Consider the following 53358-nt stretch of genomic DNA (forward strand, 5'->3'; position numbering starts at 1 on the left):
CCGGGGGCGCGGGTGCCGGGGCGGGCGCCGGCGCGGCGGGCAGGCCGCCGAACAGCACGCCGCTGTCGGAACCGCCGCCGCAGCCGGCGAGCAGGGCCGTGCCGAGCACGAGCGAGAAGGCGAGGCGCGACAGCGGCAGGCCGGGGAGGGAAGGCAGGGATTTCATGAAGACGGAAACAGGAACGCGGAGAGGAGCACGAGGCAGCCACGACGATGTCGCGACGCTCGGGGACGGACCCGGCGCGCGGGCGCCGGGAACGCGCTGCAGTCTCGGTGCGCGCCATGACGCGCCCATGAAAGATTTTTGAAAGTCACGCCGCCGTCATGCCCGCGGCATGACCCGCGACATCAGCCCGTCACCGCATCGTCGGCCTGCGCCTGGAACATGCGCGTGAAGTCGCAACAGGACTGCGCGAGCATCACGATCGACGAGGTCAGCGCGCTGCGGTGCTCGCCCTTGTGCATCGCCACGTAGCGCACCACCGGCAGGGCCGGCGCCACCTCGATCTCGGCCAGCATGCCGGCGGCCACCATCGGCCGCAGGCATTCGCGCGGCAGGTAGCTCACGCCCAGGCCCGACACCGTGAGGCCGACCAGCGCGATCAGGTTGCTGACCACGATGGTGTCGGCCGGCTGCACGCCCTGTTCCTTCATCCAGGCGTCGTAGGCGCGGCCCGTGCCCGAGTTGCCGCCCTGCACCAGCATGCGCTGGCGCGCCAGCTCGTGCAGCCGCAGCGGCGCGTCGACGGGCACCACGCCGGGCTTGCACATCCAGGCGCTCTTCACCTCGCCGATCGCCTTGCTCGCCATGCGCGCGTCGGCGAAGCTGTCGGGCAGGAACACCAGGTCGAGCTCGTCGGCCAGCAGTTTGTCGCGCAGCTGCAGGCTGTCGTCGACGTCGGGCTCGAGGATCACCTTCGGGTAGTGCTGCTGGATCAGCCGCACCAGCCGCGGCAGCCAGGTCATGGCCGTGAGCTCGGTCACGCCGATGCGCAGCCGGCGCTCCACCACGCCGGGCTTGCCGAACTGCTCGACTGCCGCGTCGCGCTGCGCCAGCAGCTTCTGCGCGAGCACGTACATCTCCTCGCCCTTCTCGGTGAGCCGTGCGCTGCGCTGGCTGCGGTCGAACAGCTCGGTGTCGAACAGCGCCTCGAGCTCGTGCACCCGCTTCGACACCGCCGACTGCGAGGTGTGGAGCTGGTTCGCGGCCTGCGCGAAGCCGCCCAGGCGGGCGATCCAGTACAGGGCCTCGAGCTGCTTGAAGGTCATCATGGCGGTGCGTTCCTTGGGCGAAAGAACACTTTAAGCGATCTTTTTCGATGAATAAAAATCGCTTTTGGAAACTTGAAGCCGCGCCGAAGATGCGCTCCGAACCGGTTGCGCCCACCACTTTCGTATTCAACCCACACGGCCAAGGACTTCACCATGCACTTCCCACGCCCCGCCGCACTCGGCATCGCCCTCGTAGTGGCCTGCGGCGTCGCCGCCGCCCAGGACAGCGGCACGCTGCGCAAGATCAAGGACAGCGGCACCATCCAGATCGGCAGCCGCGACACCCAGATCCCGTTCTCGTACAAGACCAGCGCCGACGCGGCGCCGATCGGCTTCACCAACGAGATCTGCTTGAAGATCGTCGAGGCGGTGAAGGCGAAGCTGAACCTGCCGAAGCTCGACGTGCGCTACACGCTGCTGAACTCCACCAACCGCATCCCGCTGCTGCAGAACGGCACCGTGGACCTCGACTGCGCGACCACCACCAACACCACGCAGCGCCAGCAGCAGGTGGACTTCGCACCCAGCCATTTCGTCACCAACATCACGGCGGCGGTCAAGAAGAGTTCGGGCATCAACAGCTTCGCCGACCTGCAGGGCAAGACCGTGGCCACCGTGGCCGGCAGCACCTCGATCCAGCTGCTGCGCGGCGCGCGCAAGAACGGCATCGACGTGCAGGAGATCGCCGGCAAGGACACGGCCGATGCCTTCCTGCTGCTCGCGAGCGACCGCGCCGCGGCCTACGTGCTCGACGACGTGCAGCTCGCCGGCCTGATCGCCAACCAGCCCAACGCGGGCGACTACAAGCTGCTGAAGGAATCGCTGCGCCAGGAGCCCTACGGGATCATGCTGCGCAAGGACGATCCCGAGTTCAAGGCGATCGTCGACCAGACCGTGGCCGGCCTCATGAAGTCGGGCGAGATCGACAAGCTCTATGCGCGCTGGTTCACGCAGCCGATCCCGCCGCGCAACGTGAGCCTCGACTTCCCGATGTCGGACGCGGTGCGCGAGACCTACAAGAACCCGAACAACAAGGGCGTGTGAGCGTGAGCGCTTCTTCTTCCTTTTCTTCCCCGAACGGCGCGCAGCATCCGCGCGGCCTGGCCTTCTCCGCCGCGCTGATGCGCGAGGTGCGCGAGCGCTTCCTGCTGGTGGAGCGCGACCACCACGGGCGCGAGCGCCTGTACTTCGACAACGCGGGCGGCTCGTTCCGGCTCAAGGCCGCCATCGAGCGCTTCGCGGCCATCGACGCGGTGCCCGACAACACCGAGCGCATCCACGAGACCGCGCTCGAGCTGCAGGCCGTGCAGGCGCGCGGCTGGGACGACGTGCGCACCATCCTCAATGCCGAGGGCGGCAGCATTTTCGCGGCGCTCACCGCCTCGGGCGCCATGTTCGACATGGTGCGCGCGGTGGCCGAGAACGTGCCTGGCACGAACATGGTGACCACCGTGCTCGAACATCCCTCGGCCTACGACGCGATGGCGCTCTATGCCGAGCGCACCGGCCGCGAATTGCGCGTGGCGCGCAGCAACCCCGAGACCGGCGGCATCGACGTCGACGAGATCGTGCGCCTGGTCGATGCGGACACCTGCCTGCTCAACGTGATCTACGCCTCGAACATCTCGGGCGCGAAGCTCGACATCGAGGCCATCGTGCGGCGCGCGCGCGAGGTCAAGCCCGATCTCTACATCGTGGTGGACGCGGTGCAACATGCGCCGCACGGGCTGATCGATCTGCAGAAGACGCCGGTGGACGGCATCAACCTCGCGCCCTACAAGTTCTTCGGCTGCCGCGGCTCGGGCATCGCCTGGATGTCGGAGCGCGCCGCGGCCCTGCCGCACCACAAGCTCGCGGGCAAGAAGGCCGGCCACTGGGACCTCGGCAGCGTGGCGCCCTGGCAGTTCGCGGTGGTCAGCGAGATCGTCGACTACGTCTGCTGGCTCGGCGGGCACTTCAGCGAGGCCACCGGGCGGCGCGAGCTGTTCGCGGCCGGCATCGCGCACATCGAGCTGCACGAACGCGCGCTGCTGGCAGCGCTGCTCGAGGGCGTGGACGGCCAGCCGGGCCTGCGCGCCATGCCGGGCGTGCGCGTGTTCCTCGACCACCCGGACCTGAGCCGGCGCGACCTGATCCTGGGCATCGGCTTCGACGGCCTGGACTGCACGCGCGCCGTGCACGAGTACGGGCTGCGCGGCGTCACGGTCTACGAGCGCACGGCCGCGAGCATCTACTCGAAGCGCATGCTCGATTCCTTCGGGCTCGAGGGCACGGTGCGCGTGTCGCCGCTGCACTGCAACTCGATGGCGGAAATGGCGCGCTTCCTCCAGGTGACGCAGGAGATCGCGCGCGCGTTCGCGACGGCGGACTGAGGCAAGGGGCGCCGCGGCGGGATCACTGGCGTACAAGACGCCCGAGCACGGGCGTCCTATCGTGAGGCGGTCTTCCACTCCCGTGAACCGCCCCCCGATGCCCACCCCGTTCTCGCCCCCCTTCACCGCCTCCGGCCGCAGCGCGCTCGTGCAGGCGCCGCCCTGGCACTACGCCGGCTGGCTGGTCAACGTGGCCTTCGCCTTCGAGGCCGAACGCGCCGCCGCGCTGCTGCCCGCCGGGCTCGGCCGGGCCACCGGCCAGGGCTGCGTGCATTTCGCCGACTGGCAGTTCTGCGGCGCCGATGGCGCGGAGCTGCTCGATCCCGTCTATGCGCAGTACCGCGAGACCATCGTGGTGCTCGAGATCGAAGGCCCGCCGGGCGAACAGCGTTTCTATTGCCCCTTCATCTACGTCGACCAGGACATCTCGCTGCTGCGTGGCTGGCTGCAGGGCTGGCCCAAGAAGATCGGCCAGACCTGGGTCACGCGCAGCCTGCCGATCGCCCATCCGGCGGCCGCCTCGCTGGGCCAAGGCAGCCGGCTCGGCGCCAGCCTCAGCGTGAAGGAGCGCCGGCTGGTCGATGCCAGCGTCACCCTGAACGGCGAGCCCGGCGAACGGCTGGGTTTCCTGCGCGCGCCGACGATCGGCGCAATCGGCTGGCCCGACCTGACGCGGCCGCGGGAGGTGCCGGTGCCGCGCCACCTGCGCGCCGACATCGTCGACCGCGTGGAGTCGGGCTGGAGCGCGGGCAGCGCCACCTTGCGCTTCCACGACCATCCGGTGGAGGAGCTTTCGCTGCTCGGCGAGGTGCGCGCCACGCAGGCCACGGCCGGCTGGATGGGGCTCACGGTGCGCGGTGCCTTCGCCGCCTAGGTCGACGCCGATGCCCGCGGCGATCGTGTCGAGGGCGCTGCTGCGCTACCCTCGCGCGATGACCGCCGTCGCCGCGCCGCCGCCGTCCTCCCGCCTGGTCGTGCTGCCCTCGGGCGAGGGCCTGCGCGTGGAGGCGCTGTTCGCGGCCGAGCCGCGCGCCCGCTTCGCGCCGCACTGGCATCCCGAATGGAGCGTGGGCGCCATCCTCGAGGGCCACTGCGAGTTCTCGTGCGACGGCGAGGCGCTCGTGGCCCACGCGGGCGAGCTGGTGCTGATGGCGCCCTACATGCTGCACACCGCGGGCGTGAGCCGGCGCAGCTTCCGCATGGTGATGCTCTATGTGCCGCATGGCTGGGTCGCGGCGCGGCTGGGTTGGCCGGCGGATTCGCGCGGTGCCCTGCGGTGCAAGGTGCTGCCCGATGCCGCACTGGTCGAGGCCTTGGCTACCGCCGCCACGGCAGCGGACGGCGCGGGCATCGCCCGCCTGGTCGAGCGCATCCTGCGCGCCCAGACCGGTCCCGAGCGTGTGCCGCTGCAGCCGCCGGCGCCCGATGCGCGCGTGGCGGAGATCTGCGCGCTGCTCGCCGGGGAGGATGCCTGCCGCATCGATCCGGCCGCGCTCGCGCGCCGCATGGGCGTGTCGCGCGAGCACTTCCAGCGTGCCTTTCGCGAGGCCGTGGGCATGACGCCCGCGCACTACGCGCGGCATGCGCGCATCGGCCGCGCCAAGGCGCTGCTGCGCGAGGGCGTGGCCCTGAAGGACGTGGCGGCCGAATGCGGCTTCGCCGACCAGGCGCATTTCTCGCGCTGGTTCCGGCGCTGCTTCGGGGTGGCGCCGGGGCGGTATCGCGTGGCCGCCTGAGACTCAGGCCAGCAGGTCGCTCAGCGTGCGCGCGATCACCTTGGTCGCGCGCCGCAGGTCCTCGAGCACCACGCGTTCGTCGCTGCGCTTGGCATGCGACTCGAGCACGGTGCGCGGGCCGGCGCCGTAGATCACGCCCGGAATGCCGGCCTCGCCATAGAGGCGAACGTCGGTGTACAGCGGCGTGCCCATGGCCTTGATCGGCTCGCCGAACAGCTCGCCGCCATGCTTCTGGATCGCCTCGACCAGCGGCTTGTTGCCCGCCAGCGGCTTCATCGAATTGGCCAGCAGCAGGCGCTTGATCTCGACCGTGATGCCCGGGAACGAGGCCGCCGCGTCGGCGATGACCTGGCGGATCGAGGCCTCGACCTCGACCGGGTTCTCCTCGGGGATCATGCGGCGGTCGAGCTTGAACACGACCTTGCCGGGCACGACGTTGGTGTTGGTGCCGCCCTCGATGCGGCCGACGTTGAGGTAGGGGTGCGTGATGCCCTCGACCTGCGAGCTGACCTGCTGGTAGAGCGTGTTCTGCGCATAGAGCGCCTCAAGGATCTTCACCGCGCCCTGCAGCGCGTCGATGCCGGTGGAGGGGATGGCGGCATGCGCCATCTTGCCGTGCACCGTCACTTCCATCTGCAGGCAGCCGTTGTGGGCCGTGACCACCTCGTAGCTGAAGCCCGCGGCGATCATCAGGTCGGGCTTGGTCAGGCCGTTCTTCAGCAGCCAGCCCGGGCCGAGGATGCCGCCGAATTCCTCGTCATAGGTGAAGTGCAGCTCGACGCCGCCCCTGGTCGGCTTCGCTACTGCTTCGAGCGCGCGCAGCGCGAAGGTGAAGCTCGCGAAGTCGCTCTTGCTCACGGCGGCCGCGCGGCCGTAGAGCGAGCCGTCGGCGATCTCGCCGCCGTAGGGGTCATGGGTCCAGCCCTCGCCGGGCGGCACCACGTCGCCGTGCGCGTTGAGCGCCACAGTGCGGCCGCCGTCGCCGTCCTTGCCGTATTTGCGGCGCACGATCAGGTTGGTGATCGATTCGAGGCCGTAGTCCTTCACGTCCTGCGCGGGCACGGCGTGCTTCTCGGCCACGAGGCCGAAGCCCTCGAGCAGTTCGGCGGTGCGCTCGGCATGCGGCGCGTTGTTGCCGGGCGGGGTGTCGGTGGGCACCTGCACCAGTTGCTGCAGGAACTTCACTTCCTCGTCGAAGTGGGCGTCGATCCAGGCGTCGAGCTTTGCGTAGTCGGTCATGGGGTTCAGGCGGCGCTCGGCGCGCCGTTCAGGTTGTCGAGCAGATGCTGGAAGGCTTGCACCGCCAGCTCCATGTCGTCGTTGGTGCTCGATTCGAGCGGGTTGTGGCTGATGCCGGAGTTGATGCCGCGCACGAACAGCATGGCCTGCGGCATCACCTCGTGTAGCTTCATCGCGTCGTGGCCGGCGCCGCTGGGCATGCGGAACAGCGGCACGCCGAGCGAATCGACCGCGCGTTCCCAGCGCTGCTGCCATTCGGGCGCGCTCGGCGCGGCCGAGGCACGCATGGTCTCCTCGAGCGTGTGGCGTACGCCGCGGCGCTCGCAGATGTCCTGCAGCGCCTTCACCACGTCGTTGGCGAGCGCATCGCGCTGCGCGTCGTTGGGCGCGCGCAGGTCGAGGCTGAACTTGCAGCGCCCGGGCACCACGTTGATCGAGCCGCTCGGCACCTCGAGCATGCCGACGGTGCCGACCGAGTCGCCATCCTTCGCGGCGCGCTGCTCGGTGTAGAGGATCAGCTCGGCCACGGCCGCGGCCGCGTCGCGGCGGCGGTCCATCGGCGTGGTGCCCGCATGGCTGGCCATGCCGATCACCTCGCCCACGTAGCGCACGCTGCCGTTGATCGAGGTCACGATGCCCAGCGGGATGTCGAGCTCGTTGAGCACCGGGCCCTGCTCGATGTGCACCTCGACGAAGCCCAGGTACTTCGAGGGATCGCGCTGCGCCTTGGCGATGTCTTCCTCGCGCAGGCCCGCATGGGCGCGCGCCTCGCGCATGGTGATGCCGTCGACGTCCTTCTGGTCGAGCCAGGCCGGGTTGAAGTGGCCGATCAGCGCGCCCGAACCGAGGAAGGTGGCCTTGTAGCGCTGGCCTTCCTCCTCGGCGAAGCCCACCACCTCGAAGGCGAAGGGCAGACGGCGGTTCTGGCGCTTGAGCTCGCGCACGCAGGCCATGGGCACGAAGATGCCGAGCCGGCCGTCGTACTTGCCGCCGTTGCGCACGGTGTCGTAGTGCGAGCCCGTGAGCAGCGTCTTCGCATCGGGCGTCGCGCCCTCGTAGCGGCCCACCACGTTGCCGACCGCGTCGATCTCCACCGAATCGAAGCCGGCCTCGCGCATCTCGCGCGCGATCTGCGCGGCGCAGGCGCGGTGCGCGTCGGTCAGGTAGGTCACGGTGAGCTGGCCCTTCTCGGCGAAGCCCGGGTCGCTGTGCACCGCGAGCGCCTCCTGCCAGTCCCACACGTGGTTGCCGAGCGCCGGCTCGGTGCCGAACTTGTCGTTCAGCCGGATCTCGGCGATGCGGTGGATGTTGCGCAGCGCCTCGGCGAGCTCGAAGTCGGGATGGTTGTAGGCGCGGCGCTCGAAGGTGTCGATGATCTCGCGCTTGGACAGGCCCGTGCCGCGCGGGCCGCGCACCGCGAGGATGAAGGGGAAGCCGAACTTCGCGTTGTAGTCGGCGTTGAGCCGCTGGATCTTCGCGAACTCCTCGGGCGTGCAGTCGGTAAGGCCCGCCTTGCCCTGCTCGTTGGTCGACTCGGCCGTCAGCGTCTTGCTGACCATCGCCTTGCCCGCGAGCTCGGGGTGGGCGCGGATCAGGGCCAGGCGCTCTTCCCTGGTGGCCGTGTTCACGGCCTGCGCGAGCGCGTACTTCAGGTGCTGCAGCGAACGGAACGGGCGCGCGGCCAGCGCCTGGCGCGCGATCCACGGCGAGTGCTCGTAGGTGCCGTCGAGCAGCGCGACGGCTTCGTCGGCGCCCGCGGCGTTCAGTTGTTCGATGGTCAGGCTCATGGCGTGTGTGTCCTCCGTATGAATCAAGCTTGCGAGGCTTGGGAAGAGGCTTCGAACGGATGGGTCTTCTTCCAGTGCCGCGCGATGTCGACGCGGCGGCAGACCCACACCCGCTCGTGGCTGGCGATGTGATCGAGAAAGCGCTGCAGCGCCACGATGCGGCCCGGGCGCCCGAGCAGGCGGCAGTGCATGCCGATGCTCATCATCTTCGGCGCCTCGTCGCCCTCGGCGTAGAGCGCGTCGAAGCTGTCCTTCATGTACTGGAAGAAGGGATCGGCGTGCGAGTAGCCCTGCGGCAGCGCGAAGCGCATGTCGTTGCAGTCGAGCGTGTAGGGCACGATGAGCTGCGGCACGGTGCTGCCGTCGGTCTTGCGCACCTTCATCCAGAACGGCAGGTCGTCGCCGTAGTAGTCGCTGTCGTACTCGAAGCCGCCGTAGTCGGCCACCAGCCGGCGCGTGCGCGGGCTGTCGCGGCCGGTGTACCAGCCCAGGGCGCGCTCGCCCGTGAGCTTCTCGATCGCCTCCATGCCCAGGCGCATGTGCTCGCGCTCGGTGGCCTCGTCGATGTTCTGGTAGTGGATCCAGCGCCAGCCGTGGCAGGCGATCTCGTGGCCCAGTTCCTTGAAGGCGGCCGTGAGCTCGGGATGGCGCTCGAGCGCCATGCCGACGCCGAACACGGTGAGCGGCAGGCCGCGCTTCTCGAACTCGCGCAAGAGGCGCCACACGCCCACGCGCGAGCCGTATTCGTAGATGCCTTCCATGCTGATGTGGCGGTCGGGATAGCTCGCGGGATTGAACATCTCCGAGAGGAACTGTTCCGAGCCGGCGTCGCCGTGCAGCGTGGCGTTCTCGCCGCCTTCCTCGTAGTTGAGGACGAACTGCACCGCGATGCGCGCGTTGCCGGGCCACTGCGCGTGGGGCGGGTTGCGGCCGTAGCCGACGAGGTCGCGCGGGTAGGGCAGGGTGGTGTCGTAGACGGTCATGGTGGAAGGGGTCAGGACAATGCGAGGGAGATGTCGCTGGTGGGCACCTTGCGGTCGAACACCAGGTTGGCCTCGACGTGCTGCAGGTGCTCGGTCATCAGGCGCACGGCGCGCTCCTCGTCGCGCGCGGCCAGCGCCTTGACGATGTCGGCGTGCTCGTCGTTCGAATGCTCGGCGGCGCTGGTGCTCTGGTACATGAGCGTGATGAGGGCGCAGCGCGAGATCAGCTCGCCGAGGATCTGCGCCAGCACCTGGTTGCCCATGAGCTCGGCCATGCGCACGTGGAAGTCGCCGAGCAGCTCGGTGCGGCCCGAGACGTCCTCGCCCGACACGGCCGATTTCTCGAGCGCCACGTGTTCCTTGAGCGCCTTGATCTTGGCCGGCGTGACGGTGCGCACGAACTCGCGCGTCATCTCGGCCTCGAGCATGCGGCGCACCGCGAACACCTGCTTGGCCTCGTCGACCGCGGGCGCCGCCACGAAGGCGCCGCGCGCGGGCTCGAGCCGGATCAGCTTGTTCTGCGCGAGCTGGAACAGCGCCTGGCGCACCAGCGTGCGCGACACGCCGAAATGGTCCGCCAGCTTCTGCTCGGCCAGCTTGGTGCCGGGCTGAAGCCGGTGGTCGACGATCGCGCGGGTGAGCGCATCGACGATCGAACGGGTGGTGGAGGACTCCATGTTTTTCATGATAGACCGAAAGCCGACAACTGTATACACTTTTGTCCACCGGAATATCCCGCACTCTCACCTGACCGACCGAAGGAAACTCCCATGGGCCTGAGCACCCACGTACTGGACACGATGCATGGCGGCCCCGCGGCCGGCATGGAGGTCGCGCTCTTCACCACCGCCGGCGACACGGCCACGCTGGTCAAGCGCTTCACGCTGAATGCCGACGGCCGCAGCGACGGCCCGCTCTACGACAACAGCACGCTGAAGACCGGCACCTACCGGCTGGTGTTCGACGTGGCGGGGTACTTCAAGGCGCGCGGCGTGGCGCTGCCCGAGCCGAACTTCCTCAACAAGGTGTCGCTGGACTTCGGCGTGGCGCATGCCGACCAGCACTACCACGTGCCGCTCTTGGTGAGCCCGTGGAGCTATTCGACCTACCGGGGGTCGTGAACGCCGACAGCGTGACTGTCGGAGGCTTTTCGCCGCTCCCCGTCCGGAGAGCGGCGGGGGCGCTACTGCTGCAGCTGCCCTTCGGTCAGCGTGTCGAGCTGGAAGCGCCCGCTCTTGTCCCAGAGCCAGGTGTCGGTCCACACGACCGGGCCGAGCCGCGACGCGGCCGGGAAGGGCGCGGCCTGCAGCACGGTGCGCTCGATCTCGGCGATGACCTCGGGCGCATGCTGGGGCGCGCGCAGCCAGTGCAGCGAGACCACGCGGCCGCTGCCGTCGAGGCTGACCTGCAGCGTGCCGACCGCGTACAACACCGGCGGCAGCTGCCCGCCATAGATGCGGCGGTTGTTGAGGTCATAGACATGGCGCGCGGCGTCGCGCCGGTAGTCGCGCGCGCTGGTGGCATTCGATGCGCGCGGCGCCGGCCGGCCGCTGGCGCCGGGTTCGGCGGTGGCCTTGCTCAGTTGACCGGGCACCGAACCGGTGGTGCCGCATCCGGCGAGCCAGAGCGCGGCGAGGAAAGACACCGCCAGGGCAAGGCGGCGCGTCGTGGGCTGAAAATTCATCGCCGGGTTTATACCGTGAGTCCCTCACTCGCCGGCAACCGAAGGTATCCCTCATGAACGGCGCGGTCGACCAACTGCTGGCCCGTCTTCGCGACGAAGACGCGGTGCTGGTGCGCGTCGAATCCACGCAGGGCTCGGCGCCGCGCGAGGCCGGCACCTGGATGGCGGTCTGGGCCGAGGGCCTCACGGCCACCATTGGCGGCGGCCAGCTCGAGTTCCAGGCCACGCAGGAAGCACGCGAGCTGCTGGCCGGCGCGCGCGCGATGGAGGGCATCCAGCGCTATCCGCTGGGCCCGAGCCTGGGCCAGTGCTGCGGCGGCGTGGTGTTCCTCTCGTTCCGGCGCGTCTCGGCCACCGACATCCCCGAGCTGAGGCGCGCGCTGGTCGAGCGTTTGCGGCCGGTGGCGCTGTTCGGCGGCGGCCATGTGGGCGCGGCGATCGCGCGGCTGCTCGCGGGCCTGCCGTTCTCGGTGCGCTGGATCGACAGCCGCGACGGCGTGTTCCCCGAAGAACTGCCCGCCCAGGTCGAGACCGAGCATTCCGAGCCGGTGCAGGACGCGGTGGCCTCGCTCGCGCCCGGCAGCCGCGTGCTGATCATGAGCTTCAGCCATGCCGAGGACCTCGACATCGTGATCGCCTGCCTGCGCCGCCTGCGCGAGCGCGACGACCTGCCCTACATCGGCCTGATCGGCAGCAAGACCAAGTGGGCCACTTTCAGCCACCGGCTCGAGGCGCGCGGCTTCACTGCGGCCGAGCTGGCGCGCATCACCTGTCCGATCGGCGTGCCGGGCATCACGGGCAAGGAGCCCGAGGTGATCGCGGTCGCGGTGGCGGCACAGTTGTTGCAATCGCTGGGCTGAGTCGGGCGCTTCGGTGCACGAACAGGGTTTTCCCGGCACCGGCTCCGCAAAAAACCACGCCGCCCCACGCCAAAACTGTATACACTTTCAGTCCACAAGTATCTGCCGCAGCGGAGCGAGGCCCACCCGGAGCCTGCGTTCGCGGCACTTTCTCTGCTTACAGCGCCCGCAGTGGTGAGCAGGACGAAGACATCCGCGCCCGGCGTTCCCCCGCGCCGAGCGGATTGAGAGAGCACCTCATGGAAAGCTACTACCTCGACTGGGCCAACCTGCTGCTGCGCTGGGTCCACGTCATCACGGCCATCGCCTGGATCGGCGCCTCCTTCTACTTCGTGATGCTGGACAACAGCCTCGAGAAGCCGCAGGACCAGGAATCGCTCGACAAGGGCGTGGGCGGCGAGCAGTGGGCCGTGCACGGCGGCGGCTTCTACAACATGCAGAAGTACCTGCTGGCGCCCAAGAAGCTGCCGGACCACCTGCACTGGTCGTACTGGGAGAGCTACTCCACATGGCTCACGGGCTTCGCGCTCTTCACCATGTCGTACCTCTGGAACGCCAGCACCTACCTGATCGACAAGTCGAAGATGGACTGGCAGCCGGGCGCGGCGATCGCCGTGGCGCTGGCCTTCCTGGTCGTGTTCTGGATGGTCTACGACAGCATCTGCCAGCTGTTCGGCCGGCGCAAGAACGGCGACACCATCGTCGGCGTGCTGGTCGCGATCTTCGTGGCCTTCGCGGCCTGGCTGGCCTGCCAGTGGTTCGCGGGCCGCGCGGCCTTCCTGCTGGTCGGCGCCATGATGGCCACGACCATGAGCGGCAACGTGTTCTTCTGGATCATCCCGGGCCAGCGCAAGAACGTGCAGGCCCTGCGCGAAGGCCGCCCGGTCGACCCGGTGCACGGCCAGCGCGGCAAGCAGCGCAGCGTGCACAACACCTACTTCACGCTGCCGGTGCTGTTCGCGATGCTGAGCAACCACTACAGCTTCACCTACACCCACAAGTACAACTGGATCGTGCTGCTGCTGATCATGCTCGGCGGCGCGGCGATCCGGCAGTTCTTCGTGGTGCGCCACCGCTTCAAGCTCGGCAACGCGCGCAACCCGCTGCCCTATGCGATGGTCGGCGTGGCCGTGCTCGGCCTCACCATCGTCTGGATGAAGCCCGAGCCCGCCGCCCCCGTGGCCGCCGCCGCGCCGAGCGCGCCGGCCGTGGCCTACCAGGACGTGCAGAAGGTGCTCGAGCAGCGCTGCTACATGTGCCACGGCGCGAGCGTGCAGATGAAGAACGTGCGCGTCGACTCGCCCGAGCAGGTGAGCGCCCACGCCCAGGCCATCTACCAGCAGGTGGTGGTCACGAAGATCATGCCGATGAACAACGCCACCTCGATCACCGACGAGGAGCGTGCACTGATCGGCCGCTGGTTCCAGGGCGGCGCAAAGACGACGAACTAGACCGCGGTCAAGAGGGCGGACCTCGGTCCGCCGCAAAATGCAGGCCCCGGAGACAACGCCACCCATGACCGCCAAGACCCCGACCCCCTCGCTGCAAGACGCGACCGCTCCCGATCCCCGCCAGGCGCCGCGCGCCTTCCTCGAACACCTCTACCGCGTCGCGGTCGACCGCGCGCTGCCGCTGTCGACCCTGGGCGCGCACCTGCCCAAGCCGCCCAAGGGCCGCACGCTGGTGCTCGGTGCCGGCAAGGCCGGCGGTTCGATGGTGCAGGCGCTCGAGGCGTTGTGGCCGGCCGACGCGCCGCTGTCGGGCCTGGTGGTCACGCGCTACGACCACATTCCGCCGCGGCCCGAGGGGCTGCCCAGCCGCATCGAGATCGTCGAGGCCGCGCATCCCGTGCCCGACGCGGCCGGCCAGCAGGCGGCCGAGCGCATCCTCGCGCTGACCGAAGGCCTGACCGCCGACGACCTCGTGCTGTGCCTGATCTCGGGCGGCGGCTCCTCGCTGCTGGTGCTGCCGGCCGAGGGCCTGACGCTGGCCGACAAGCAGCGCATCAACAAGCAGCTGCTCGACAGCGGCGCCCACATCGGCGAGATGAACTGCGTGCGCAAGCACCTCTCGCGCATCAAGGGCGGCCGGCTCGCGGCGGCCTGCGCGCCGGCGCGCGTGGTCACGCTCACCATCAGCGACGTGCCCGGCGACGACCCGGCCGTGATCGCCAGCGGCCCCACCGTGCCCGACGCCACCACCTGCGCCGACGCGCTGGCCATCCTCGACCGCTACCGCATCGAGGTGCCGGCGCCGGTGCGCGCGCAGCTCGAGAGCGGCGCGCTCGAAACCCCCAAGCCCGGCGACGCCGTGTTCCAGGGCCATGAGACCCACATGATCGCGGCGCCGCAGCAGTCCCTCGAGGCGGCCGCCGCGGCCGCGCGCGCGGCCGGCATCGAGGCCCACATCCTCAGCGACGAGATGGAGGGCGAATCGCGCGAGGTCGGCAAGGTGCATGCCGCGCTCGCGCGCGCCGTGGCCCAGCGCGGCGCGCCGTTCGCCAAGCCCTGCGTGATCCTCTCGGGCGGCGAGACCACGGTCACCATCCGGCCGCGCCAGCCCGGCCAGGCCAAGGGCCGGGGCGGACGCGCCGGCGAGTTCTGCATGGGGCTCGCGGGCGCGCTGCTGGGCCAGGCCGACGTGTGGGCGCTGGCGGCCGACACCGACGGCATCGACGGCGTGGAGGACAACGCCGGCGCCTACGTCACGCCCGACACCCTGGCGCGCGCCGCCAACGCGGGCCGCAAGCTGTCCGATCACCTCGACCGCAACGACGCCTACGGCTACTTTGATGCCATCGGCGACCTGTTCGTGACCGGGCCGACGCACACCAACGTCAACGACTTCCGGGCGCTGCTGGTGCTCTGAGCACCGGTGCGCCAAACGCCCTTCCCCGGCGGGGGAGGCGGGCGGCCGCCTGCGCGCATCCCCGACTCGGGTTAACCTATGCGCCCCGGCAGCCCGCTGCCGCCCAGCCGCACGCGCCTTTTCGGGCGCCGTGCCGCCATCCGAACTCCCCGTTTCCACTCCCATCCCCTGCCGAAGGAAAAGCTCGCCATGACCGCCTCCTCCTATACCGACACCCGCCTGCTGATCGACAACGAATGGGTGGACGCCGCCAGCCGCAAGACCCTCGACGTGGTGAACCCGGCCACCGGCCAGGTCATCGGCAAGGTGGCGCATGCCGGCATCCCCGACCTCGACCGCGCCCTGGCCGCCGCCCAGCGCGGCTTCGACGCCTGGCGCAACACCCCGGCCCATGAGCGCGCCGCCGTGATGCGCCGCGCCGCCGGCCTGATCCGCGAACGCGCCGGCGACATCGCCAAGCTGCTGACGCAGGAACAGGGCAAGCCGCTGGCCGAAGCCAAGGGCGAGACCCTGGCCGCCGCCGACATCATCGAATGGTTCGCCGACGAAGGCCGCCGCGTCTACGGCCGCATCGTGCCCTCGCGCAACCTCGCGGCGCAGCAGCTGGTCATCAAGGAGCCCGTGGGCCCCGTGGCCGCCTTCACGCCCTGGAACTTCCCGATCAACCAGGTCGTGCGCAAGCTCGGCGCCGCGCTGGCCACCGGCTGCTCCTTCCTCGTGAAGGCGCCCGAGGAGACCCCCGCGTCGCCCGCCGCCCTGCTGCAGGCCTTCGTCGACGCCGGCATTCCTGCCGGCACCGTCGGCCTGGTGTTCGGCAACCCGGCCGAGATCTCGGCCTACCTGATCCCGCACCCGATCATCCGCAAGGTCACCTTCACCGGCTCGACCCCCGTCGGCAAGCAGCTCGCCGGCCTGGCCGGCCAGCACATGAAGCGCGTGACCATGGAACTGGGCGGCCACGCCCCGGTGATCGTGGCCGAGGACGCCGACGTCGCGCTGGCCGCCAAGGCCGCCGGTGCCGCCAAGTTCCGCAACGCGGGCCAGGTCTGCATCTCGCCGACCCGCTTCCTGGTGCACAACAGCATCCGCGAGGAATTCGCCAAGGCCATGGTCAAGCACGCCGAAGGCCTGAAGCTCGGCGACGGCCTGGCCGACGGCACCACCCTGGGCCCGCTGGCCAATGCGCGCCGCCTCACGGCCATGGCGCATGTGCTCGACGACGCCCGCAAGAAGGGCGCGACCATCGCCACCGGCGGCGAGCGCGTCGGCGATGCCGGCAACTTCTTCGCCCCCACCGTGCTGACCGACGTGCCGCTGGACGCCGACGTCTTCAACAACGAGCCCTTCGGCCCGATCGCCGCGATCCGCGGCTTCGACACGCTGGACGAGGCCATCGCCGAATCCAACCGCCTGCCCTTCGGCCTGGCCGGCTATGCGTTCACCAAGTCGATCAAGAACGCGCACCTGCTGAGCCAGAAGCTCGAACTCGGCATGCTGTGGGTCAACCAGCCCGCGACCCCGTCGCCCGAGATGCCGTTCGGTGGCGTGAAGGACTCGGGCTACGGCTCGGAAGGCGGCCCGGAGGCGCTCGAGGCCTACCTCAACACCAAGGCGGTGTCGATCCTCGGCGTCTGAGCGCGACGCTTCGATCCGCTGTCTCGAAGAGGGCGGCATCGCTGGAAGGCGATGCCGCTTTTTTCATGGGCGGCACGGGCTCAGTCCTCCGCGCTCGCGTTCCAGAACGCCTGCTGCACCCCCTCCAGCGCCTCGAGCTCCGCGACCACCCGGTCGAGCTCCTCGGCCTCGACCGCGGTCGCATAGAGCGTGGCCTCGATCTCGGTGTCGGTGGCGCCGAAGGCATGCTGGTCGACGTCGCGCACCGGGTAGTTGGCTTCCTCGAGCAGCAGCAGCACCTGGTCCATCACCTCGGGCCGCGAGGCGCGCGTGCAGATCACGCGCACGGTGTAGCTGGCCTCGCCCGACTCCTCCTTCACCGGCTGCCGGTTGATGCGGTTGACCACGGGCCGCAGCAGGGTGTTGCTCGCGAGCACGAACAGCGCGGCGATCACGGCCTCGCCGATCAGGTCGGCGCCCGCGCAGGCGCCCACGGCGGCCGATCCCCACAGGGTGGCCGCGGTGTTGAGGCCCGTGATGTTGGCGCCTTCCTTCATGATCGCGCCCGCGCCGAGAAAGCCGATGCCCGAGACCACGTAGGCCGCCACGTGCACCGCGCCGTCGTGGCCGTGCAGGCGGTTGGCCATGTCGACGAACACGGCCGCGCCCACGGCCACCAGCGTGTTGGTGCGCAGCCCGGCGGTGCGCTGGCGCACCTGGCGCTCGAAGCCGATCAGCGAGCCCAGCACGAAGGCCGTGAAGACGCTCAGCAGGGTGTCGAGCAGCGAAGGCAGGTTGAAGTTCTGTATTGCTTCCATGCGGATCTCCTCCTCGTCGTTCGCGAACCAGGGTAGCGGCGGCATGTGACAACCGCCACCCCCTCCTGTCGTCATCGGCTCATTGCCAGCCGTAGCGCCGCGCGTACCAGCCCTTCACCGCCTGCACCAGTGCCGCGTAGCCGCCGAGCATCAGCAAGAGCCACGGGAAGTAGCCCAGCGGCAGCGCCTCGAGCTTGAAGTAGTGCGCCACCGGCCCCATCGGCAGCCAGATGCCCACGGCCGCGATCGCCGCGCCCATGATCAAGAGCGGCCAGGCCGCGCGGCTTTGCAGGAAAGGAATCCGGCGCGTGCGGATCAGGTGCACGATCAGCGTCTGCGAGAGCAGTCCCTCGACGAACCAGCCCGACTGGAACAGGGTCTGGTGCTCGGGCGAGTTGGCGGCGAACACGAACCACATCACGGCATAGGTCAGGATGTCGAACACCGAGCTCAGCGGCCCGAAGAACACCATGAAGCGCCCCAGGTCGCCCGGGTTCCAGCTCTGCGGCTTGCGCAGGAACTCCTCGTCGACGTTGTCGAACGGAATCGCGATCTGCGACACGTCGTACAGCAGGTTCTGCACCAGCAGGTGCAGCGGCAGCATCGGCAGGAAGGGCAGGAAGGCGCTCGCCACCAGCACCGAGAACACGTTGCCGAAGTTCGAGCTCGCGGTGAGCTTGATGTACTTGAGCATGTTCGCGAAGGTGCGGCGGCCCTCCACCACGCCCTGCTCGAGCACCATCAGGCTCTTCTCGAGCAGGATGATGTCGGCCGATTCCTTGGCCACGTCCACCGCGCCGTCGACCGAGATGCCGATGTCGGCCGCGCGCAGCGCGGGCGCGTCGTTGATGCCGTCGCCCATGAAGCCGACCACGTGGCCGTTGGCATGCAGCGCCTGCACGATGCGCTCCTTGTGCGCGGGCGTGAGCTTGGCGAAGACCTGGCGCTTCTCGACGATCTGGCGCAGCTCGGCCTCGTTCATGCGCTCGACCTCGTGGCCCAGCACCATGCGGCCGGCCTCGATGCCGACGTCGGCGCAGACCTTGCGCGTCACGAGCTCGTTGTCGCCGGTCAGCACCTTCACCGCCACGCCGTGCTCGGCCAGCGCGCGCAGCGCGGGCGCGGTCGATTCCTTCGGCGGATCGAGGAAGGCCACGTAGCCCAGCAGCGTGAGGCCGGCCTCATCGGCCACGCCGTAGGCGGCGCGGCGCTCCTCGCCGCGCAGCGCGCGGCTGGCCACGGCCACCACGCGCAGGCCCTGGGCATTGAGTTCCGAGGCCACGGCGTGGATGCGCGCGAGCACCTCCGCGTCGAGCGCGAGCACCTCGGCGCCGCGCTCGACCGCGCTGCACACGGCCAGCACTTCCTCGAGCGCGCCCTTGCAGATCAGCAGGTGTTCCTCGGCCGCGTCGCTGCCGGCCACCACCACCGACATGCGGCGGCGCGAGAAGTCGAAGGGCACCTCGTCGAGCTTGCGCCAGTCGGTCTGCAGCCGGGTGTCGAGCTGCATCTGCGCATGGCTCAGCACCGCCTTGTCGAGCAGGTTCTTCAGGCCGGTCTGGTGGAAGCTGTTGAGGTAGGCCAGCTGCAGCACGTGGTCGGAGCCCTCGCCCCAGGCGTTGGTGTGGCGCTCGAGCACGATGCGGTCCTGCGTCAGCGTGCCGGTCTTGTCGGTGCACAGCACGTCCATGGCGCCGAAGTTGTGGATCGCCTCGAGGCGCTTGACGATCACCTTCTGGCGCGACATCACGACCGCGCCCTTGGCGAGCGTGGCGGTCACGATCATCGGCAGCATCTCGGGCGTGAGGCCGACCGCGATCGACAGCGCGAACAGCGCCGCCTCCCACCAGTCGCCCTTGGTCACGCCATTGATCACCAGCACCAGCGGCGCCATCACCAGCATGAAGCGGATCAGCACCCAGCTCACGCGGTTGATGCCGGCCTGGAAGGCCGTGGTGCCGCGGTCGGTGGCGCTCACGCGCTGCGCCAGCGCGCCGAAGAAGGTGCGCGCGCCGGTGTGCACGATCAGCGCGGTCGCGGTGCCGCTGATCACGTTGGTGCCCATGAACAGCAGGTTGTCGCGCTCGAGCACACCGCTCGTGCTGCCGGTGGCGGGCACGCTGGCGAACTTCTCGACCGGCATCGCCTCGCCGGTCAGCGCCGACTGGCTGATGAACAGATCCTTGGCCGAGAGCAGCCGGCAGTCGGCCGGGATCATGTCGCCGGCCGACAGCGCGATCAGGTCGCCGGGCACCAGGTCGCGCATCGGCACCTCGATGCGCAGCGCGCCGCCCGTGCCTTCCTCGGGCCGCAGCACGGTCGAGGTGTTGCTGACCATCGCCTTGAGCTCGTCGGCCGCCTTGTTCGAGCGCGACTCCTGCAGGAAGCGCAGCACCGTCGACAGCACCACCATGCTGCCGATCACCACCGCGGCCTTCATGTCCTCTGTGACGTAGGAGACCAGCGCGAGCACGGTCAGCAGCAGGTTGAAGGGATTGCGGTAGCACTGCCACAGGTGGGTCCACCACGGCAGCGGCTTCTCGTGGTTCACCTCGTTGCCGCCCAGACGCTTGCGCAGCGCGGTGGCGTGTTCCTCGCTCAGGCCCTGGGGCGAGCTGTCGAGCTGCGCGAGCATGTCGCTTGCATCGGCCAGCGAGGCGGCGCTCAGCGCGTTCGCGATCTCGGGCGGCATCGCGGCCGAGGCGGTGCCCACCGGCTTCGAGCCCAGCAGCGTCTGCCAGCGCTCGAAGTGATGCAGCATGCGGCGGCTGCGCAGGAAGCTTTCGAAGAAGGACTTGAAGACGTTCTTCATGCGCCTTCTCCTTCGTGGCGTGGAGGACGCGGGTCGCCTGCAAGGCGGACCATGAGGACGAGGAGGGCGGCCCTGGTGGCGGGCCGCAGGCATTGTTGGCGGTTCATTCGAGGTTCTCCTGGCGAGGCGCGCAACGGGGCGCGCGAAGGAGAACCTCCCGCGGGTCAGCCGGAGGTGAAGGTCCTTCGCGGCTCGGTGTGCCGCGGATGGTTCATGGCGATGAAGGCCGACCGGCGCATGGCGCGGTCAGGCAGGGGAGGCGCGCAGCGGCGCCAGCGAGGGTCTGGGTCCATGAGGCCTCCGTGAAGATGGGTGGATGAAAGCGCGATGCTTCGTTCGAATGCAACGGTCGGTGCGACGTGCCGGTGGACAGGCGCTACGAACGCCTGCCCTGGCCCGGCACCAGCAGCAGGAAGCAGCGAATGCGCCGCGTGCTCCAGAACGAAGCGGACTTGTCGAGCTCCTGGTCGGCCTCGGGTTGCAGCACGTCGGCCGCGGACCGGCGTGCCGACGCGGCGCGCGGGTCGGCGTCATGCGTGGCGACGTGGCCACGATGCAGGGGCTGGCGATGAAGAACGAGTTGACGCATGACAAGGCTCCTTCGACCCGTGACGGGCGAGAGGACCTCGTGGCATGGACCACGCTGGCTGGCAAAGAGACGCCAGTGACGAAACGGATGTCGGGGGAGGGAGAGCCTGCCAGGGAGGGCAGGCATCACGCCGCGGGCACGTCGGCCGCGGCGCGCAAGAAGCCTGCGCTACGGAGCCGGGTGTGCCGCGCATGCCACGGCACGCGTCTGGTCACTGATCCAACTGGCACTGTCCACGCACGAGGCTCCGAAGTGAAGATGCAGGATTGTTGCACTGCGTCATCGCGAGGGCAACCCGAAATGCGCGTTTCAGCGTTCGATGCAGGGTTTTAAGGCCACGGTGTTGCGATGGCGCCTCGATGCGACACGGGCCCGTGTGGTGGTCAGGCTGCGTTAAGTTGCGCGGTGCCATCATGTCCGGGCAGGACAATGCGGCCATGACCCAGGCTTCCGTCCTCTTCATCTGCACCGGCAACATCTGCCGTTCCCCCACCGCCCACGCCCTGCTCGCCCACAAGGCCCGCGCCGCGCAGCTCGCGCTCGAGGTCGACAGCGCCGCGATCTCCGATGAGGAGCGCGGCAATCCGCCCGACCCGCGCTCGGTGGCCGAGGCGCGGCGGCGCGGCATCGAGATGCCCGCGCATCGCGCGCGGCAGGTGCGGGCCTCGGACTTCGAGCGTTTCGACACCATCGTCGGCATGACCGGCCAGCACTGCGCGGCCTTGCGTCGCCTCGCGCCCGCGGGCACGGCGCACAAGATCCATCTGCTGACCGACTTCGCCGACGGGCTCTCGGGCGACGTGCCCGATCCCTGGTACGGCGACCGGCAGGCCTTCGTCGAGGCCTTCGACCTGATCGAGCGCGGCGTCGACGGCCTGCTCGCGAAGCTGGCGGTCGCGAGATCCTGAGGTCGCAGGAAAGGCGGGCAGCCGAACACAGAAGGCGCGAAGGTCTCGCAGAAGTCGCAGAAGGACATCTGGAGATCGGTTGTTCCTTCTGCAACCTCTGCGCGCTTTGGTCTGCCTTCTGCGTTCGGCTGTCCGTATCCGCAGCCCGTCCGTCTCAGACGTTGTCTTCGATCACCGGCGTCGTGCTGCCGGCATTCACGCGGATCCGCGTGCGCTTGAGCAGCGGGCTCGCGGGCACCTTGCCCGCGTCGAGCGGCTTGACCTTGTTGAAGACGACGGTGAAGGACTGCGCCGTGACCGTCGCGCTCGCATAGCCCTGCGCGTCGTGGTCGGAGAACAGCAGGTCGGGGTTGTTGCCGCGCATGACCTGCTCGAAGGCCGCGGGCGTGGCGGTCAGCGCGGTGAGCGGCGTGCCCTGCGAGCCGGCCTTGATGTAGCTGTAGAACGAGGAACTGCTGACGCCCGCGCAGACGAAGTCGACCAGCACCGGCGTGCCGGCCGCGGGATCGGGCAGGTCGCGGATCAGGCCGCACTGGAAGGCATGCAGGTCGCCCGTGATCGCCACCACGTTGCGGATGTTCTGCGCCTTCAGGTAGCCCATCAGGTCGGCCTTGTGGCTCGGATAGCCGTCCCAGGCGTCGCAGTTGACGACGTAGCGCTGGTTGTAGGGCGGCGGCGCCATCTGCGTCAGGTCCACCCACATGCGGCTCAGCGAGACCTCGTTGCCCCAGACCTTCCAGGTGGCGTTCGAGTTCTTCAGCGTGGTCTTCCACCAGTCGGTCTGCGTCGGGCCGAGGATGCTCGGCGCCCGGCCGAGCTGCTGCGTGCGCATCGCCTCGAGCGCCAGCAGCGTCGTCTGCGGCGCGAAGTAGCGCGAGCCGATCGAGCTGTTGCCATTGACCGGATCGCCGCCCGTCTGCTGCGCGACCAGTGCCTCGGAGATCACGTGGTCGTCGCGGTACAGCCGCTCGTCGGTCATCACCAGGTGCAGCAGCGGGCCGAAGCGGAAGTCGCGGTAGATCTTGATGTTGTCGTAGGCCGGGTTTGCCATGTCGAAGGAGACATCGCCGAAGTCCACCGGCATGTACTCGGCCCAGGCCTGGCTCGCGCCGCGGCGGCGCGCGGTCTGCTGGGTGTTGGCGTTGGTGTAGGTCTGGTGGTCCTGCCAGCAGTCGTCCGAGAACTCGTGGTCGTCCCAGATCGCGATCAGCGGGAACTTCGCATGCACCGCCTGCAGCCGCGCGTCGCCGCGGTAGGTGCGGTAGAGCGTGCGGTAGTCGTCGACCGTGTTGGCGTAGACGCTGCCGTCGGCCAGCGCCACGCCGTTGGGCAGCTGGATCGCCTGGTGCGCGGGCTCGGCCACGCCGGCCTGGAACTTCGCGCCCACGGTCTCGTAGACGTAGTCGCCCACGTGCACCGTGAAGTCGAGGTCGTCCTCGGCCGCGAGCAGGTCGAGCGCGCCCCAGTGGTTGATCAGCCAGTCCTGGCAGGTGAACCAGGCGAAGCGCAGCTGCTGGCGCTGGCTGTCGGCGGCCGGCGCGGTGCGCGTGCGGCCGGTGGCGCTGACGTCGCTGCCCGCGACGAAGCGGAAGAAGTAGCGCGTGTCGGGCGAGAGGCCCGTGACCTTGGCGCGCACGGTGCGGTCGAAGCGGTCCGAGGCCTCGAGCGCGACCTTCGCCACCAGGTTGCCGAAGCCCGAGGTGTCCGACACCTCGAGCCGCAGCGCGATGGCCGCGCTGTCGGCGGCGGTGCCGGTGCGCACGCAGCGGGTCCAGAAGACGATGCTGGTGTCCTTCGGATCGCCCGAGGCCACGCCCTGGCCGAAGGCATAGCGGCCCGCGGGTTCGGGCGCGGGTGGCGGCGGTGCCGGCGCGGGAGCGGGCGGCGGCACGATCGGGAACACGATCCCGTCGCTGCCTCCGCCGCCGCAGGCGCTCAGCACGGGAGGGGTGGCAGCGGCGACCGTGTAGAACAGGCCGCGGCGCAGGAAGGAACGTCTTTCCATGGGGGATTTCTTTTCGCGTGTGGGGTCGATGGCGGGGCGCGCACGAATCTGCGCGAGCGCCATGACACCGCGATGAAAGCCGCCCGCCGCCCCTCGCGGCCCCGGCGCCGCCCTATTCGCAGAGCGCGCGGATCGACGGCGGCACCGGCAGCGCGCGCAGGCTGCCGTCCTCGCGCTTGCCGCCGAAGATGCGCACCTCCTCGCATTCGAGGATCAGGTCGTCGCCGCGCGTCACGCGGTAGGCCTGCACGAAGCTCTTCTCGCGCCACTCGGCGATGCGCACCGCGATCTCTAGCGTGTCGCCGTAGCTCGCGGTCTTGACGAAGCGCGTGTGGGTGTCGACCAGCGGCGTGCCGATCACGCCGAGCGTCTTCGTGGTCTCCTCCCAGCGCGGCACGCCGCACTGGTGGAAGAAGTGGCGCGAGGCCGCGTCGATCCAGCGGAAGAAGTTCGGGAACCAGACGATGCCGGCGGGGTCGCAGTCGCCGAATTCGACGCGGACGGTATGGACGATTTCCTTGGTGCTCATGTGTTCGATTCTGCTTGCTGCCTTCATCCCATGCGCCCGGGCAGCCACAGCGCGATCGCGGGGAACGCGATCAGGATCACCAGCCGCAGGATGTCGGTCGCCACGAAGGGCAGCACGCCCTTGAAGATGGTGGTGAAGCTCACGTCCTTCACCACGCTCTTGATGACGAACACGTTCATGCCCACGGGCGGATGGATCAGCCCGAGCTCCACCGTCATCACGATGATGATGCCGAACCAGATCGGGTCGAAGCCCAGATGCAAGATCACCGGATAGATGATCGGCACCGTGAGGATGATCATCGCCATCGCGTCCATCAGGCAGCCGAGCACCAGGTACATCACCATGATCAGCGCGAGCACGCCGTAGCGGCCCACGCCCAGGCCGGTGAGGAACTCGGTGAGCTTCTGCGGGCTCTGCGTGATTGTGAGGAAGTAGCCGAACAAGAGCGCACCGATCAGCACGGTGAACACCGCCGCCGCCGTGCGCGTGGCCGACAGCAGGGCCTCGCGGATCTTCGCGCGGTCGAGCCGCCCGCGCAGCACGCCGAGGATGAAGGCACCGCTCGCGCCCACGCCGCCGGCCTCGGTGGGCGTGAAGAAGCCGCCGTACAGCCCGCCGATCACGAACAGGAACAGCACGATCGGCGCCCACACGTTCTTGAGCTCGGCCGCGCGCTCGCTCCACGCCCGCGCCTCGCCGCGCGGCAGCCAGCCGGGCTTCACGCGCACGATGACCACGATGGTCAGCACGTACATCAGCATCGCGAGCAGGCCCGGCACGATGCCGGCCATGAACAGCTTGCCGATGTCCTGCTGCGTGAGGATGGCGTAGACCGCGAGCACGGTCGACGGCGGCAGCATCGCGCCCAGCGTGCCGCCCGCGGCGATCACGCCGGTGGCGAAGGACTGCGGGTAGCCGAAGCGCCGCATCTCGGGATAGGCCACCGACGAGAAGGTGGCGGCCGTGGCGACCGAGGAGCCGCAGATCGCCGCGAAGCCGCCGCAGGCCACCACCGTGGCCACGCCGAGGCCGCCGCGCAGGTGGCCGATCATCGAGTTGGCGGCGCGGAACAGCTCGCGGCTCACGCCCGACACCGAGACCAGCGCGCCCATCAGCATGAACATGGGGATCACGCCGAAGGTGTAGTCGGTCACGGTGCGCATCGAGGTCTGGCCCACCAGCTTGAGCGCGGGGCCGGGCCCCACGAGGTAGCTGTAGCCGGTGACGCCGACCAGCCCCATCGCCATGCCCACGGGCACGCGCAGCAGCATCAGCACGAACAGGGCGACGAAGCCCAGCAGGGCGACTGCATCGGTGCTCATTCGCTCACCTTCTCTTCGACGTGCTCGTCGTGCAGCAGCTCGGGATGGAAGATCAGCCGCCAGGTGCGCACCGCGATCAGGATCACGGCCGACACGTCGCCGGCCCAGGCCACGGCATAGAACGGCCAGGTGGGGATGTTCATGTCGTAGGTCAGCACGTTGTCGGTGTAGGTGAGCCGCACCTTGTCGAACAGCATCGCGGTCTGCACCGCCACCACCAGCAGCAGCACCAGCGTGGCGAAGATGTCGATCGCGCGGCGCATGCGCGGGCCGGCCGCCGTCCAGACCAGGTCGACCGTGATGTGGCCGCCGCGGTAGCTGGTGGCCGCGATGCCCCAGAAGATCAGGATCCCGAGCAGCATGCGGCCGAAGTCGTAGGCGTCGGGGATCGAGGTGTCGAAGAACTTGCGCAGCACCACGGCCACGAAGATGTTGAGCGCGACGATCCCCACGAAGATGGCGGCCAGCCATTCGATCGTGTTGATCACGCGGTCCATGGCACTGGCCGGACGCGTGCTCATGGCCGTCACAGCGCCGACTTGTGCTTCGCCAGGCTCGCCTTCAGCGCGTCCATCACGGCCTTCGGATCCTCGCCCGTCTTCTTCACGCTGTCGGACCACTGCACCTCCGACGGCGCGGCCGCCTTGCGCCAGGCATCGAGCTGCTCGGCCGTGAGCTTGTAGACCTCGTGGCCCGATTGCGCGGCGATCTTGCCGCGGCCCGCGAACTCGAAGTCGGCCCAGGGCGCGGCCACCTTCTGCGCCCATTCGCTGGTGCAGTGGTCGTCGATCACCTTCTTCTGGCCGGCCGACATCGCGTCGTACTTGCCCTTGTTCATGACCCAGACGAAGGGCGTGACGTACAGCGGCACGTCCATGTGGTACTTGACCACCTTGTCGATGCCGAACAGGCCGATCGATCCCCAGGGGAAGGTGATGGCATCGGCCACGCCGCGCTCGAGCATGTCGCGCGACTCCGGCGCCGAGGCCTGCACGTTGGTGCCGCCCAGCGAGGTGATGAGCTGGCCCACGGTGCTGGTCGCGGGCCGTACCTTCATGCCCTTCACGTCGGCGGGCAGCACGATCTTCTTGCGCGAATGGAAGGTGCCGGGGTCGTGCACGAAGGCGAAGCAGTACTTCACGTCCTTCATTTCCTTGGCGGCGTAGGCGCGGTACCAGTCGTCGATGGCGGCCGAGCCCTCCTTGCCGTTGGCGAACAGGAAGGGCAGCGAGGCACCGGCCATCACCGGGAAGCGGCCCGGCTGGTAGCCGGGGTTCACGTATGAGAAGTCGGCGATGCCGTCGCGCGCCATGTCGTAGTGGTCGAAGGCCTTGCCCAGTTGCTCCGACGGGAAAAGGATCGCGGTGATCGAGCCGTTCGAGGCCTTCTTGATGTCGTCGGCCCAGGCCTGCAGGGCCGGGTTCAGCGGATGCTGCGCGGGCACCCAGCTCGACAGCTTGATCTGCACCGGCTTGTCCTGCGCGAGCGCGGGGACCATGGCCGAGGCCGCGAGTGCCAGCGTGAGCGCGAGGGCGCCGGGGCGGCGATGGAAGGAAGTCTGCATGGCTTGTCTCTCTTTCGTTCTGCGTGTTGTGGATTCAGTGAGCAAGGGGGATCGGGCAAGGTCTCGAGGTCTGGTTGGGCTCCTTGCGTGTTCAGTCCGCCGCGATGCGGCGTTCGCGGATCAGCGCGCCGAAGCGCTGCGAATCGGCCGCGGCGCGCTGCTGGAACTCGGCCGGCGTGCCGGGCACGGCCTCGCCGCCCAGCGAGGCGATGCGTTCCTTCACGGCCGGCAATGCGAGCGCGCGGTTGATCTGCGCATTGAGCTGCGCCACCACCTCGGGCGGCGTGCCGGCCGGCGCGTAGAAGCCGAACACGGTGTCGGCATCGAAGCCGCGCAGGCCGGCCTCGTCGAGCGTGGGCACGTCGGGGAACAGCGGCGAGCGCTGCGGGCTGCCCACGGCCAAGAGGCGCAGCTTGCCCGCGCGCACCTGCTGCAGGCCGATGCCGGGATCGAAGGCGTAGTCGACCTGGCCCGCCAGCAGGTCCTGCAGCGCGGGCGCGGCGCCGCGGTAGGGCACGTGCAGCGCGAACAGGCCGGCCTGGCTCTTGAACATCTCGCCCGCGAGGTGCGGCGAGCTGCCGCTGCCCGGCGAGGCATATGAGAGCTTGCCCGGGTTGGCCTTGGCATAGGCGATGAAGTCGCGCACGTTGGCCGGCGGCAGCGAGGGCTTGGCGACCAGGAACACCAGCACCCGCGCCGCGGCCGCCACCGGCACCAGGTCCTTTGCCGGGTCGAAGCTCATGCGCGCATAGAGGTGCGGGTTCACCGACACCATGCCGCCCGAGCTCATGAGCAGCGTGTAGCCGTCGGCCGGCGCGCGCGCCACGGCCTCGCCGCCGACGTTGCCGTTGGCGCCGCCGCGGTTCTCGATCACCACCGGCTGCTTGAGCGCCTCCTGCAGCGGCTGCGCGACGGCGCGCGCGATCTGGTCGGCCGCGCCGCCGGGCGGGAAGTTGACGATCACTTTGACCGGCTTGGCGGGCCAGGCGGTGGCGGTGTTGGCCTGCGCCGAGGCACAAGCAAGAGAGGCGAGAGCGGCCGCCAGCAGCAGCCGGCGCCGCCAGGGGAAAGCGTCGAGGGTCATGGTGTGTCTCCTGTTTCTTCTTGGGGGTGCGATGAGGCTCAGGCGGGGCGCGAAGGCGTGGCGGCCGGCGGCCGCTTCATCCAGCGGATGGGCTGCGCCTGCACCGGCCGCGGCGCCGCGCCGTGCTGCGCGAGCGCGGCATCGAGCGCCTTGCCGCCTTCGTCGGCCAGCGCGGCCTCGCGCGCGGCGCCGATGGCCTCGGCGCGCGCCGGCGCGGGCATCGCCGTGCGACCCGCGAGTTCGCCGACCAGGTGCAGCAGCGTGTGCTTGCCGCGCTCGTTGGTGCTGCCGTAGCCCTTGATGAGCCGGCCGCACTGCGCGAGCTCGCGGCCCAGCACCCAGTTCTCGCGCGCGCCGGCTTCCACGGCCGCGAGCCAGCGCTCGATCAGGGCCTGTTCCTCCGCGAAGCGGCTGCCGCGGCGGCGCAGCCAGCGCAGCGAGGCCAGCAGGCGCAGCGAGGCCATGCCCCAGACGGCATGGCTGCCCACCTGCAGCGGCAGTGCCCAGGGTTCGCGGCCGCGTGCCTGGCGCGCGCGGTCCCAGGCCGTCACGCGGCGCGCGAGCGCGGGTGGCAGCAGCGCCGCGAACTCGGCCGCGCCGGGCTTGAAGTGGTCGTAGACCTTCACGATGTCGGCCTCGCCCGCGCGCACTTCGCGGCGCACGCGCTGCGCGCGGCTGGCGCGGCCCTTGAGTGCGGCCACGCGCACGATGTCGTCGAAGGCCATCCACAGCGCGAGCCAGCGCGTGGTCTCGCGCACGATCGCGAAGCCGCGTGCGCCGGCCGGGTCGGCCGCGCGCTCGGCATCGAGCACGCGCGCCAGCCGTTGCGCATAGAGCGCGGCATAGGCCGCGTCCTGGTAGTCGAGCACGCGCGCATGGCCGAGCGCCAGCAGGTCGTGCACGGCCGGCGGAAAGCGCTGCGCCAGCTCGGCGGGCAGCGCACGCGCGGGCGGCGGCGCATCGCGGCCTTCCTCGGCCAGCACGCCGCGCACGAAGGCGGCCTGCGCGCGCGGCGCGCTCACGGCCTCGAAGGCGGCCGCGAAGCCGCGCAGGCTGGCCGCTGCCGCCTTGCCGACCTTGTCGTGCGCGACGCCGCCGCGCACCGCGTGCTCGTAGGCCGCGCGCTCGAACGGGAACAGCCCGCTGCCCGCGATCGCGCCGAGCATCACGGCGCTGACCACGGTGCCGGCCTCGCGCGCCATCGCGCCCATGTCGAGCACATGGTGCTCGCGGCTGAAGGCCTTGACCACGTCGATCAGCCGCTGCGCATCGGCGCGTCCGTCGCCGGGCACCATGCGCTCGGCGGTGGTGAGCACGCGCGCCGACGAGCTGATGACCAGCGTGCGCGGCGGCGCGCTCATGCCGTTGCCGATCTGGCGCGTGGTCTCGAGCAGCTCCGACGACACGATCGCATCGAGCGCGCCCGGCACCGGGCTCAGGCTGAAGACGGGCCGGCGCCCGCCGAGTTGCTCGAGTGGCACCGGGAACACCTCGATGTAGTAGGTGGTGGCGCCGGTGCGCTGCGCCACGCCGGGGATCGAGGTGCTCTGCGCGGCGAAGCCCGCGTGGCGCGCGGTCTCCACCAGCCATTCGGTGAGCACGCCGCCGCCTTCGCCGCCGAGCGCGCAGACGAGCAGCGTGATCGGGCGCTGCGTGGACGCCGGGGAGGAATATCGTTCCATGGCTCGTGTCTCCTCAAGCCGGGCGCAGCGCGCGCACCACCGCGCCGCGCAAGCCATGCAGCAGCCGCTCGTGCCACTTCGGGTTTTGCACCACCTCGGCGCGGTAGAAGCTCGGGCACAGCGTGGCGGCGTGCGCGTTGGCACCGCACAGGCCGCAGCCCACGCAGCCGTCGATCACGGTCGCCACCGGGTCGAGCTTGAGCGGATCGGGGTTGTCCTTCAGCGTGAGCGTGGGGCAGCCCGAGAGCCGGATGCAGGCATGGTCGCCGTTGCACACGTCCTCGTCCACGCCGTACTTCACGCGCACCACGCGCTCGCCGCGCTGCAGCAGGCTCGCGATCCAGGGCTTGATGCGGCGCTGCCGCTCGAGCTGGCACTCGCCCTCGGCGATCACCACCTTGAGGCCGTCGAAGTCGCTGGTCAGCGCCTCGGTCAGGGTACGGCGCATGCGCTCCACGTCGTAGGTGGTCACGGTGCGCATCCATTGCACGCCCAGGCCCTTCAAGGTCGATTCGATGGTCTGGTTCTTGTCGACCAGGCTCTGCTGCTTGTCGACCGCGCGCTCCTTCACCTCGTCGTCGGGCGTGGAGATGATGTCCTGCGTGCCGGTGGCCGAGGTGTAGCCGTTCTTGAAGATCAGGAGCACCGCGTCGTCGCCGTTGAACAGCGCGCTCTGCACGCCGGTCAGCAGGCCGTTGTGCCAGAAGCCGCCGTCGCCCATGATCGACAGCGTGCGCCGGTTCATCATCGGCGACACGCCCGCGCGGCTCGCGAGGCTCATGCCGTAGCCGAGGATCGAGTGGCCCATCGAGAACGGTTCGAAGGTGCCGAAGGCATGGCAGCCGATGTCGGCCGCGATGTGCACCGGGCCCGTGGTCTGCTGCGCGAGCTTGAGGGCCGAGAACACCGGCCGCTCGGGACAGCCCACGCAGAAGCTCGGCGGCCGGTTCGGCAGCGGCACGTCGAGCCGGCGCGCCACCGCCTCGCGGCGCTCGCGGTTGCCGGCCAGCCAGGCCTGGGCCGACAGCGCCGATGCGGCCGTCTCGCCCTCGCCGACGTACTTCGCGACGAAGGCGGCGAGCCCGCCCGAGAGCACTTCCACGCCGTACTCGCCGGCCGAGGGCAGCAGGTCCTTGCCGTGCAGCGGCGTCTGGATGTCGCGGCGGCGCAGCAGCGTGGCGATGTCCTGCTCGATGTACTCGGGCTGGCCTTCCTCCACCACCAGCACCGCGCGTTTGCCGAGGCAGAAGTCGGCCAGCTGCTCGGGCACCAGCGGATAGGTGACGTTGAGCACCAGGATCGGGATCTCGCTCTCGCCGAAGGCATCGGCCAGCCCCTGCTGCTGCAGGCCGCGGATCAGCGCGTTGTACAGGCCGCCCTGCACCACGATGCCGAGTTCGGCATGGCGCCCGCCGGGCATCAGCTCGTTGAGCCCCTGGGCCACGATGTGGCGGCGCGCGGCGGGAATGCGCTCGTCGCCCTTGAGCTTCTCGTGGCGGAAGGTCACGGGCGGATGGGCGAGCCGCATGTAGTCGAAGCCCGCGGGGTCGGTCATGAGCGCGCGCGTCGACACGGCGGGCGCGAGGTTGTCCTTGCACGCGAAGCTGCCGCGCACGTGGCAGGTGCGGATGCGCAGCTCCATCAGGCAGGGCATGTTCGAGGTCTCCGAGAGCTGGAAGCCCTGCTCGACCATGCGCACCATCACGGCCAGGTCGGGCCGCGGGTCGAGCAGGCACATGCTCGACTTGAGCGCATAGGCATGGGTGCGCTCCTGGATCACGCTGGCGCCTTCGCCGTAGTCCTCGCCGACCACGATCAGCACGCCGCCGGTCACTCCGGGCGAGGACAGGTTCGACAGCGCGTCGGCCGCCACGTTGGTGCCGACGATGGATTTCCAGGTCACGGCGCCGCGCAGCGGATAGTGGATCGAGGCGCCGAGCATGGCCGCGGCCGAGGCCTCGTTCGAACAGGCCTCCACGTGCACGCCGAGCTCGTCCATGTAGCCCTTGGCCTGCACCATCACGTCGAGCAGGTGCGACACCGGCGCGCCCTGGTAGCCGCCGACGTAGGCCACGCCCGACTGCAGCAGGCCCTTGGTGATCGCGAGGATGCCCTCGCCGTGAAAGGTGTCGCCCTCGCCGAGGCGCAGCGCCTCGACTTCCTTGCTGAATGAGACTTCCAAAAGAATCGGCTCCGATAAGTTGATGCGTGGGTGATGAAGGAATGCGCGGACGCAGGCGTCCCCGCGCCGGGTGCGGGCCGGCGTTGATCGTTGCTGGAGGGGGCGCTACTTGCCGCCGGGCTTGGGTGGTGCGGTGGGCAATCGCGCCACGTAGTAGGCGAGGGTGTCGAGGTCCTCGGGCGCCATGCGGCCCACGGCCTCGCCCATCGCCTGCGTGTAGCCCGGGCGCTTGCCGCTGCGGAACTCCTGCAGCGTGAGCGCGAGGTATTCCTCGCGCTGGTACGCGATGCGCGGCACCTGCTGCCCGCCACTCAGGTCGGCGCCATGGCAGATCACGCAGCGGTTCTCCTGCGCGAGCGCCTGGCCGCGCGCCATGCGCGCCGCGTCGGACGGCGCGGCGGCGGCGGCCGGGGCCAGCGCGGGCAGCGTCGCGATGAAGTCGGAGAAGCCGCGCAGGTCCTCGTCCTTCATCGTCTTGGCGACCGCGGTCATGGCCTCGTTGGCGCGCCGGCCTTCGCGGAACAGGAACAGCTGCGTGATCGCGTAGAACGAATGCTGGCCCGCGAGCGAGGGCACGCCCTGCATTTCGCTGCGGCCGTCGGCACCGTGGCAGGCGGCGCACAGCGCGGCGTAGCGCTCGGCATAGACCTTCGCGCCCGATGCCGCCGCCGGCGCGGCCTTGGGCTGTGCGCCCCTGGTCGCCTGCGCGAGCGCGGGCAGGGCCAGCGCCCACAGCATCGCCATCGTCACCATCGCCGTGTGCCTCGTCATCCGCGGCGCCTCACTTGCCGCCGTAGCTGATGCGATAGATCGCACCCGCGTGGTCGTCGCTCACCAGCATCGAGCCGTCCTTGAGCACCAGGAAGTCCACCGGCCGGCCCAGGTAGGTGTTGTTCTCGACGAAGCCGGTCATGAAGGGCTCGACCTTCGCGCCGCCCTTGCCGTCGGGCCAGGCCACCGCGATGTCGGCGTACTTGGTGGTGCGGTTCCAGGGGCCGTGGCGCGCGATGAACATCGCGCCGCGGTACTTCGCCGGGAACATCTTTCCTTGATAGAAGGTCATGCCCAGCGCCGCGGCGTGCGGGCCCAGCAGCGCGGCGGGCTTGACGTAGTCGGCGCAGCTCTTGCCCCAGCCGAATTCCGAATCGAGGATGTTGCCCTGGTGGCAGTACGGATAGCCGAAGTGCTGGTCGGCCTTGGTCACCACGTTGAGCTCGTCGTTGGGCAGGTCCTCGGAGAGCCAGTCGCGCCCGTTGTCGGTGAACCAGAGGTTGCCGGTCTTCGGATCGAAGTCGAAGCCCACCGTGTTGCGCACGCCGCGCGCGATGGTCTCGATGCCGCTGCCGTCGAGGTTCATGCGGAAGATGCGCGCATGCGCGTCGTCGGGCTCGCAGAGGTTGCAGGGCGCGCCGACCGCGTAGTAGAGCTTCTCGTCGCGGATGCGCAGGTAGCGCCAGCTGTGGTCCTGGCCGCCGGGCAGCTTGTCGTGGAGCACCACCGGCTGGCCGGGGTTGTCGAGCTTGTCCTCGATGCCGTCGTAGCGCTGGATCTGCTTGTGCGTGGCGAGGTAGAGCGCGCCCTTGTGGAATTCGATGCCGGTGGCGAACTCGGTCTTGTCGACGATGGTCTTCGGCTTGCGGTCGCCCTTCTCGGCGATCGCATAGACCTTGTTGCCGACGAACAGCGTGCTCACGAACACCGTGCCCTTGGCGCCCTGGCGCAGCGAGCGCGCATCGAGCACGCCCGAGGCCCAGGTCTCGACCTTGAAGCCCGGCGGCAGCTTGAACTTCGCAGTGGGCAGCTGGTCGGCCGCGGTCGGGATGGGGAAAGAAGGCACGGGCGCCAGCCGCGTGGCCGCGTCGTTCTTGGGCCGGCCCTTGGCCCAGCCGGGTTCCTCGGTGGGCGGTTGCTGGGCCCAGGCGGCGCCGGCCGCGAGGAGCAGGGAGGTTGCAAGGGTCGCGAGCACCGCTGACATCGAATGCGGGCGCAGTCTGGCCATGTCGTGTCTCCTTCTCGTTGTGGTGGCGCTTTCGTCGGGGGCGGCGAATTCACGCCGGGCGCCAGTGTGCGGAGCTTGCGGCCCGGCTTCAATAAAATAAGCGAGCTAAGCAATATGAACAGCATGCATATTGAAACCATAGACCTCAACCTGCTGCGTCTCTTCGATGCCGTCTACCGCGCGCGCAGCGTGAGCCGTGCCGCCGAGTCGCTGGGCCTGACCCAGCCAGCGGCCAGCCACGGCCTGGGCCGGCTGCGGCTGCTGCTGAAGGACGCGCTGTTCACGCGCGCCCCCGGCGGCGTGGCGCCCACGCCGCGCGCCGAGCGCCTCGCGGCCGCGGTGCAGGCCGCGCTCGCGCTGCTCGAGGAGGCGCTGCACGAGCCCGCGCGCTTCGAGCCGCAGGCCTCGCGCAAGGTCTTTCGTATTCACATGAGCGACATCGGCGAGGGCCGCTTCCTGCCCGCGCTGATGGCGCGGCTCGGCGAGCTCGCGCCCGGCGTGCGCATGGAGACGCTGCCGCTCGCCCCCGGCGAGATCGCGCCCGCGCTCGACAGCGGCCGCGTCGACTTCGCCTTCGGCTTCCTGCCCAAGGTGCGCGACACGCAGCGCCTGCACCTGTTGAAGGACCGCTACATCGTGCTGCTGCGCAAGGGCCATCCGTTCGCGCGCGGCCGGCGCACCAGCCAGGCGCTGATCGAGGCGCTGCAGACCCTCGAGTACGTGGCGGTGCGCACCCATGCCGAAACCCTGCGCATCCTGCAGCTGCTGAACCTCGAGGACCGCGTGCGCCTGACCACCGAGCACTTCATGGTGCTGCCGGCGATCGTGCGCGCCACCGACCTCGCGGTGGTGATGCCGCGCAACATCGCGCGCGGCTTCGCGCAGGAGGGCGGCTACGCGATCGTCGAGCCGGCCTTTCCGCTGCGCGACTTCACGGTGTCGCTGCACTGGAGCAAGCGCTTCGAGGCAGACCCCGCGAACCGCTGGCTGCGGCAGGTGATCGCGGAGCTGTTCGCCGAGCGCGCGGGCCGTGCCGAGCGCTGAGCCGGCTCAGCGAAAGAACGCGCGCAGGTAGTCCGCCGCGGCGTCGGAGATGCCGACGATCTTGTCGGTGGCCTGGCGGTAGAACTTGAAGTTGAGTTCGGTCTCGGGCCGGCCGTCGTTCCAGTCGGCATGGGGCTTGAGTTCGCGCCGCCCGAGCGGCGCCTTCGCGAGCGCGGTGCGCCGCACCGCGATGCTCACGCGCGGCGTCTGCCGCTCGACGTCGGGCACCGGCGGCAGCGCCTCGGCCGCGGTCACGATGCCCATCGCGACCAGGCCGGCGCCGCCCGCGTTCTCGCTCGCGAACACGAACACCGTGTCGCCGGGCGCGATCTGCTTGCCGCCGTACATGGTCTTCTGGGCCGCGAATTCGAAGCGCGTGGCGCGCGGGTCGGCGACCTCGGTCTTGATCGCGTAGCAGGGGCGTGGGGACGGGGCTTGCGGCATCGATGCTAGTTTCCATCAGCCGCGAATACCCCCGCGCCTCAAGGCAGGTTCTCCCTGAAGATCACCACGCTGCGCGTCGTCTCCACCCCGCTGAGCACATCGCGCCCCTCGCGCAGGTTGGTGAAGATGCGCACGCAGCTCATCAGGGTCGCATGCGGGCTCTGCGTGATCACCGCGTCCATGCTGCCGTCGATCAGCAGCGCGCGCGTGTCGGGCGTGAGGCCGTGGCCGATGAAGGCCACCTTCTGGTCGCGCTGCGCTTCCTTGAGCGCGCGCGCCACGCCGTCGGAGGCGCCGCCGATGTTGTAGATGCCCGCGAGCTCGGGATGCTGCTCGAGCAGCGCGCGGGTCTGGCGGTAGTTCTTGTCGGCATCGTCCTGGCCCTCGCGCAGGCCCACCACCTGCAGCGGCTCGAACATCTCGTCGATCACCTGCAGGAAACCGGCCTCGCGCTCCTGGTGCGCGCTGTAGCGCAGGCTGCCCGCGATCAGCGCGACCTTGGCGGCGCGCGCTCCGATGAAGCGGCCGATGAGGTAGCCCGCGGTGCGGCCGGCGGCGCGGTTGTCCAGCCCGATGTAGGCCGCGCGCTGCGAGTTCGCGAGGTCCGAGATCAGCGTCACCACCGGCACGCCGCGCGCGGCCAGCGCGGCCACGGCCTCGCGCACGGCCGGATGCTCGAGCGCCATCATCGCGATGCCGTCGCAGCGCCCGCCCAGGCGCAGCAGCGCGGCGGCCAGCGCCTCGGGGTTGAAGCTCTCGGTGAGCTCGGTGCGGCACACCACGTTGAAAGGCGCCCAGTGCTCCTGCGCGTAGCCGACCATGTCGCCGAGCATGCGGATGAAGCGGTTGGTGCCGCTGGGCAGCAGGAACACCAGCCGCAGCGGCCGCGGCGCCAGTGCCGCGTAGAGGTCGCGCTCGGGCAGGTAGCCGAGCTCGGCGGCGGCCTTGAGCACGCGCTGCACGGTGGCGTCGCGCACGCCGGGGCGCTTGTTGAGCACGCGGTCGACGGTGGCGGTCGATACCTGCGCGGTGCGCGCGATGTCGGCCACGGTGGCGCGCGCCGCGGAGCCATCGGCCGGCTCGGAGGATTTGTTTGAAGGGTTAACCCGCATACATCAAAAACCATCAAACCGTAGTTTGACGGTACAGGGTGAGGCCTATATCTTTGAGGAAATTCAATCAATGATGCATCAATTCGCATCATCCACACAACGGAGACACAGCATGGCACCGGTCACCCGCCGCAGCGCGATTCGCACCCTGTCCGCCCTTCCCGCCATCGCGGCCGTTCCGGCCGCCGGCGTGTTCTCGGCCCTGCCGCGCACGGCCCGCGCGGCGGAGTTCTCGTACAAGTACGGCAACAACCTGCCGCTGAGCCATCCGCTGAACATCCGCGCGCAGGAAGCGGCCGACCGCATCGCCAAGGAGACCAACGGCCGGGTCGAGATCAAGATCTTTCCGAACAACCAGCTCGGCGGCGACACCGACATGCTGGCCCAGGTGCGCTCGGGCGGCATCGAGTTCTTCACGCCCTCGGCGCTGGTGATCGCCACGCTGGTGCCGGTGGCCGCGATCAATGCGGTGGGCTTCGCCTTCGCCGACTACAAGCAGGTCTGGGCTGCGATGGACGGCAAGCTCGGCGCCCATGTGCGCGGCGCGATCGCCAAGTCGCGCCTCTATGCCTTCGAGAAGATGTGGGACAACGGCTTCCGCCAGACCACCAGCAGCAAGGCCGCGGTCGCCACCGCCAAGGACATGGACGGCCTGAAGATCCGCGTGCCCGTGAGCCCGCTGTCGATCTCGATGTTCAAGGGCCTGGGCGCCGCGCCCGCGAGCCTGCAGTTCAGCGAGGTCTACTCGGCGCTGCAGACGAAGATCGTCGACGCGCAGGAGAATCCGCTGCCGATCATCCAGGTCGCCAAGCTGTTCGAGGTGCAGAAGTTCTGCTCGCTCACCAACCACATCTGGGACGGCTACTGGTTCATCGCCAACGGCCGCGCCTGGGACGCGCTGCCCGCCGACCTCAAGACCGTCGTCGCGCGCGCCATCAACGAGGCCGGCCTGCAGCAGCGCGAGGACATCCGCAAGCTCAACGAGTCGGTGGTGGGCGACCTGCAGGCCAAGGGCCTGACCATCAACCGCCCGGCGGCCGACAGCTTCCGCGCCAAGCTGCGCGACTCGGGCTTCTACGGCGAGTGGAAGGGCCGCTTCGGCCCCGAGGCCTGGGCGCTGCTCGAAGAGGCCGTGGGCAAGCTGGCCTGAGCGTCACCCATGTCCTCGCACGTGCTTCCCGCCGACGCGCTCGCCCCCGGTGGCGCCGCCGCGGCCCATCCGAACGCGCTGGCGCCGCTGGCCGGCCGCCTCGACCGCTGGCTCGGCGGCACGGTGGAATCGCTGGCCGCGCTGCTGGTGCTGGCCGAGATCGTGGTGCTGTTCGCGGGCGTCACGGCGCGCTATGCCTTCCATGCGCCGCTGGTGTGGTCCGACGAGCTGGCCTCGATCCTGTTCCTGTGGCTGTCGATGCTCGGCGCCGTGGTGGCGCTGCGCCGCGGCGAGCACATGCGCATGACCGCCTTCGTGGCGCGGCTGCGGCCCGACACGCGCGCGCTGTTCGACACCTTCGCCATCACGGCCTCGGTGGCCTTCCTGGCGCTGGTGGCCTGGCCGGCCATCGACTACGCGCACGAGGAGTCCTTCGTCGTCACGCCCGCGCTCGAGATCAGCAATGCCTGGCGCGCCTCGGCCATCCCCGCGGGCATCGCGCTGATGGGGGTGGTGGCGCTGCTGCGGCTGCTGCGCGTGTGCACCTTGCGGCAGATCGCCGTGGCCGCGCTCGGCACCGTGGCGCTGGTGGCCGCCTTCTGGCTCGCGGGGCCGGTGCTGGCGCCGCTGGGCAAGCTCAACCTGCTGATCTTCTTCGTCGGCGTGGTGGCCTTCACCGTGTTCGCCGGCGTGCCGATCGCCTTCTCGTTCGCGCTCGCCACCTTCGGCTACCTGGCACTGACCACGCGCACGCCGATGCTGGTGATGGTGGGGCGGCTCGACGAGGGCATGTCGCACCTGATCCTGCTGGCGGTGCCGCTGTTCATCTTCCTCGGCGCGCTGATCGAGATGACCGGCATGGCGCGCGCCATGATCCAGTTCCTCGCGAGCCTGCTGGGCCATGTGCGCGGCGGCCTGTCGTACGTGCTGATCGGCGCCATGTACCTGATCTCGGGCATTTCGGGCTCGAAGATCGCCGACATGGCGGCCATCGCGCCGGTGCTGTTCCCCGAGATGACCCAGCGCGGCGCCAAGCCCGGCGACCTGGTGGCGCTGCTGTCGGCCACCGGCGCGCAGACCGAGACCATCCCGCCCTCGATCGTGCTGATCACCATCGGCTCGGTCACCGGCATCTCGATCGCGGCGCTGTTCACCGGCGGCCTGATGCCCGCGGTGGTGCTCGGCGCCATGCTCTGCGTGGTGGTCTGGTGGCGCTACCGCCGCGAGGACCTGAGCCAGGTGAAGCGCCACGGCGCGCGCGAGATCGGCAAGCTGCTGGGGGTGGCGCTGCCCGCGGTGCTGCTGCCCTTCGTGATCCGCGCCGCGGTGGTCGAGGGCGTGGCCACGGCCACCGAGGTCTCGACCATCGGCATCGTGTATTCGGCGCTGGTCGGCCTGCTCATCTATCGCCAGTTCGACTGGCGCCGGCTGCGCCCGATGCTGGTCGAGACCGCCTCGCTCTCGGGCGCCATCATCTTCATCGTCGGCTGCGCCACGGCCATGGCCTGGGGGCTCACGCAGTCGGGCTTCTCGCAGGACCTCGCGAAGCTCATGGCCGGCATTCCGGGCGGCGCCTATGGCTTCCTCGCGGTCTCGATCGTGGCCTTCATCGTGCTGGGCAGCGTGCTCGAGGGCATTCCGGCCATCGTGCTGTTCGGGCCGCTCTTGTTCCCGATCGCCAAGGCGGCCGGCGTGCACGAGGTGCACTACGCCATGGTCGTGATCTTCGCGATGGGCATCGGCCTGTTCGCGCCGCCCTTCGGCGTCGGCTACTACGGCGCCTGCGCCGTCAGCAAGGTCGATCCCGACGAGGGCATCCGCCACATCTGGGGCTACATGGCCGCGCTGCTCGCGGGGCTGGTGCTGGTCGCCGCGATCCCGTGGTTCTCCACCGGTTTTCTCAAAGTCTGACAACAACACGCACAACGGAGCGCGCAAGAAAATGAGTCGATTCCTCGGCGAGATCCGCCAACTGGGCTATGTGGTGCCCGACATCGAGGCCGCCATGGACTACTGGAGCCGCGAGCTCGGCGTCGGTCCCTGGTTCTACAACCCCAAGGTGCCGATCCGCAACTACCGCTACAACGGCGAGGCGCACGAGCCGCACAACTCGGTGGCGCTGGCCAACTCGGGCTATGTGCAGGTCGAGCTGATCCAGACCCGCAACGACGTGCCCTCGATGTACCGCGACTTCCTGCGCGCGGGCCGCACCGGCCTGCAGCACGTGGCCTACTGGACCGCCGACTACGACGCCGACCTCGCGCGTCTCACGGCGCAGGGCTTCAAGCCGGTGATGAGCGGCGAGGTGGGCGAGCGCGGCCGCTTCATCTACTTCGACACCGAATACCACCCGGGCACCGTGATCGAGCTGTCGGAAGTGGCCGGCCCGAAGGGAAAGATGTTCGACCTGATCCGCGCGGCCTCCGAAGGCTGGGACGGCAGCGAGCCGGTGCGGCCCTTCCCCGACCTGTCGAAGCTCTGATGACGATGGCGCAGGCAGAACAGCGCATCCGCGCGCGCTACCGCATCGAGACGCCGCTCGAGCCGGCCGCGGTGGCCGAGGTGATGGCGGGCGAGCAGTCGTGCGGCACCTTCACGCGCGTCGAAGGCGAGACCGACGACCTGCGCGCGCGGGCGCGCGCCACCGTCGAGGCCATCGCCGAACTCGAGCCGGCCGCGGCACCCAGCCTGCCCAATGCGCTGCTCGAGCGCCAGGGCCGGCGCGGGCCGTGGCGGCGCGCGCTGGTCGACATCTCCTTTCCCGTCGCCAACATCGGCGCCAACCTGCCGACGCTGGCGGCCACGGTCGCGGGCAACCTCTACGACCTCGGCGAGGTCACGGGGCTGCGGCTCGAATCGCTGCAGCTGCCTGCGGCCTACCGCGCGCGGTTCGAGCGGCCGAGCCACGGCGTGGCCGGCACCCGCCGCGCCACCGGCGTGGAAACCGGCGCGCTGGTGGGCACCATCATCAAGCCCAATGTCGGCTTCTCGGCCGCGCAGACCGCCGAGCTGGTGGCGCGGCTGTGCGCCGCCGGCGTGGACTTCATCAAGGACGACGAGGTCTCGGCCGATCCGCTGCATGCGCCGCTGGCCGAGCGCGTGCCGGCCGTGATGGCGGTGGTGCGCGATCATGCGCAGCGCACCGGCAAACAGGTGATGGTGGCCTTCAACATCACCGACGAGACCGACGCCATGAAGCGCCATGCCGACCTGGTCGAGCGCGAGGGCGGCAGCTGCGTGATGGCCAGCCTCAACTGGTGCGGCCATTCGGGCATCCAGACCCTGCGGCGCCACACGCCGCTGGCGCTGCACGGCCACCGCAACGGCTACGGCGCGCTGTCGCGCCATCCGCTGCTGGGCATCTCGTTCCAGGCCTACCAGGCGCTGTGGCGGCTGGCCGGCGTCGACCACATGCATGTGCACGGGCTGCAGGGCAAGTTTTCGCAGCCCGACGAGGAAGTGATCGAGTCGGCGCGCGATTGCCTGGCGCCGCTGGCGGCAGGCGAGGGCGCCTGGGACGACCGCGTGATGCCCGCCTTCTCCTCGGGCCAGTGGGCCGGCACCGTGGCGCCGACCTGGGCCGCGGTCGGCAGCGACGACCTGCTGTTCATGTCGGGCGGCGGCATCCTGGCCCATCCGGGCGGCGCGGCCGCGGGCGTGGCGAGCATCCGCCAGGCCTGGGCCGCGGCGCGCGCGGGCGTGCCGGTGGCCGAGGCCGCGCGCGAGGCGCCGGAACTGGCGCAGGCGCTGGCCTTCTTCGGCGCCCAATGAGCACGCCGGTGCCGCTCGCCTACTACGGCGACGACTTCACCGGCGCCACCGACACGCTCGCCACCGCGGCGCGTGCCGGGCTGCGCGCCTTGCTGTTCCTGCGCGTGCCCGACGAGCCGCTGCTCGCGCGCGCCGGTCCGCTCGACTGCCTGGGCATCGCGGGCGCGGCGCGCTCGATGGCGCCGGACGCGATGCGCGCGGAACTCGCGCCGGTCGCGCGGCTGATGGCCGGGCTCGGCGCGCGCGTGCTGCACTACAAGACCTGCTCCACCTTCGACAGCGCGCCCGGCGTCGGCAACATCGCCGTCGCCATCGAGGCGCTGCGCCCTGCCGCCGGCCAGCCCTGGACCGCGATCGTCGGCGGCCAGCCGAACCTCGAGCGCTACTGCCTGTTCGGCCACCTGTTCGCCGCGGCCGGCAGCGGCGGCACGGTGCACCGCATCGACCGCCACCCGACCATGAGCCGCCATCCGGTCACGCCGATGCGCGAGTCGGACCTGCGGCTGCATCTACAGGCGCAGGGCCTGGGCGAGACCGCGCTGCTGCCATACCCACGGCATGCGGCCACGGGCGAGGCGCTGGCCGCCGTGCTGGGCGAGCAGCCCGAGGCCGTGCTGTTCGATGTCGCGCGGCCCGAGGACCTCGAGGCCATCGGCGCGGCGCTGTGGCCGCTCGCCACCGCCGAAGCGCCGCTGCTGGCCGTCGGCCCGAGCAGCGTGGTGCAGGCCTTCGCGCCGCGGCTGGCGGATGCGCCCGCGGCGCCGGCCGCCGTGGCGCCCGCGCGCGGCCCGGTGTTCGTGCTGGCCGGCAGCCTCTCGCCGGTCACGGCGCGGCAGGTGGCGGCCGCGCGGTCCTTCGAGACCGTCTGGCTCGACGCGGCGCGGCTGGTCGACCCCCATTCCGATCACCTGGCGCAGTCCGCGCGCGAGCTGGCCGACCGGCTCTCGACCGGAGCCCATGTGCTGGCCTGCACCGCCACCGAGGCGGCGCGCGCCGGCCATACCCGCGTGCCCGCGCGCGCGCTGGCCGAGGCCGGCGGCGAACTGCTGGCGCGCGTGCTCGCGGCCGTGCCGCTGTCGCGCGTGGGCGTGGCCGGCGGCGACACCTCCAGCCTCGCCGTGGGCGCGCTCGACGCCTGGGGCCTGTCCTACCTCGCGCAGCTCGCGCCCGGCACCGCGCTGTGCCGGCTGCACAGCGAGGCGCCGGGGCTCGACGGGGTCGAGATCATGCTCAAGGGCGGGCAGATGGGGTCGCAGGACGTGTTCGAACGGCTGGTGCACGGCACCGGCGGCTGAACGGGGGCGAAGCCGCGGGCGTCGCAGGGTTGATCGGCATGCCCCCGAGCTGTTGTACAACCCGGAGATCAGCCCAGATCGCCGCCCGCGCGAGGAACACCGAATGACCGCCATCGAAGCACGCCTGCTCCAACGCTTGAAGCAACTGCCGCCCAGCCGGGTGGCCGAGGTCGTGGATTTCGTCGAGTTCCTGGCGGCGCGCGAGGAGCGCGCGGCGGCGGCCGCGCGGCTGAAAGAAGCCATGGCCGGAATCGACGACCTGGGCCTGGCGCCGTTCTCCGAGGACGAGATCGAGGCAGAAGTGCAGGCGGTTCGCGCCGCGCATCCCAAGAACCGTTGATCCGTCCGCCATGCGGATCCTTCTCGATACGAACCTGCTCGTCTCGGCCGTCATTTCCGCCGGGCTTCCGCGCCAGTTGCTGGACGGGGCCCTTGCAGGCGATTTCGAGCTGTGCACGAGCGAGATCCTGCTGGCCGAGCTGCTCGGCGTGCTGGAGCGCCCCAAGTTCGCCGAGCGGCTGGCCCGTGCCAACGTGAATCCGCGCCATCTGGTCGAGAACCTGCGCGGCCTGTCGGTCGTGGTCGTGCCAGCCAAGGTACCGCGCGTGGTACCCACCGATCCGGACGATGACCATGTGGTGGCGGCCGCGGTGGCCGGCGCCGTCGACCTCATCGTGTCGGGCGACCGGCGCGACCTGCTGCCGCTGGGCAGCCATGCGGGCATCCCCATCGTCGACGCGCGCGAAGCGGTGGAACGCCTGGCGCGGCGCGGCTCGCCACCGCGCTGACCGGCACCGGTCAGGTGGCGCCCGCGCCTCCATGGCACGAGAATTGCCCCGGAATCCAGGGTTTCCCCGTACGTCGCATACCGGGCCCCGCATACGCAATATGGGCACCACGGTATGCGTGCGGCGGCGCAAGCCGCTAACGTCCAGGCCTGGCCACCACGCGCCACCCCACGAGCACGACAGCATGAGTACCGAGAGCAGCAGCCACAGCCCCAGCCAGCCCATCCGATTCTTCCATCGCGGACAGGTCGTCGACGTCAGTGGCGTCCACCCGACCCGCTCGGTGCTCGACTGGCTGCGCGAGGACGCGCGCTGCACCGGCACCAAGGAGGGTTGCAACGAGGGCGACTGCGGTGCGTGCACCGTGGTGATCGGCGAGCTGGCCGAGGCCGGCGCGCCCGACGCGGTCGGCGGCCTGCGGCTGCAGACGGTCAATGCCTGCATCCAGTTCCTGCCCACGCTCAACGGCAAGGCGCTGTTCACGGTCGAGGACCTCAAGGACCAGTGCCAAGCTTCGCAGGCAGCCCCGGCCCCCGCGCTTCAAGAGGGCGACAAGCGCCCGCACCCCGTGCACTGCCTGCACCCGGTGCAGCAGGCGCTGGTCGACTGCCATGGCTCGCAGTGCGGCTTCTGCACGCCGGGCTTCGTGATGTCGCTGTGGTCGGCCTACGAACACCACCAGGCGCGCGGCACGCAGCCCTCGCGCCAGCAGCTGGCCGACGACCTCTCGGGCAACCTGTGCCGCTGCACCGGCTACCGCCCGATCCTCGACGCGGGCCAGCGCATGTTCGACCTGCCGCCGGTGCGGCTGGACAGCCGCGCGGTGGTGGCCGCGCTCACCGCGCTGAACCCGCCCGCCGACGCCGCGGGCTTCGAGTACGCGGCCCCGCTGGGCGCGCGCATCGACCGCTTCCATGCGCCGCGCTCGCTCGAGCAGCTGGCCGCGCTGCGCGAGCAGAAGCCGCGCGCGCAACTGCTGTCGGGCTCGACCGACGTGGGCCTGTGGGTCAACAAGCAGTTCCGCGACCTCGGCGACATCATCTACGTGGGCGACGTGCCCGAGCTCAAGACCGTCGAGGTCCGCGGCGACCACCTCTACATCGGCGCGGGCGCCTCGCTCGAATCGGCCTTCGCGGCGCTGGTCGAGCGCGTGCCCAGCCTGGCCGACGTCTGGCTGCGCTTCGCCTCGCCGCCGATCCGCCACGCGGGCACCATGGGCGGCAATGTCGCCAACGGCTCGCCGATCGGCGACTCGCCGCCGGTGCTGATGTCGCTCGATGCCGAGATCGAGCTGCGCCGCGGCGCCGACGTGCGCCGCATGCCGCTGCCCGACTTCTACGTCGACTACATGAAGAACCAGCTGCAGAGCGGCGAATTCGTGCAGGGCCTGTGGCTGCCGCTGGCCGCGATGCGCCGCCAGGTGCGCGCCTACAAGATCAGCAAGCGCTTCGACTGCGACATCTCGGCGCTGTGCGCGGGCTTCGCGCTCGAGCTCGAGCCCGGCGGCAACAAGGTGAAGGCCGTGCGCCTGGCCTTCGGCGGCATGGCCGCCACCGTGAAGCGCGCGGCGCAGGCCGAGGCCGCGCTGGTCGGCAAGCCCTGGACCCAGTCCAGCGTGAATGCCGCCAAGCTGGCGCTGGCGCAGGACTTCAAGCCGCTGTCCGACATGCGTGCCTCGGCCGACTACCGGATGCAGGTGGCGCAGAACCTGATCCAGCGCCTGTGGCTCGAGACCCGGGCCGAGGATGCGCTGCCCGGCAGCGCCACCAGCGTCTGGAGCGTGATGCCGCACGCCGCCACCGCCAAGCCGGCCGCGCAAGGAGTCTGAGACCATGAACAAGCCCCTCGATGCCCGCCTGCTGCAACCCGCAGAGGCCTTTGCCGACTACCTCAAGAACACCGCCGCCCGCATCGACCAGGGTGCCGAGGCGCTCGCCCACGACCAGGGCGTGCGCGTGGGCATCAGCCGCCCGCATGAATCGGCGCACCTGCACGTGGCCGGCGAGGCCACCTACATCGACGACATCCCCGAGATCGCCGGCACCCTGCACTGCGCGCTGGGCCTGTCGCCCGCGGCCAACGGGCGCGTCACGGCGCTCTCGCTCGACGCCATCCGCGCCATGCCGGGCGTGGTGTCGGTGCTCACGGCCGACGACATCCCGGGCACCAACGACTGCGGCTCGATCATCCACGACGACCCGATCCTGCTGTCGGTGAAGGACGGCGGCGAGATCCGCTACCTGGGCCAGCCGGTGTTCGCCGTGATCGCGCGCACCCGCGACGCCGCGCGCCGCGCCGCCGCGCGCGCCAAGGACGCGCTGACCATCGAGGCGCAGCCGCCGGTGCTGACGCCGCAGGACGCGCATGCGCGCGCCCAGTACGTGGTGCCGCCGATGCACATCGTGCGCAGCGGCGGTGCCGCCAACGACGGCGACGAGGCCGCCGTGCGCGCCGCCATCGCGGCCGCGCCGCGCCGGCTCAAGGCCACGCTCGACGTCGGCGGGCAGGAGCAGTTCTACCTCGAGGGCCAGATCAGCTACGCCATTCCGAAGGAGGGCGGCGCGCTGCACATCCACTGCTCGACCCAGCATCCGAGCGAGATGCAGCACCTGGTCGCGCACGCGATGCACCTGCAGTCGAACGAGGTGCACGTCGAGTGCCGGCGCATGGGCGGCGGCTTCGGCGGCAAGGAATCGCAGTCGGCGCTGTTCGCCTGCGTGGCCGCGGTGGCCGCGAGCAAGCTGCGCCGCCCGGTCAAGCTGCGGCTGGACCGCGACGACGACTTCATGGTCACGGGCCGGCGCCACTGCTTCTGGTACGAGTACGAGGTGGGTTTCGACGACGAGGGCCGCCTGCTCGGCGCCGAGATCACCATGGTCTCGCGCGCCGGCCACTCGGCCGACCTGTCGGGCCCGGTGATGACGCGCGCGCTGTGCCACTTCGACAACGCCTACTGGCTGCCCAACGTCAGCATGCACGGCTACTCGGGCAAGACCAACACGCAGAGCAACACGGCCTTCCGCGGCTTCGGCGGCCCGCAGGGCGCGATAGCGATCGAGAACATCATGGACTCGGTGGCGCGCGCGCTGGGCCGCGATCCGCTCGACGTGCGGCGCGTCAACTTCTACGGCAAGGGCGAGAACAACGTGACGCCCTACCGCCAGACCGTGACCGACAACATCGTGCACGAGCTGGTGGCCGAGCTCGAGGCCACGAGCGACTACCGCGCGCGGCGCGAGGAGATCGCCGGCTTCAATGCCGCGAGTCCGGTGCTCAAGCGCGGGCTGGCGCTGGCGCCGCTGAAGTTCGGCATCTCGTTCAACGTCAAGCACTTCAACCAGGCCGGCGCGCTGGTGCATGTCTACACCGACGGCTCGATCCTGGTGAACCACGGCGGCACCGAGATGGGCCAGGGCCTGAACACCAAGGTGGCGCAGGTGGTGGCGCACGAGCTCGGCGTGAGCTTCGAGCGCGTGCGCGTCACGGCCACCGACACGACCAAGGTCGCGAACACCTCGGCCACGGCGGCTTCGACCGGCGCCGACCTCAACGGCAAGGCCGCGCAGGACGCCGCGCGCCAGATCCGCGAGCGGCTGGCGCAGAGCGCGGCCGAGCGCCATGGCGGCGAGCCCGGTGCGGTGCGCTTCGCCAACGACAAGGTCGAGGTCAACGGCCGCACGCTGGCCTTCAGCACGGTGGTGGGCGAGGCCTACCTCGACCGCAAGCAGCTGTGGTCCGACGGCTTCTACGCCACGCCCGGCCTGAGCTGGGACAAGGACAAGATGCAGGGCCGCCCGTTCTACTACTACGCCTACGGCGCGGCGGTCAGCGAGGTGATCGTCGACACGCTGACCGGCGAATGGAAGCTGCTGCGCGCCGACATCCTGCACGACGCGGGCAAGTCGCTGAACCCGGCGGTCGACATCGGCCAGGTCGAGGGCGCCTTCATCCAGGGCATGGGCTGGCTCACGACCGAGGAGCTGGTGTGGCATCCGCAGAGCGGCAAGCTCACGACCCACGCGCCCAGCACCTACAAGATCCCGACCGCCAACGACTGCCCGCCGGTGTTCAACGTGCGGCTGTTCGAGGGCCAGAACTTCGAGGACTCGATCCACCGCAGCAAGGCCGTGGGCGAGCCGCCGCTGCTGCTGCCGTTCTCGGTCTTCTTCGCGATCCGCGACGCCGTGTCGGCCGCGGGCGGCCACCGTGTCGACCCGCCGCTGCGCGCGCCCGCCACGAGCGAATCGATCCTGCGCGCCGTGACGGCCGTGACGACATCGCAGGTGGAATGAGCGCCGAGAACACGGATTTCCGGACGCAGAGGACGCAAAGATTTCGCAAAGAACGCAAAAGAAGCCAGATTGAACATCACCATGTCTTCCTTTTGCGTCCTTCGCGGATCCTTCGCGTCCTCTGCGTCCGGCTGTCCGATCCCGCTCCCCGGCTGTATAACGCCTCGCATCGACCACTTCCGTGCGAGCGGCCATGAGAGACCAGGCGCTTTTCGACAAGATCGACCTTCACCTGATCCGGGTGCTGCACACCGTGCTGACCGACCGCAGCGTCTCGCGCGCCGCGATCCGGCTCGGGATGTACCAGCCGGCGGTGTCGGCCGCGCTCAAGCGGCTGCGCGAGCTCTCGGGCGACCCGTTGCTGGTGCGCTCGGGCTCGGGCATGGTGCCCACCGATGCCGGGCTGCGCATGATCGAGCCGGCCGCGAGCATCCTGCGCGCGGCCGAGATGCTGTTCTCCGATGCGCGCGGCTTCGACCCGCAATCGGCCAGCACCACCTTCCGCATCGCGGCCAGCGACTACATGGACCCGATCTTCCTGCCCATGCTGGTGGCGCAGGTCAAGCGCGAGGCGCCGCTGTGCCACATCGAGATCCATCCGCTGTCGCCCGACTCCGACTACCACGGCCACCTGTCGCTGGGGCAGGTCGACGTGGTGATCGGCAACTGGCTCAAGCCCCCCGAGGACCTGCACATGGCACGCCTGTTCGGTGACGAGGTGGTGTCGCTGGTGAACCAGGACCATCCGGCGGTGCGCCGCGGCTGGGACCTGGAGACCTGGCTGCAGGCCGAGCACATCGCGCCCACGCCCATGCACCCAGGCGGGCGCGGCATCATCGACCAGATGCTCGACGAGCTCGGGCGCCAGCGCAACATCACGGCGCGGTGCGCGCACTTCGGGCTGATCCCCGACATGGTGGCCTCGAGCCTGCTGGTGCTGACCACCGGCCGCCAGTACTGCGAGCGCTTCGCCGCGCGGCTGCCGCTGAAGATCCTCGACTGCCCGGTCGCGCTGCCGCGGCTCATGTACTACCAGCTCTGGCACGAGCGCACCCACTCGTCGAGCTCGGCGCGCTGGCTGCGCGAATGCATCAAGGACGTGGCGGCCTCGCTGCGTCCGCCCACCCCGCCCGCGCGCGATGCGCGCGATCCGCCGCCCCTGGGCGCCTGACGGCGCCGGCCCCCTCACCAGAACCCCAAGGACCTCGAGGCGCGACCGAGCTCGCGCCAGGGACGGGCTCGGCCCGCTTTTTCTTCAGAACGACGCCGCACGACGCGACACGAGACAACACATCCCGGAGACAAGAAACCCATGAACTGGATCGACAAGGTGTTCAAGCTCAACGAACACAACACCACCGTGCGCACCGAGGTCATCGCGGGGCTCACCACCTTCCTGACGATGGCCTACATCATCTTCGTCAACCCCTCGATCCTCGGCGACGCGGGCATGCCCAAGGGCGCGGTCTTCGTCGCCACCTGCCTGATCGCGGCGCTGGGCACGCTGATCATGGGCCTGTACGCCAACTACCCGATCGCCATGGCGCCGGGCATGGGCCTGAACGCCTACTTCGCCTACGTGGTCGTGCTCGGCATGGGCTACACGTGGCAGACCGCGCTGGGCGCGGTCTTCATCTCGGGCTGCCTGTTCCTGATCGTCACGGTCACGGGGCTGCGCGAGCTGTTCATCCAGGGCATACCGCAGTCGCTGCGAACGGCGATCACGGTGGGCATCGGCATGTTCCTCGCGTTGATCGCGCTCAAGAGCGCGGGCGTGGTCGCGGCCTCGCCGGCGACCTTCGTGACCTTGGGCGACCTGCACTCGGCACCGGTGGTGCTGGCCACGCTGGGCTTTTTGATCATCGTGGTGCTCGACAAGCTCAAGGTGCGCGGCGCGATCCTGATCGGCATCGTCACGGTCACGGTGCTGTCCTTCTTCTTCGGCGGCAACAAGTTCCACGGCGTGTTCGCGCCGCCGCCCTCGATCGCGCCCACCTTCATGCAGCTCGACATCCTGAGCGCGCTCAAGGGCGGCATCCTCAACGTGGTGCTGGTGTTCTTCCTGGTCGAGATGTTCGACGCCACCGGCACCCTGATGGGCGTGGCCAAGCGCGCCGGCCTGCTGGTGCCCGGCAAGATGGAGCGCATGAACAAGGCGCTGCTGGCCGACAGCGGCGCGATCTTCGCGGGCTCGCTGCTCGGCACCTCGAGCACCACGGCCTACGTGGAGAGCGCGGCCGGCGTGCAGGCCGGCGGGCGCACCGGCCTCACGGCCGTGGTGGTGGCGGTGCTGTTCCTGGCCTGCCTGATGATCTCGCCGCTCGCGGGCTCGGTGCCGGCCTATGCCACCGCGCCGGCGCTGCTGTTCGTGGGCTGCCTGATGCTGCGCGACCTGGTCGAGCTCGATTGGGAGGACACCACCGAGGTCATCCCCGCGGCCGTGACCGCGCTGGCGATGCCTTTCACCTACTCGATCGCCAACGGCCTGGCCTTCGGCTTCATCACCTACGCCGTGCTCAAGCTGTTCACCGGCCGGGCACGGGAAGTGCATGCCATGGTGTGGGTCATCGCCGCCATCTTCCTGTTCAAGTTCGTCTATGTGACGGGCCACTGAACCCGAAATCAGCCGAAGCCCCGGAGTCGGGGTCTTCCATCGCCCGGATTCCGTGGGCACGCTATTAAACTTATAGCTATCGACGTACATCGGAACCCGCGAGACGAGGCCCATTCCTGTACCGAACGAGACAACCCACGGAACCGGCATGACAACACCCAGACTCCAGCTCGCGCACATCACCAAGCGCTACCCGGCGGTGGTCGCCAACAGCGACATCTCGCTGGCGGTGCAACCGGGCGAGATCCACGCCGTGCTCGGCGAGAACGGCGCCGGCAAGTCGACGCTGATGAAGATCATCTACGGCTCGGTCAAGCCCGACGAGGGCAGCGTCGCCTTCGACGGCCAGCCGGTGAACCTGCGCAACCCGCAGCAGGCGCGCGCGCTGGGCATCAGCATGGTGTTCCAGCACTTCAGCCTGTTCGACACCCTCACCGTGGCCGAGAACGTCTGGCTCGGCCTCGACAAGTCGCTGGCGCTGGCCGACGTGGCGCGCAGCATCACGGCCAAGGCGAGCGAATACGGCCTCGACATCGATCCCGCGCGGCCGGTCCACACGCTGTCGGTGGGCGAGATGCAGCGCGTGGAGATCATCCGCGCGCTGCTGACCGACCCCAAGCTGCTGATCCTCGACGAGCCGACCTCGGTGCTCACGCCGCAGGCGGTGGTCAAGCTGTTCGGGGTGCTCAACAAGCTGGCCTCCGAGGGCTGCAGCATCCTCTACATCAGCCACAAGCTGCACGAGATCCGCGAGCTGTGCACCGCCTGCACGGTGCTGCGCGGCGGCAAGGTCACGGGGGTGTGCAACCCGAAGAACGAAAGCAACGAGTCGCTGTCGCGCCTGATGATCGGCAGCGAGCCGCCGCCGCTCGAGCACCGGCCGGTGCATGCGGGCGCGGTGGCGCTGCGCGTGCAGGGCCTCACGCTGGCGCGCGAGGACCAGTTCGGCGTGGACCTCGAGGGCGTGTCCTTCGAGGTGCGCGCGGGCGAGGTGGTGGGCATTGCGGGCGTGTCGGGCAATGGCCAGAAGGAACTGCTCTACACGCTCTCGGGCGAGGACGTGCGTGCCGAGGCGGCGATGGTGCGGGTGTTCGACCAGCCGGCCGGCCGGCTGCGCCCGCGCGCGCGCCGTGCGCTGGGCCTGCACTTCGTGCCCGAGGAACGGCTGGGCCGCGGCGCGGTGCCCACGCTGGGGCTCGCGCACAACCTGCTGCTGACGCGCGGCGACGCGGTGGGCCGCGGCGGCTGGATCCGCACCGGCGCGCTCGAGCGCCAGGCCAAATCCATCATCGAGCGCTTCAAGGTCAAGGCCGGCGGCCCGAAGGCGGCGGCGCGCTCGCTGTCGGGCGGCAACCTGCAGAAGTTCATCGTCGGCCGCGAGATCGACGCCAACCCCAAGCTCTTCATTGTCTCGCAGCCGACCTGGGGCGTGGACGTGGGCGCGGCCGCGCTGATCCATGCCGAGATCCTCGCGCTGCGCGACGCGGGCTGCGCGGTGCTGGTGATCAGCGAGGAGCTCGACGAGCTCTTCAACATCAGCGACCGGCTGCACGTGATCGCCAAGGGGCGGCTGTCGCCCTCGATCGACCGCGCGGCGGCCACGCTGGCGCAGGTCGGCGAATGGATGAGCGGGCTGTGGCCGGGCCCATCCGGCAAGAGCAACAAGAACGAGGAGGCCGCCCATGCTTAAGCTCGAACCCCGTCCGGAGCTCTCGCGCTTCTGGACCTTCGCCTCGCCGATCCTGGCGCTGCTGATCACGGTGCTGATCGGCGTGGCGCTGTTCGCCGCGCTCGGCAAGGACCCGGTCAAGGGCCTGCTGGTGTTCTTCTACGAGCCGATCAAGAACGGCTATGCGCTGGGCGAGCTGACGGTGAAGGCCACGCCGCTTCTGATCATCGCGCTGGGCCTGGCGGTGTGCTTCCGCTCCAACGTGTGGAACATCGGCGCCGAGGGCCAGTTCGTGTTCGGCGCGATCGCCGCGGGCGGCGTGGCGCTGATGGCCGACAAGACCACGGGCGGCTGGATCGTGCTGGCGATCCTGGTGGCGGGCACGCTGGGCGGCATGGTCTGGGCCGGCATCGTGGCCTGGCTGCGCGACCGCTTCAACGCGAACGAGATCCTGGTGAGCCTGATGCTGGTGTACGTGGCGACGCTGCTGCTGAGCTACATGGTGTTCGGCCCCTGGAAGGATCCCAACGGCTACAACTTCCCGCAGTCGAAGACCTTCGAGGCGGTGACGCAGATCCCGCGCCTGTTCAAGGGCTCGCGCGTGACGATCGGGGTGATCATCGCGCTGGTGGGGGTGGGGGCGCTGTGGGTGTTCCTGTTCCGCACGCGCGCGGGCTTCGCGCAGCAGGTCGGCGGCCTCGCGCCCGCGGCGGCGCGCTACGCGGGCTTCTCGGCCCGCCGCGCGGTGTGGATCGCGCTCTTGACCTCGGGCGGCGCGGCCGGCCTGGCCGGTGCGCTCGAAGTGGCGGGCCCGCTCGGCCAGCTCACGCCCTACGTGCCGGCCGGCTACGGCTTCGCGGCCATCATCGTGGCCTTCGTCGGCCGCCTGCATCCGGTGGGGATGGTGTTCTCGGCCATCCTGATGAGCATGTTCTACATCGGCGGTGAGCTCGCGCAGTCGCGGCTCGGGCTGCCGAAGTCGCTGACGGGGGTGTTCCAGGGGCTGCTGCTGTTCACGCTGCTGGCTTGCGATACCTTGATTGCCTATCGGGTTCGTCGCAAGGCGGCTGCGAAGGCTGCCGTGCTCACGACGAGTTCTCTGCAGGCGAGTACGCCTTTGACTGCGCCTGTTGCGCGTACGACCGAGGGGGCGCTGTGATGCTGTCCTGCGCTTTCGATCTGGTTCGTTCGGGGTGGGCTCACGCCGACGGCGTACTCCCCTCCGCGAATGTCCCCCGGCCTGCGGCCTCCTCCTTTATTTCGCTGC

At 70.0% G+C, this 53358-nt stretch carries 45 protein-coding genes; 24 read left to right on the forward strand and 21 right to left on the reverse strand.

Going from position 1 to position 53358, the window contains the following annotated elements:
• Positions 1-348 precede the first annotated feature (348 nt).
• Positions 349-1269, reverse strand: coding sequence for a LysR family transcriptional regulator (locus ACODT0_RS36990; RefSeq protein ID WP_057596544.1), 921 nt, complete (start codon positions 1267-1269; stop codon positions 349-351).
• Between the two features lie 156 nt (positions 1270-1425).
• Here ACODT0_RS36990 and ACODT0_RS36995 point away from each other — a divergent pair, with 156 nt between their 5' ends.
• The 4 genes from ACODT0_RS36995 (at position 1426) to ACODT0_RS37010 (ending at position 5380) form a co-directional block, all read left to right on the forward strand.
• A complete protein-coding gene (locus ACODT0_RS36995) occupies positions 1426-2316 on the forward strand; it encodes an amino acid ABC transporter substrate-binding protein (protein WP_057596524.1) in 891 nt (296 codons plus the stop codon).
• Positions 2317-2393: 77 nt separating this feature from the next.
• A complete protein-coding gene (locus ACODT0_RS37000; protein ID WP_489043614.1) occupies positions 2394-3644 on the forward strand; it encodes an aminotransferase class V-fold PLP-dependent enzyme in 1251 nt (416 codons plus the stop codon).
• Between the two features lie 82 nt (positions 3645-3726).
• Positions 3727-4518 carry an acetoacetate decarboxylase family protein gene (locus ACODT0_RS37005; protein WP_489043596.1) on the forward strand — a complete coding sequence of 264 codons (792 nt, stop codon included), beginning with the start codon at positions 3727-3729 and terminating at the stop codon, positions 4516-4518.
• A gap of 10 nt (positions 4519-4528) precedes the next feature.
• Positions 4529-5380 carry a helix-turn-helix transcriptional regulator gene (locus ACODT0_RS37010; RefSeq protein ID WP_489043597.1) on the forward strand — a complete coding sequence of 284 codons (852 nt, stop codon included), beginning with the start codon at positions 4529-4531 and terminating at the stop codon, positions 5378-5380.
• A 3-nt stretch (positions 5381-5383) separates the two neighbouring features.
• On the opposite strand, the gene ACODT0_RS37015 is transcribed toward ACODT0_RS37010, so the two are convergent.
• Genes ACODT0_RS37015 through ACODT0_RS37030 form a run of 4 tightly spaced genes read right to left on the reverse strand, consistent with a single transcriptional unit; the run spans position 5384 to position 10075 of the window.
• Entirely contained in the window at positions 5384-6619 is a 1236-nt protein-coding gene (locus tag ACODT0_RS37015; protein WP_057596528.1) for a M20 family metallopeptidase, read from the reverse strand.
• Positions 6620-6624: 5 nt separating this feature from the next.
• On the reverse strand, positions 6625-8406 hold the full coding sequence (gene uraD, locus ACODT0_RS37020; RefSeq protein ID WP_489043598.1) for a 2-oxo-4-hydroxy-4-carboxy-5-ureidoimidazoline decarboxylase: 1782 nt from the start codon (positions 8404-8406) through the stop codon (positions 6625-6627).
• A 23-nt stretch (positions 8407-8429) separates the two neighbouring features.
• A complete protein-coding gene (gene puuE / locus ACODT0_RS37025; RefSeq protein WP_057596530.1) occupies positions 8430-9389 on the reverse strand; it encodes an allantoinase PuuE in 960 nt (319 codons plus the stop codon).
• Positions 9390-9400: 11 nt separating this feature from the next.
• A complete protein-coding gene (locus ACODT0_RS37030) occupies positions 9401-10075 on the reverse strand; it encodes a GntR family transcriptional regulator (protein ID WP_057596531.1) in 675 nt (224 codons plus the stop codon).
• An 84-nt stretch (positions 10076-10159) separates the two neighbouring features.
• Between ACODT0_RS37030 and uraH the strand changes: the two genes are divergently transcribed.
• Positions 10160-10510, forward strand: a complete 351-nt coding sequence (uraH, locus tag ACODT0_RS37035) for a hydroxyisourate hydrolase (RefSeq protein WP_057596532.1) — start codon at positions 10160-10162, stop codon at positions 10508-10510.
• Between the two features lie 62 nt (positions 10511-10572).
• Here uraH and ACODT0_RS37040 read toward each other — a convergent pair whose 3' ends face one another.
• A complete protein-coding gene (locus tag ACODT0_RS37040; RefSeq protein ID WP_489043599.1) occupies positions 10573-11073 on the reverse strand; it encodes a hypothetical protein in 501 nt (166 codons plus the stop codon).
• 53 nt (positions 11074-11126) lie between these two features.
• On the opposite strand from ACODT0_RS37040, the gene xdhC reads away from it, so the two are divergent.
• The 4 genes from xdhC to ACODT0_RS37060 all read left to right on the forward strand — a co-directional run bounded on the left by xdhC (position 11127) and on the right by ACODT0_RS37060 (position 16436).
• The gene (gene xdhC / locus ACODT0_RS37045; RefSeq protein WP_479670593.1) at positions 11127-11933 is read left to right on the forward strand and encodes a xanthine dehydrogenase accessory protein XdhC; all 807 of its coding nucleotides are present in this window, start codon (positions 11127-11129) and stop codon (positions 11931-11933) included.
• A 239-nt stretch (positions 11934-12172) separates the two neighbouring features.
• On the forward strand, positions 12173-13384 hold the full coding sequence (locus tag ACODT0_RS37050; RefSeq protein WP_057596535.1) for a urate hydroxylase PuuD: 1212 nt from the start codon (positions 12173-12175) through the stop codon (positions 13382-13384).
• A 64-nt stretch (positions 13385-13448) separates the two neighbouring features.
• Entirely contained in the window at positions 13449-14801 is a 1353-nt protein-coding gene (locus ACODT0_RS37055; protein ID WP_489043600.1) for a glycerate kinase type-2 family protein, read from the forward strand.
• 189 nt (positions 14802-14990) lie between these two features.
• A complete protein-coding gene (locus ACODT0_RS37060; RefSeq protein ID WP_057596537.1) occupies positions 14991-16436 on the forward strand; it encodes an NAD-dependent succinate-semialdehyde dehydrogenase in 1446 nt (481 codons plus the stop codon).
• An 80-nt stretch (positions 16437-16516) separates the two neighbouring features.
• On the opposite strand, the gene ACODT0_RS37065 is transcribed toward ACODT0_RS37060, so the two are convergent.
• The 3 genes from ACODT0_RS37065 to ACODT0_RS37075 all read right to left on the reverse strand — a co-directional run bounded on the left by ACODT0_RS37065 (position 16517) and on the right by ACODT0_RS37075 (position 20634).
• Positions 16517-17233, reverse strand: coding sequence for an MgtC/SapB family protein (locus tag ACODT0_RS37065; protein WP_261210796.1), 717 nt, complete (start codon positions 17231-17233; stop codon positions 16517-16519).
• Positions 17234-17312: 79 nt separating this feature from the next.
• Positions 17313-20045 (reverse strand): magnesium-translocating P-type ATPase, encoded by a 2733-nt coding sequence (gene mgtA / locus ACODT0_RS37070; RefSeq protein ID WP_479670591.1) that lies wholly within the window; start codon positions 20043-20045, stop codon positions 17313-17315.
• A 376-nt stretch (positions 20046-20421) separates the two neighbouring features.
• Positions 20422-20634 (reverse strand): hypothetical protein, encoded by a 213-nt coding sequence (locus ACODT0_RS37075; protein ID WP_057596539.1) that lies wholly within the window; start codon positions 20632-20634, stop codon positions 20422-20424.
• Between the two features lie 437 nt (positions 20635-21071).
• Here ACODT0_RS37075 and ACODT0_RS37080 point away from each other — a divergent pair, with 437 nt between their 5' ends.
• A complete protein-coding gene (locus ACODT0_RS37080) occupies positions 21072-21542 on the forward strand; it encodes a low molecular weight protein-tyrosine-phosphatase (protein WP_489043601.1) in 471 nt (156 codons plus the stop codon).
• Positions 21543-21696: 154 nt separating this feature from the next.
• Here ACODT0_RS37080 and ACODT0_RS37085 read toward each other — a convergent pair whose 3' ends face one another.
• The 10 genes from ACODT0_RS37085 to ACODT0_RS37130 form a co-directional block, all read right to left on the reverse strand.
• The gene (locus tag ACODT0_RS37085) at positions 21697-23547 is read right to left on the reverse strand and encodes an alkaline phosphatase D family protein (protein ID WP_489043602.1); all 1851 of its coding nucleotides are present in this window, start codon (positions 23545-23547) and stop codon (positions 21697-21699) included.
• 112 nt (positions 23548-23659) lie between these two features.
• Complete coding sequence (locus tag ACODT0_RS37090; protein ID WP_296725161.1) at positions 23660-24076, reverse strand: acyl-CoA thioesterase; 417 nt, start codon at positions 24074-24076, stop codon at positions 23660-23662.
• Positions 24077-24099: 23 nt separating this feature from the next.
• Positions 24100-25401, reverse strand: a complete 1302-nt coding sequence (locus tag ACODT0_RS37095) for a TRAP transporter large permease (protein WP_422096162.1) — start codon at positions 25399-25401, stop codon at positions 24100-24102.
• Positions 25398-25922: a TRAP transporter small permease gene (locus tag ACODT0_RS37100; protein ID WP_261210800.1), complete on the reverse strand. Its 525-nt coding sequence runs from the start codon at positions 25920-25922 to the stop codon at positions 25398-25400. The genes ACODT0_RS37095 and ACODT0_RS37100 overlap by 4 nt, the downstream gene beginning before the upstream one ends.
• A 5-nt stretch (positions 25923-25927) precedes the next feature.
• Positions 25928-26965 carry a TRAP transporter substrate-binding protein gene (locus ACODT0_RS37105; protein WP_489043603.1) on the reverse strand — a complete coding sequence of 346 codons (1038 nt, stop codon included), beginning with the start codon at positions 26963-26965 and terminating at the stop codon, positions 25928-25930.
• Positions 26966-27056: 91 nt separating this feature from the next.
• Positions 27057-28049 (reverse strand): Bug family tripartite tricarboxylate transporter substrate binding protein, encoded by a 993-nt coding sequence (locus ACODT0_RS37110; RefSeq protein ID WP_057592019.1) that lies wholly within the window; start codon positions 28047-28049, stop codon positions 27057-27059.
• A 38-nt stretch (positions 28050-28087) separates the two neighbouring features.
• A complete protein-coding gene (locus tag ACODT0_RS37115) occupies positions 28088-29731 on the reverse strand; it encodes an indolepyruvate oxidoreductase subunit beta family protein (protein WP_489043604.1) in 1644 nt (547 codons plus the stop codon).
• A 13-nt stretch (positions 29732-29744) separates the two neighbouring features.
• A complete protein-coding gene (locus ACODT0_RS37120; RefSeq protein WP_489043605.1) occupies positions 29745-31913 on the reverse strand; it encodes a thiamine pyrophosphate-dependent enzyme in 2169 nt (722 codons plus the stop codon).
• A 105-nt stretch (positions 31914-32018) separates the two neighbouring features.
• On the reverse strand, positions 32019-32684 hold the full coding sequence (locus ACODT0_RS37125) for a c-type cytochrome (RefSeq protein WP_489043606.1): 666 nt from the start codon (positions 32682-32684) through the stop codon (positions 32019-32021).
• Positions 32685-32694: 10 nt separating this feature from the next.
• A complete protein-coding gene (locus ACODT0_RS37130) occupies positions 32695-33912 on the reverse strand; it encodes a PQQ-dependent sugar dehydrogenase (protein ID WP_489043607.1) in 1218 nt (405 codons plus the stop codon).
• A gap of 114 nt (positions 33913-34026) precedes the next feature.
• Between ACODT0_RS37130 and ACODT0_RS37135 the strand changes: the two genes are divergently transcribed.
• The gene (locus tag ACODT0_RS37135) at positions 34027-34956 is read left to right on the forward strand and encodes a LysR family transcriptional regulator (protein ID WP_296725192.1); all 930 of its coding nucleotides are present in this window, start codon (positions 34027-34029) and stop codon (positions 34954-34956) included.
• 6 nt (positions 34957-34962) lie between these two features.
• Here ACODT0_RS37135 and ACODT0_RS37140 read toward each other — a convergent pair whose 3' ends face one another.
• Together ACODT0_RS37140 and ACODT0_RS37145 are read right to left on the reverse strand one after the other, a co-directional pair.
• Positions 34963-35400, reverse strand: coding sequence for a hypothetical protein (locus ACODT0_RS37140; protein WP_296725193.1), 438 nt, complete (start codon positions 35398-35400; stop codon positions 34963-34965).
• 38 nt (positions 35401-35438) lie between these two features.
• Positions 35439-36512 carry a LacI family DNA-binding transcriptional regulator gene (locus tag ACODT0_RS37145; protein ID WP_489043608.1) on the reverse strand — a complete coding sequence of 358 codons (1074 nt, stop codon included), beginning with the start codon at positions 36510-36512 and terminating at the stop codon, positions 35439-35441.
• Between the two features lie 112 nt (positions 36513-36624).
• On the opposite strand from ACODT0_RS37145, the gene ACODT0_RS37150 reads away from it, so the two are divergent.
• From ACODT0_RS37150 to ACODT0_RS37210, 13 genes are all read left to right on the forward strand, one after another.
• Positions 36625-37662, forward strand: a complete 1038-nt coding sequence (locus ACODT0_RS37150; RefSeq protein WP_203202321.1) for a TRAP transporter substrate-binding protein — start codon at positions 36625-36627, stop codon at positions 37660-37662.
• A 9-nt stretch (positions 37663-37671) separates the two neighbouring features.
• Positions 37672-39573 carry a TRAP transporter large permease gene (locus ACODT0_RS37155; protein ID WP_208510006.1) on the forward strand — a complete coding sequence of 634 codons (1902 nt, stop codon included), beginning with the start codon at positions 37672-37674 and terminating at the stop codon, positions 39571-39573.
• 31 nt (positions 39574-39604) lie between these two features.
• Positions 39605-40144: a VOC family protein gene (locus tag ACODT0_RS37160; protein ID WP_057592011.1), complete on the forward strand. Its 540-nt coding sequence runs from the start codon at positions 39605-39607 to the stop codon at positions 40142-40144.
• A 5-nt stretch (positions 40145-40149) separates the two neighbouring features.
• Positions 40150-41433: a ribulose-bisphosphate carboxylase large subunit family protein gene (locus ACODT0_RS37165; RefSeq protein WP_489043609.1), complete on the forward strand. Its 1284-nt coding sequence runs from the start codon at positions 40150-40152 to the stop codon at positions 41431-41433.
• The gene (locus ACODT0_RS37170; protein WP_489043610.1) at positions 41430-42728 is read left to right on the forward strand and encodes a four-carbon acid sugar kinase family protein; all 1299 of its coding nucleotides are present in this window, start codon (positions 41430-41432) and stop codon (positions 42726-42728) included. Before ACODT0_RS37165 ends, ACODT0_RS37170 begins: the two co-directional genes overlap by 4 nt.
• A gap of 103 nt (positions 42729-42831) precedes the next feature.
• Positions 42832-43068, forward strand: a complete 237-nt coding sequence (locus ACODT0_RS37175) for a DUF2281 domain-containing protein (RefSeq protein WP_057592008.1) — start codon at positions 42832-42834, stop codon at positions 43066-43068.
• A gap of 10 nt (positions 43069-43078) precedes the next feature.
• Complete coding sequence (locus ACODT0_RS37180) at positions 43079-43516, forward strand: putative toxin-antitoxin system toxin component, PIN family (protein ID WP_422096173.1); 438 nt, start codon at positions 43079-43081, stop codon at positions 43514-43516.
• Between the two features lie 184 nt (positions 43517-43700).
• A complete protein-coding gene (gene xdhA, locus ACODT0_RS37185; protein ID WP_057592006.1) occupies positions 43701-45344 on the forward strand; it encodes a xanthine dehydrogenase small subunit in 1644 nt (547 codons plus the stop codon).
• Between the two features lie 4 nt (positions 45345-45348).
• Positions 45349-47808, forward strand: a complete 2460-nt coding sequence (gene xdhB / locus ACODT0_RS37190; protein WP_489043612.1) for a xanthine dehydrogenase molybdopterin binding subunit — start codon at positions 45349-45351, stop codon at positions 47806-47808.
• Between the two features lie 193 nt (positions 47809-48001).
• Positions 48002-48979: a LysR family transcriptional regulator gene (locus tag ACODT0_RS37195; RefSeq protein ID WP_057592004.1), complete on the forward strand. Its 978-nt coding sequence runs from the start codon at positions 48002-48004 to the stop codon at positions 48977-48979.
• Between the two features lie 141 nt (positions 48980-49120).
• On the forward strand, positions 49121-50422 hold the full coding sequence (locus ACODT0_RS37200; RefSeq protein ID WP_093340442.1) for an NCS2 family permease: 1302 nt from the start codon (positions 49121-49123) through the stop codon (positions 50420-50422).
• 148 nt (positions 50423-50570) lie between these two features.
• On the forward strand, positions 50571-52112 hold the full coding sequence (locus ACODT0_RS37205) for an ABC transporter ATP-binding protein (RefSeq protein ID WP_489043613.1): 1542 nt from the start codon (positions 50571-50573) through the stop codon (positions 52110-52112).
• Positions 52105-53250 (forward strand): ABC transporter permease, encoded by a 1146-nt coding sequence (locus tag ACODT0_RS37210; RefSeq protein ID WP_057591999.1) that lies wholly within the window; start codon positions 52105-52107, stop codon positions 53248-53250. Before ACODT0_RS37205 ends, ACODT0_RS37210 begins: the two co-directional genes overlap by 8 nt.
• The last annotated feature ends 108 nt before the right edge of the window (positions 53251-53358 follow it).

Source organism: Variovorax sp. FG153, from assembly GCF_057809595.1.

What these genes read in the sequence shown, in the direction of transcription:
- uraD (WP_489043598.1), bottom strand. Translation starts at nt 8,406, where the DNA reads ATGAGCCTGACCATCGAACAACTGAACGCCGCGGGCGCCGACGAAGCC.
- ACODT0_RS37195 (WP_057592004.1), top strand. Translation starts at nt 48,002, where the DNA reads ATGAGAGACCAGGCGCTTTTCGACAAGATCGACCTTCACCTGATCCGG.
- mgtA (WP_479670591.1), bottom strand. Translation starts at nt 20,045, where the DNA reads ATGAAGAACGTCTTCAAGTCCTTCTTCGAAAGCTTCCTGCGCAGCCGC.
- ACODT0_RS37075 (WP_057596539.1), bottom strand. Translation starts at nt 20,634, where the DNA reads ATGCGTCAACTCGTTCTTCATCGCCAGCCCCTGCATCGTGGCCACGTC.
- uraH (WP_057596532.1), top strand. Translation starts at nt 10,160, where the DNA reads ATGGGCCTGAGCACCCACGTACTGGACACGATGCATGGCGGCCCCGCG.
- ACODT0_RS37150 (WP_203202321.1), top strand. Translation starts at nt 36,625, where the DNA reads ATGGCACCGGTCACCCGCCGCAGCGCGATTCGCACCCTGTCCGCCCTT.
- ACODT0_RS37200 (WP_093340442.1), top strand. Translation starts at nt 49,121, where the DNA reads ATGAACTGGATCGACAAGGTGTTCAAGCTCAACGAACACAACACCACC.
- xdhA (WP_057592006.1), top strand. Translation starts at nt 43,701, where the DNA reads ATGAGTACCGAGAGCAGCAGCCACAGCCCCAGCCAGCCCATCCGATTC.
- ACODT0_RS37140 (WP_296725193.1), bottom strand. Translation starts at nt 35,400, where the DNA reads ATGCCGCAAGCCCCGTCCCCACGCCCCTGCTACGCGATCAAGACCGAG.
- ACODT0_RS37080 (WP_489043601.1), top strand. Translation starts at nt 21,072, where the DNA reads ATGACCCAGGCTTCCGTCCTCTTCATCTGCACCGGCAACATCTGCCGT.
- ACODT0_RS37145 (WP_489043608.1), bottom strand. Translation starts at nt 36,512, where the DNA reads ATGCGGGTTAACCCTTCAAACAAATCCTCCGAGCCGGCCGATGGCTCC.
- ACODT0_RS37155 (WP_208510006.1), top strand. Translation starts at nt 37,672, where the DNA reads ATGTCCTCGCACGTGCTTCCCGCCGACGCGCTCGCCCCCGGTGGCGCC.
- ACODT0_RS37010 (WP_489043597.1), top strand. Translation starts at nt 4,529, where the DNA reads ATGCCCGCGGCGATCGTGTCGAGGGCGCTGCTGCGCTACCCTCGCGCG.
- ACODT0_RS37065 (WP_261210796.1), bottom strand. Translation starts at nt 17,233, where the DNA reads ATGGAAGCAATACAGAACTTCAACCTGCCTTCGCTGCTCGACACCCTG.
- ACODT0_RS37000 (WP_489043614.1), top strand. Translation starts at nt 2,394, where the DNA reads ATGCGCGAGGTGCGCGAGCGCTTCCTGCTGGTGGAGCGCGACCACCAC.
- ACODT0_RS37160 (WP_057592011.1), top strand. Translation starts at nt 39,605, where the DNA reads ATGAGTCGATTCCTCGGCGAGATCCGCCAACTGGGCTATGTGGTGCCC.
- ACODT0_RS37110 (WP_057592019.1), bottom strand. Translation starts at nt 28,049, where the DNA reads ATGACCCTCGACGCTTTCCCCTGGCGGCGCCGGCTGCTGCTGGCGGCC.
- ACODT0_RS37135 (WP_296725192.1), top strand. Translation starts at nt 34,027, where the DNA reads ATGAACAGCATGCATATTGAAACCATAGACCTCAACCTGCTGCGTCTC.
- ACODT0_RS37205 (WP_489043613.1), top strand. Translation starts at nt 50,571, where the DNA reads ATGACAACACCCAGACTCCAGCTCGCGCACATCACCAAGCGCTACCCG.
- ACODT0_RS37115 (WP_489043604.1), bottom strand. Translation starts at nt 29,731, where the DNA reads ATGGAACGATATTCCTCCCCGGCGTCCACGCAGCGCCCGATCACGCTG.
- ACODT0_RS37100 (WP_261210800.1), bottom strand. Translation starts at nt 25,922, where the DNA reads ATGAGCACGCGTCCGGCCAGTGCCATGGACCGCGTGATCAACACGATC.
- ACODT0_RS37175 (WP_057592008.1), top strand. Translation starts at nt 42,832, where the DNA reads ATGACCGCCATCGAAGCACGCCTGCTCCAACGCTTGAAGCAACTGCCG.
- ACODT0_RS37095 (WP_422096162.1), bottom strand. Translation starts at nt 25,401, where the DNA reads ATGAGCACCGATGCAGTCGCCCTGCTGGGCTTCGTCGCCCTGTTCGTG.
- xdhC (WP_479670593.1), top strand. Translation starts at nt 11,127, where the DNA reads ATGAACGGCGCGGTCGACCAACTGCTGGCCCGTCTTCGCGACGAAGAC.
- ACODT0_RS36995 (WP_057596524.1), top strand. Translation starts at nt 1,426, where the DNA reads ATGCACTTCCCACGCCCCGCCGCACTCGGCATCGCCCTCGTAGTGGCC.
- xdhB (WP_489043612.1), top strand. Translation starts at nt 45,349, where the DNA reads ATGAACAAGCCCCTCGATGCCCGCCTGCTGCAACCCGCAGAGGCCTTT.
- puuE (WP_057596530.1), bottom strand. Translation starts at nt 9,389, where the DNA reads ATGACCGTCTACGACACCACCCTGCCCTACCCGCGCGACCTCGTCGGC.
- ACODT0_RS37130 (WP_489043607.1), bottom strand. Translation starts at nt 33,912, where the DNA reads ATGGCCAGACTGCGCCCGCATTCGATGTCAGCGGTGCTCGCGACCCTT.
- ACODT0_RS37085 (WP_489043602.1), bottom strand. Translation starts at nt 23,547, where the DNA reads ATGGAAAGACGTTCCTTCCTGCGCCGCGGCCTGTTCTACACGGTCGCC.
- ACODT0_RS37180 (WP_422096173.1), top strand. Translation starts at nt 43,079, where the DNA reads ATGCGGATCCTTCTCGATACGAACCTGCTCGTCTCGGCCGTCATTTCC.
- ACODT0_RS37060 (WP_057596537.1), top strand. Translation starts at nt 14,991, where the DNA reads ATGACCGCCTCCTCCTATACCGACACCCGCCTGCTGATCGACAACGAA.
- ACODT0_RS37050 (WP_057596535.1), top strand. Translation starts at nt 12,173, where the DNA reads ATGGAAAGCTACTACCTCGACTGGGCCAACCTGCTGCTGCGCTGGGTC.
- ACODT0_RS36990 (WP_057596544.1), bottom strand. Translation starts at nt 1,269, where the DNA reads ATGACCTTCAAGCAGCTCGAGGCCCTGTACTGGATCGCCCGCCTGGGC.
- ACODT0_RS37125 (WP_489043606.1), bottom strand. Translation starts at nt 32,684, where the DNA reads ATGACGAGGCACACGGCGATGGTGACGATGGCGATGCTGTGGGCGCTG.
- ACODT0_RS37030 (WP_057596531.1), bottom strand. Translation starts at nt 10,075, where the DNA reads ATGAAAAACATGGAGTCCTCCACCACCCGTTCGATCGTCGATGCGCTC.
- ACODT0_RS37165 (WP_489043609.1), top strand. Translation starts at nt 40,150, where the DNA reads ATGGCGCAGGCAGAACAGCGCATCCGCGCGCGCTACCGCATCGAGACG.
- ACODT0_RS37015 (WP_057596528.1), bottom strand. Translation starts at nt 6,619, where the DNA reads ATGACCGACTACGCAAAGCTCGACGCCTGGATCGACGCCCACTTCGAC.
- ACODT0_RS37040 (WP_489043599.1), bottom strand. Translation starts at nt 11,073, where the DNA reads ATGAATTTTCAGCCCACGACGCGCCGCCTTGCCCTGGCGGTGTCTTTC.
- ACODT0_RS37105 (WP_489043603.1), bottom strand. Translation starts at nt 26,965, where the DNA reads ATGCAGACTTCCTTCCATCGCCGCCCCGGCGCCCTCGCGCTCACGCTG.
- ACODT0_RS37055 (WP_489043600.1), top strand. Translation starts at nt 13,449, where the DNA reads ATGACCGCCAAGACCCCGACCCCCTCGCTGCAAGACGCGACCGCTCCC.
- ACODT0_RS37170 (WP_489043610.1), top strand. Translation starts at nt 41,430, where the DNA reads ATGAGCACGCCGGTGCCGCTCGCCTACTACGGCGACGACTTCACCGGC.
- ACODT0_RS37210 (WP_057591999.1), top strand. Translation starts at nt 52,105, where the DNA reads ATGCTTAAGCTCGAACCCCGTCCGGAGCTCTCGCGCTTCTGGACCTTC.
- ACODT0_RS37090 (WP_296725161.1), bottom strand. Translation starts at nt 24,076, where the DNA reads ATGAGCACCAAGGAAATCGTCCATACCGTCCGCGTCGAATTCGGCGAC.